The sequence below is a fragment of the Acinetobacter sp. CWB-G5 genome (assembly GCF_019209785.1).
GTDB classification, from domain to species: Bacteria; Pseudomonadota; Gammaproteobacteria; order Pseudomonadales; family Moraxellaceae; genus Acinetobacter; species Acinetobacter johnsonii.
The window spans coordinates 230686-288356 of record NZ_JAHUTF010000003.1; the positions used below are offsets into that span (position 1 = coordinate 230686).

Annotated in this window: 47 protein-coding genes and 1 riboswitch (2 of these 48 only partly in view); of the genes, 19 read left to right on the plus strand and 28 right to left on the minus strand. The window is 42.9% G+C overall.

Going from position 1 to position 57671, the window contains the following annotated elements; genetic code table 11:
- Positions 1 to 1337: the 3' portion of an aspartate ammonia-lyase gene (locus tag KVY11_RS07975; protein WP_218288613.1), read on the plus strand. It extends 82 nt beyond the left edge of the window; 1337 of the gene's 1419 nt are visible here — the last part of the coding sequence; the start codon falls outside the window, past its left edge; its stop codon occupies positions 1335 to 1337.
- 207 nt (positions 1338 to 1544) lie between these two features.
- Here the strand turns inward: KVY11_RS07975 and ssb are convergent, their stop codons facing one another.
- The 3 genes from ssb to KVY11_RS07990 all read right to left on the minus strand — a co-directional run bounded on the left by ssb (position 1545) and on the right by KVY11_RS07990 (position 4784).
- Positions 1545 to 2129: a single-stranded DNA-binding protein gene (gene ssb, locus KVY11_RS07980; RefSeq protein WP_004691666.1), complete on the minus strand. Its 585-nt coding sequence runs from the start codon at positions 2127 to 2129 to the stop codon at positions 1545 to 1547.
- A gap of 51 nt (positions 2130 to 2180) precedes the next feature.
- Positions 2181 to 3545 (minus strand): MFS transporter, encoded by a 1365-nt coding sequence (locus KVY11_RS07985; RefSeq protein WP_004978200.1) that lies wholly within the window; start codon positions 3543 to 3545, stop codon positions 2181 to 2183.
- Between the two features lie 159 nt (positions 3546 to 3704).
- A complete protein-coding gene (locus KVY11_RS07990) occupies positions 3705 to 4784 on the minus strand; it encodes a DUF475 domain-containing protein (protein WP_058870674.1) in 1080 nt (359 codons plus the stop codon).
- Between the two features lie 211 nt (positions 4785 to 4995).
- On the opposite strand from KVY11_RS07990, the gene tenA reads away from it, so the two are divergent.
- The 4 genes from tenA to uvrA all read left to right on the plus strand — a co-directional run bounded on the left by tenA (position 4996) and on the right by uvrA (position 9359).
- A complete protein-coding gene (tenA, locus tag KVY11_RS07995; RefSeq protein ID WP_004691671.1) occupies positions 4996 to 5670 on the plus strand; it encodes a thiaminase II in 675 nt (224 codons plus the stop codon).
- Between the two features lie 162 nt (positions 5671 to 5832).
- Positions 5833 to 6207, plus strand: a complete 375-nt coding sequence (locus KVY11_RS08000) for a hypothetical protein (RefSeq protein WP_159128603.1) — start codon at positions 5833 to 5835, stop codon at positions 6205 to 6207.
- Positions 6208 to 6330 carry a hypothetical protein gene (locus tag KVY11_RS16600; protein WP_256350717.1) on the plus strand — a complete coding sequence of 41 codons (123 nt, stop codon included), beginning with the start codon at positions 6208 to 6210 and terminating at the stop codon, positions 6328 to 6330.
- 197 nt (positions 6331 to 6527) lie between these two features.
- On the plus strand, positions 6528 to 9359 hold the full coding sequence (gene uvrA / locus KVY11_RS08005) for an excinuclease ABC subunit UvrA (protein ID WP_184117936.1): 2832 nt from the start codon (positions 6528 to 6530) through the stop codon (positions 9357 to 9359).
- A 231-nt stretch (positions 9360 to 9590) separates the two neighbouring features.
- Here uvrA and KVY11_RS08010 read toward each other — a convergent pair whose 3' ends face one another.
- Entirely contained in the window at positions 9591 to 10058 is a 468-nt protein-coding gene (locus KVY11_RS08010; RefSeq protein WP_218288614.1) for an HIT family protein, read from the minus strand.
- Positions 10059 to 10118: 60 nt separating this feature from the next.
- Positions 10119 to 11864: a GGDEF domain-containing protein gene (locus tag KVY11_RS08015; protein WP_218288615.1), complete on the minus strand. Its 1746-nt coding sequence runs from the start codon at positions 11862 to 11864 to the stop codon at positions 10119 to 10121.
- A 1091-nt stretch (positions 11865 to 12955) separates the two neighbouring features.
- Between KVY11_RS08015 and omp33-36 the strand changes: the two genes are divergently transcribed.
- The gene (gene omp33-36 / locus KVY11_RS08020) at positions 12956 to 13822 is read left to right on the plus strand and encodes a porin Omp33-36 (RefSeq protein ID WP_218288616.1); all 867 of its coding nucleotides are present in this window, start codon (positions 12956 to 12958) and stop codon (positions 13820 to 13822) included.
- 50 nt (positions 13823 to 13872) lie between these two features.
- Here omp33-36 and KVY11_RS08025 read toward each other — a convergent pair whose 3' ends face one another.
- From KVY11_RS08025 to KVY11_RS08040, 4 genes are all read right to left on the minus strand, one after another.
- The gene (locus tag KVY11_RS08025; protein ID WP_218288617.1) at positions 13873 to 15840 is read right to left on the minus strand and encodes a choline BCCT transporter BetT; all 1968 of its coding nucleotides are present in this window, start codon (positions 15838 to 15840) and stop codon (positions 13873 to 13875) included.
- A gap of 157 nt (positions 15841 to 15997) precedes the next feature.
- Positions 15998 to 16687, minus strand: coding sequence for an ion channel (locus tag KVY11_RS08030; RefSeq protein WP_004691682.1), 690 nt, complete (start codon positions 16685 to 16687; stop codon positions 15998 to 16000).
- Between the two features lie 251 nt (positions 16688 to 16938).
- Positions 16939 to 18654: a cation acetate symporter gene (locus tag KVY11_RS08035; RefSeq protein ID WP_168158711.1), complete on the minus strand. Its 1716-nt coding sequence runs from the start codon at positions 18652 to 18654 to the stop codon at positions 16939 to 16941.
- Positions 18654 to 18986 carry a DUF485 domain-containing protein gene (locus KVY11_RS08040; protein ID WP_004691685.1) on the minus strand — a complete coding sequence of 111 codons (333 nt, stop codon included), beginning with the start codon at positions 18984 to 18986 and terminating at the stop codon, positions 18654 to 18656. Before KVY11_RS08040 ends, KVY11_RS08035 begins: the two co-directional genes overlap by 1 nt.
- Positions 18987 to 19172: 186 nt before the next feature.
- Between KVY11_RS08040 and KVY11_RS08045 the strand changes: the two genes are divergently transcribed.
- Positions 19173 to 22670 carry a PAS domain-containing hybrid sensor histidine kinase/response regulator gene (locus KVY11_RS08045; protein WP_218288687.1) on the plus strand — a complete coding sequence of 1166 codons (3498 nt, stop codon included), beginning with the start codon at positions 19173 to 19175 and terminating at the stop codon, positions 22668 to 22670.
- A gap of 402 nt (positions 22671 to 23072) precedes the next feature.
- The gene (locus tag KVY11_RS08050; protein ID WP_218288688.1) at positions 23073 to 23840 is read left to right on the plus strand and encodes a hypothetical protein; all 768 of its coding nucleotides are present in this window, start codon (positions 23073 to 23075) and stop codon (positions 23838 to 23840) included.
- 58 nt (positions 23841 to 23898) lie between these two features.
- On the opposite strand, the gene KVY11_RS08055 is transcribed toward KVY11_RS08050, so the two are convergent.
- Positions 23899 to 24549: a response regulator transcription factor gene (locus tag KVY11_RS08055; RefSeq protein WP_004691689.1), complete on the minus strand. Its 651-nt coding sequence runs from the start codon at positions 24547 to 24549 to the stop codon at positions 23899 to 23901.
- 377 nt (positions 24550 to 24926) lie between these two features.
- Between KVY11_RS08055 and msuE the strand changes: the two genes are divergently transcribed.
- From msuE to KVY11_RS08080, 5 genes are all read left to right on the plus strand, one after another.
- Entirely contained in the window at positions 24927 to 25655 is a 729-nt protein-coding gene (gene msuE, locus KVY11_RS08060; RefSeq protein ID WP_218288618.1) for an FMN reductase, read from the plus strand.
- A gap of 27 nt (positions 25656 to 25682) precedes the next feature.
- On the plus strand, positions 25683 to 26789 hold the full coding sequence (gene sfnG / locus KVY11_RS08065) for a dimethylsulfone monooxygenase SfnG (protein ID WP_218288619.1): 1107 nt from the start codon (positions 25683 to 25685) through the stop codon (positions 26787 to 26789).
- Between the two features lie 127 nt (positions 26790 to 26916).
- On the plus strand, positions 26917 to 27327 hold the full coding sequence (locus tag KVY11_RS08070; RefSeq protein WP_218288620.1) for a DoxX-like family protein: 411 nt from the start codon (positions 26917 to 26919) through the stop codon (positions 27325 to 27327).
- Positions 27324 to 28157 carry an SDR family oxidoreductase gene (locus KVY11_RS08075; RefSeq protein ID WP_218288621.1) on the plus strand — a complete coding sequence of 278 codons (834 nt, stop codon included), beginning with the start codon at positions 27324 to 27326 and terminating at the stop codon, positions 28155 to 28157. The genes KVY11_RS08070 and KVY11_RS08075 overlap by 4 nt, the downstream gene beginning before the upstream one ends.
- A gap of 61 nt (positions 28158 to 28218) precedes the next feature.
- On the plus strand, positions 28219 to 28833 hold the full coding sequence (locus KVY11_RS08080; protein WP_004978236.1) for a riboflavin synthase: 615 nt from the start codon (positions 28219 to 28221) through the stop codon (positions 28831 to 28833).
- 293 nt (positions 28834 to 29126) lie between these two features.
- On the opposite strand, the gene KVY11_RS08085 is transcribed toward KVY11_RS08080, so the two are convergent.
- On the minus strand, positions 29127 to 29834 hold the full coding sequence (locus tag KVY11_RS08085) for a GntR family transcriptional regulator (RefSeq protein WP_159128616.1): 708 nt from the start codon (positions 29832 to 29834) through the stop codon (positions 29127 to 29129).
- Positions 29835 to 29857: 23 nt separating this feature from the next.
- Between KVY11_RS08085 and lhgO the strand changes: the two genes are divergently transcribed.
- Complete coding sequence (gene lhgO / locus KVY11_RS08090) at positions 29858 to 31066, plus strand: L-2-hydroxyglutarate oxidase (protein WP_218288622.1); 1209 nt, start codon at positions 29858 to 29860, stop codon at positions 31064 to 31066.
- 31 nt (positions 31067 to 31097) lie between these two features.
- Positions 31098 to 32402 carry an MFS transporter gene (locus KVY11_RS08095; RefSeq protein WP_159128618.1) on the plus strand — a complete coding sequence of 435 codons (1305 nt, stop codon included), beginning with the start codon at positions 31098 to 31100 and terminating at the stop codon, positions 32400 to 32402.
- An 81-nt stretch (positions 32403 to 32483) separates the two neighbouring features.
- Here KVY11_RS08095 and acs read toward each other — a convergent pair whose 3' ends face one another.
- Positions 32484 to 34427 carry an acetate--CoA ligase gene (gene acs, locus KVY11_RS08100; protein ID WP_168158718.1) on the minus strand — a complete coding sequence of 648 codons (1944 nt, stop codon included), beginning with the start codon at positions 34425 to 34427 and terminating at the stop codon, positions 32484 to 32486.
- A 453-nt stretch (positions 34428 to 34880) separates the two neighbouring features.
- Between acs and KVY11_RS08105 the strand changes: the two genes are divergently transcribed.
- A complete protein-coding gene (locus KVY11_RS08105) occupies positions 34881 to 35852 on the plus strand; it encodes a mechanosensitive ion channel family protein (protein ID WP_159128620.1) in 972 nt (323 codons plus the stop codon).
- Here the strand turns inward: KVY11_RS08105 and KVY11_RS08110 are convergent.
- From KVY11_RS08110 to prfB, 5 genes are all read right to left on the minus strand, one after another.
- Complete coding sequence (locus KVY11_RS08110) at positions 35838 to 36548, minus strand: 16S rRNA (uracil(1498)-N(3))-methyltransferase (RefSeq protein WP_218288623.1); 711 nt, start codon at positions 36546 to 36548, stop codon at positions 35838 to 35840. The genes KVY11_RS08105 and KVY11_RS08110 overlap by 15 nt on opposite strands.
- Positions 36549 to 36774: 226 nt before the next feature.
- Positions 36775 to 38055, minus strand: coding sequence for a 3-deoxy-D-manno-octulosonic acid transferase (locus KVY11_RS08115; protein ID WP_218288624.1), 1281 nt, complete (start codon positions 38053 to 38055; stop codon positions 36775 to 36777).
- 99 nt (positions 38056 to 38154) lie between these two features.
- Positions 38155 to 39234 (minus strand): alkene reductase, encoded by a 1080-nt coding sequence (locus tag KVY11_RS08120; protein WP_218288625.1) that lies wholly within the window; start codon positions 39232 to 39234, stop codon positions 38155 to 38157.
- A gap of 27 nt (positions 39235 to 39261) precedes the next feature.
- Positions 39262 to 39561, minus strand: coding sequence for a helix-turn-helix transcriptional regulator (locus tag KVY11_RS08125; RefSeq protein ID WP_004691709.1), 300 nt, complete (start codon positions 39559 to 39561; stop codon positions 39262 to 39264).
- A 140-nt stretch (positions 39562 to 39701) separates the two neighbouring features.
- Positions 39702 to 40797 (minus strand): peptide chain release factor 2 gene (prfB, locus tag KVY11_RS08130; RefSeq protein ID WP_155115836.1). Its coding sequence is split into 2 segments (ribosomal slippage): positions 39702 to 40724 and positions 40726 to 40797, totalling 1095 coding nucleotides; the frame shifts between segments, so codons are not numbered across the junction.
- A 483-nt stretch (positions 40798 to 41280) separates the two neighbouring features.
- On the opposite strand from prfB, the gene KVY11_RS08135 reads away from it, so the two are divergent.
- Positions 41281 to 42057, plus strand: coding sequence for a putative porin (locus tag KVY11_RS08135; RefSeq protein WP_005401517.1), 777 nt, complete (start codon positions 41281 to 41283; stop codon positions 42055 to 42057).
- 169 nt (positions 42058 to 42226) lie between these two features.
- Positions 42227 to 42982, plus strand: a complete 756-nt coding sequence (locus KVY11_RS08140; RefSeq protein ID WP_218288626.1) for a putative porin — start codon at positions 42227 to 42229, stop codon at positions 42980 to 42982.
- A gap of 44 nt (positions 42983 to 43026) precedes the next feature.
- Here the strand turns inward: KVY11_RS08140 and recJ are convergent, their stop codons facing one another.
- The 10 genes from recJ to KVY11_RS08190 all read right to left on the minus strand — a co-directional run bounded on the left by recJ (position 43027) and on the right by KVY11_RS08190 (position 56554).
- Positions 43027 to 44733: a single-stranded-DNA-specific exonuclease RecJ gene (gene recJ / locus KVY11_RS08145; protein ID WP_218288627.1), complete on the minus strand. Its 1707-nt coding sequence runs from the start codon at positions 44731 to 44733 to the stop codon at positions 43027 to 43029.
- Positions 44734 to 45390 carry a pyridoxamine 5'-phosphate oxidase gene (gene pdxH / locus KVY11_RS08150; RefSeq protein WP_005401514.1) on the minus strand — a complete coding sequence of 219 codons (657 nt, stop codon included), beginning with the start codon at positions 45388 to 45390 and terminating at the stop codon, positions 44734 to 44736.
- A gap of 13 nt (positions 45391 to 45403) precedes the next feature.
- Positions 45404 to 46735 carry a phosphoglucosamine mutase gene (glmM, locus tag KVY11_RS08155; RefSeq protein WP_094148480.1) on the minus strand — a complete coding sequence of 444 codons (1332 nt, stop codon included), beginning with the start codon at positions 46733 to 46735 and terminating at the stop codon, positions 45404 to 45406.
- Positions 46736 to 46857: 122 nt separating this feature from the next.
- Positions 46858 to 48324: an IMP dehydrogenase gene (gene guaB, locus KVY11_RS08160; RefSeq protein WP_004691717.1), complete on the minus strand. Its 1467-nt coding sequence runs from the start codon at positions 48322 to 48324 to the stop codon at positions 46858 to 46860.
- Positions 48325 to 48547: 223 nt separating this feature from the next.
- On the minus strand, positions 48548 to 48913 hold the full coding sequence (locus tag KVY11_RS08165; protein ID WP_218288628.1) for a YkgJ family cysteine cluster protein: 366 nt from the start codon (positions 48911 to 48913) through the stop codon (positions 48548 to 48550).
- A 94-nt stretch (positions 48914 to 49007) separates the two neighbouring features.
- Complete coding sequence (locus tag KVY11_RS08170; protein ID WP_004691719.1) at positions 49008 to 49805, minus strand: MBL fold metallo-hydrolase; 798 nt, start codon at positions 49803 to 49805, stop codon at positions 49008 to 49010.
- 182 nt (positions 49806 to 49987) lie between these two features.
- Complete coding sequence (locus tag KVY11_RS08175; protein WP_218288629.1) at positions 49988 to 50563, minus strand: TMEM165/GDT1 family protein; 576 nt, start codon at positions 50561 to 50563, stop codon at positions 49988 to 49990.
- 76 nt (positions 50564 to 50639) lie between these two features.
- A riboswitch (yybP-ykoY riboswitch) is annotated at positions 50640 to 50778 on the minus strand.
- A gap of 148 nt (positions 50779 to 50926) precedes the next feature.
- Positions 50927 to 52888, minus strand: coding sequence for a 2-oxo acid dehydrogenase subunit E2 (locus KVY11_RS08180; protein ID WP_218288630.1), 1962 nt, complete (start codon positions 52886 to 52888; stop codon positions 50927 to 50929).
- 2 nt (positions 52889 to 52890) lie between these two features.
- The gene (aceE, locus tag KVY11_RS08185) at positions 52891 to 55593 is read right to left on the minus strand and encodes a pyruvate dehydrogenase (acetyl-transferring), homodimeric type (RefSeq protein WP_168158730.1); all 2703 of its coding nucleotides are present in this window, start codon (positions 55591 to 55593) and stop codon (positions 52891 to 52893) included.
- A 277-nt stretch (positions 55594 to 55870) separates the two neighbouring features.
- A complete protein-coding gene (locus KVY11_RS08190; RefSeq protein ID WP_125280667.1) occupies positions 55871 to 56554 on the minus strand; it encodes a M23 family metallopeptidase in 684 nt (227 codons plus the stop codon).
- Between the two features lie 108 nt (positions 56555 to 56662).
- On the opposite strand from KVY11_RS08190, the gene KVY11_RS08195 reads away from it, so the two are divergent.
- Positions 56663 to 57103 (plus strand): hypothetical protein, encoded by a 441-nt coding sequence (locus KVY11_RS08195; RefSeq protein WP_058870506.1) that lies wholly within the window; start codon positions 56663 to 56665, stop codon positions 57101 to 57103.
- 97 nt (positions 57104 to 57200) lie between these two features.
- Here the strand turns inward: KVY11_RS08195 and lpxC are convergent, their stop codons facing one another.
- Positions 57201 to 57671, minus strand: partial view of a UDP-3-O-acyl-N-acetylglucosamine deacetylase gene (gene lpxC / locus KVY11_RS08200; protein WP_062031958.1) — the 3' portion only. Its footprint extends 432 nt past the window's final position; the window shows 471 of its 903 coding nt (coding positions 433-903); its start codon lies beyond the right edge, outside the window — the gene reads right to left on this strand; its stop codon occupies positions 57201 to 57203.

The window sequence follows — 57671 nt, forward strand, 5'->3', positions numbered from 1 at the left end:
AAACTTTAAGAGCTTTAGAGAACTTTAATTTAAGTCCAAATAAACTCAATCAATTCCCTGTTTTTATTAATGCCCTTGCAATGGTTAAAGCTGCATGTGCAGAAGCCAATTTTAAACTCAATAAACTTGAAGAAAATAAATACAATGCTATTCAGTATGCATGTGAACAAGTTATTAATTATAAGTATCATGACCAATTTCCAATTGATATGATTCAAGGTGGTGCAGGAACATCCACCAATATGAATATCAATGAAGTTCTGGCTAATATTGGCTTAGAACATTTAGATCATTTAAAAGGCGAATATCAATATTTACATCCAAATAATGATATTAATATGTCTCAGTCAACCAATGATGTCTATCCAACTGCCATTAAAGTGGGTTTAATTTTTGCAATTGAGCAATTGAACAGCCCGTTTCAAAATTTAATTCAAAGTTTTAAGAACAAGTCCGATAAGTTTTCGCATATCTTAAAAATGGGTCGTACCCAATTGCAAGATGCCGTTCCAATGACCTTAGGTCAAGAATTTGGCGCATTTGCAAATACCTTACAAAATGATTTAAACAAGCTCAATGACATCATGCCGTCTGCTTTAAGTGTTGTAAATTTGGGTGGAACAGCAATTGGAACAGGCATCAATACCGAAGTTAAATATCGTGAATATGCCATCGCAGCGTTGTCTGAAATTACGCAAAAGCAGATCAGCAGTTCACCTGATTTAATCGAAGCAACCTCAGATATGGGCGATTTCGTTTTATTATCGAGCTTCTTAAAACGTACCGCGACTAAACTCTCAAAAATTGCCAATGACCTGCGTTTGCTTTCTAGTGGCCCTCGTACTGGTCTGAATGAAATCCATTTAGAACCGCGTCAACCGGGCAGCTCAATTATGCCAGGCAAAGTGAATCCTGTTATTCCAGAAGCCATGAATTTAGTGTGTTTTCAAGTCATTGCAAATGATTTGGCTATTACTTTGGCGGCCGAAGCAGGTCAACTGCAGCTCAATGCGATGGAGCCATTAATTGCATTTAAACTGTTCGAATCGATCGATTTGTTGGGTAAAGCGATGCAAATGTTCCAACATAAATGTATTGAAAACATCCGTGCCAATGCTGAACACTGTCAGGCCAATGTAGATAATTCAATCGGCATTATTACTGCACTCAACCCCTATTTGGGCTATGAAACAACGACTCGTATTGCAAAACAAGCCAATGAAACTGGTCAAAGTGTATTGGCTTTAATTAAAGCTGAAAACCTATTGTCTGATCAAATTTTGGCTGATGTGCTATCGATCAAAAATATGGTTCATCCTCAGCAATCTTTATCATGATTTATTAGCATTTAGTCTTTTTAAAAAGGGATCTCATCGGAGGTCCCTTTTTTATAGAGGAAAAGTATGCTCTGTCACTCGTATTAGCTGAACATTTTGATGCCATAAAGCTCTTTTTTAAATACCAAATTTGCCTACCATAAAAAAAAGAACTTGATATAAATCAAGTTCTTTTTTACTTCATACAATATTTAGATATTATACAAATCAGAATGGAAGATCATCATCCATATCTGCCGGTGCTGCCGCAGGCGCTGACTGAGGAGCCGCCTTGGGTGCAAAACCGCTTGGGTTATTGTTCGCATAACCACTTTGTTGGTTGTTGCTATTGCCCGCTGCAGGATTGCCGCCATAACCGCCTTGGTTGTTGTTATTGTTATAACCACCACCTTGGTTATTGTTGAAACGTGGTTGTGCATAACCATCATTTCCGCCTTGCATTTGCTCACCTTGCTGACGGTTGTTGTCGAGCATCTGCATTTGCTCACCACGAATTTCTGTGGTGTAGCGTTCTTGACCATTTTGATCTGTCCACTGACGAGTACGCAGTGAACCTTCAATATAAACTTTCGAACCTTTACGTAGGTATTGTTGCGCAATTTCACCTAGACGGTTGTGTAACACAATACGGTGCCATTCGGTTTGCTCTTTACGCTCACCTGTGCTTTTGTCTGTCCAAGAGTCGCTCGTTGCAATTGAAAACTGGGTCAACGAACCACCGTTTGGAAAAGTTTTCGTCTCTGGATCTCGGCCTAATGTGCCCACTAAAATAACTTTATTTACACCGCGCATCTGATGTTTACTTCCTATCTATTTCTATTATTTACTTTATAAGAGTTATGCTTAAATGGCTACCTCTTTCCCCAACAACTGCGTTAAATCTTGTCGCGTAGCATCATCTATTTGCTGCTTATCGACTTTTACATACGCTACTTGCTGATCAGACATCACCACGACCTCTTCAATACCACGAATCGCTAAAAGCTGTGAAGTCCATTCGTCCGTTTGTTTATGTTCAGGTAAACGCAATACCATCGAAGACAAATAGCGCGGTTGTGCCAAGCCAAAACTAATCAATAACCAAACAATCGCTAGTCCAGTCAGGATGCTCCAACCCAAGGCTGTATTGTTTAACAGCAACAACTGACCACCTGTGACACCACCAAAGAATGCGCCTAAAAACTGGCTACTGGCATTAACGCCCATCGCGGTGGCTTTAGACTGAATCGGCGCAGCTTTCGATAACCATGACGGCAACAGCGCTTCCATGACATTAAAAGCAATAAAGAATAAGCCCAAACCTGTCAGCAAAATATACTTCGACTCAAAGCCAAAAATTAGGATGCCTAAGCCTAAAATAATGCCGCCAATAGCCGTTAAAAAGATGCCTCGCATCTTGCGATATTTTTCAGCCAACACAATACTTGGAAAGGCAAAAAATAGGCTAATCACCAAGAGCGGTAAATACACCCAGCCATGCGAATTTAGTGGAATTTTTGCAAAATCGATGAGCTGTGAGGGAACATAAATAAACATTGCTGTCAGCAATAAATGTAAGCTAAACACCGACACATGCAGACGGTTCAGATCGCCCATTTTTAAGACTTGTTTGAGCTGGGCCAAATAACCTTGTTGATAATTACGATGATGGCGGGTGACTTTTGGCACCAAAAATAACATCGAAATGGCCGCCAAACCCATGATAGTCGTTACCCAGAATAATCCTGAAATCCCCACTAAACCGGTAAGCCACGGCCCCAAACTAAAAGCGACAGCAAAAGAAACCCCGATACTCATGCCCATGGTTGCCATGGCTTTCATACGGTTTTCTTCACGGGTCACATCCGCCAGTAATGCCATCACTACCGCAGACACTGCCCCCCCACCCGCAATGGCACGGCCAATAATCACCCCATAAATGGTGTCTGACATCGCAGCAATTGCACCACCCAAAGCAAATAGGAGTAGCCCAAAAACCACCAAAGGCTTACGGCTATAACGGTCGGCAATCAAGCTGAAAGGAATCTGTAAAATGGCCTGTGTTAAGCCATAAATCCCCACAGCCAAACCGAGCAACGCAGGCGTTGCATATTCATAGGTCTGCCCTGCCACAGAAAATACAGGGATGATCATGAACAAACCCAACATGCGTAAGGCAAAAATACTGCTTAAGGCAAAAGTTGAACGACGTTCTAAAGCATTCATCATAAACGAGGACAGACTGTATTGAATTAATCTTGGATCAAGATTATAGGCTATTCAATCCGACTAGCGGCATGAATTTTATGTTTAATAAAAGCCTTCCTGATCTGAAAAACAAAAAGCGCAGCCTGAGCTGCGCTTTTCTTCGGTTTAAAGCCATCTGCTTTAAGCGGCTTGATGTTTTTTGTATTGAATAGAAGCAATAACAGCCCAAACAATAAAGGCTACACCAATTAAACCCGTGACGACTTCTGGTACATGTAGACCTGTACCACTTGCCAACATAATGAATGCTAAAGCACCAATGGCGTAGTGTGCACCATGCTCAAGGAAGACATAGGCATCCAAGGTGCCTTTTTCGACCAAGTAAATCGTCATCGAACGCACGAAGATCGCACCAATCGCAAGACCTAACATAATAATCACGACATCTGAAGTAATGGCAAACGCGCCAATTACACCATCAAAACTGAACGATGCATCAAGTACTTCTAGGTATAAGAAACCACCAATACCTGCTTTGACCACACCTGTGGTTGCACCATTGGCATCATGTGTAACCGCATTGCCATCTTCATCAACTTCAGGTTCGCCACCCAACAAATGACTTAAGACTTGAACGCCAATATAAACCACGATGCCCCAGATTCCCGCCATGGTCACCACCAGACGTTTAGCTTCGTCGACATTGGCCGCCATCACCAAAAGTGCAATCAGTGCAAGGAAGACCGACATTGCAGGAACATTGGCTAAGTTAGTCAAACGGCGTTCTAACCAGCGGAACCAGTGCGTGTCTTTCTCTTCATCTAAGAAGAAGTTTAAGAACACAAGTAACAAGAATGCTCCACCAAACGCAGCAATTTCAGGGTGGTGATCCATCAGACGTTGTGAGTAGGTTTTTGGATCATTCAAAGCCAGTTGTACGACTTCAACAAAGCCCATATCTGCAGTTACAGCCACAATTGCGACAGGGAAGATTAAACGCATACCAAATACAGCGACTAAAATCCCCACAGTCAGGAACAACGTTTTCCAGAAATGATCCCAACCACGTAACACAGATGCATTGACCACGGCATTATCAAAAGATAACGAGACCTCCATCACCGCTAAAATTGCAGTAATGGTCAAAGCAGTAAACATGGTCTTTAAGCCCGCTTCTGGTCCATGGGTAAAACCCCAGTACGCAGACAACGCAAGACACACGATCGTAAAAATGATAGAGAAACCAAAATGTTTCATCATGACAGATCGACCTATAAAAAATTTGGAGATGAACGAAAACTTAAAAAACAGGTTGAGTTTTATGGCCGCAATTATGACGCTTTTTGCGCCTGAAACCAAAACATCTTCGTTAATTTTTACTTATCTCACCGATGTACGGAGATGAATTGTTGTTCCGCGCAAACTGTTGTTATAGTCTTGCCCATATTTTGGCTTCCCTCAGGATCTAATCATGGCTTTTTCTCAAGACGTTTGGCAACGTAATGTCGACTTATATCAAAAAACACTGGCTTTACCTTTTAACCAAGAATTAGCTTCAGGCACACTTAATAAAGAAGCATTTTGTCATTATGTGATTCAAGATGCGCACTACTTGGTGGCTTATGGTCGTGCTTTAGCGGTGTGTGGTGCCAAAGCGTATGAGGCTGACGACATTATTCAGTTTAGCCAAGGGGCTAAAGAAGCAATTGTGGTGGAACGCAGTTTGCATGATGGCTTTATGAAAAATTTTGATATTTCAAAACAGCAGTTTGAAGAAACCCCGCTGACTTTGGCATGTCACCATTACACTTCATTTCTAACGGCAACAGCATGGTCTGAAAGCTACCCAGTGGTGTTAGCAGCGCTCTTACCGTGTTTTTGGATTTATGCTGAAGTGGGTAAAGACATTGTGGGTAACTCTATCGCCAACAACCCGTACCAAGCGTGGATTGATACTTACGCAGGTGAGGAATTCAACCAAGCGGTACGTAATGTAATTGCAACCATCGATAAAGTGGCTGCACGTTGCGATGCGGATACCATTGAGAAAATGCATAAAGCCTACCGTAAAGGGGCTGAACTGGAATGGTTGTTCTGGGACAGCGCTTATAAACAACAACAATGGCTCGGTTTAGACCACGCTTAAAAGCGAAAATGATCCCAAAAGCCCTGAACTCTTCAGGGCTTTTTTATTGACCGAATCTCGTATTTTTTCAGAAGGCGCGATTGCTATTTTAAGCATTTAAAACTAAACTTTAATAATGATAATAATTATCATTTGCATAATTAACTTTCAAGGGCCGTTCTCATGCATCCGGATACTCTTGGTACTGAAGCCATTCGTGCATTTTTTACCGTACAATGTTGCTGGCTAAATAACGAAGAAATTTACCTTGAAAAAGGCTGTTTACACTGCGGTTCTGCCGCGACCTATCTCATTTATTATACCAATCCACATATTCAAAAATTGATGTTGGCGTTTATTAAAAAATATCATTGCGTTTTAAGTCGAGAACAAGACTTACTCGACCTACCAGACTTTGAAAATGACTACGATGCCTTCTTGCAAACTCTTGAGCACAAAGTCAATTTCTATGCCCGTCTTCATCATGACATTATCCGTCCCTTTGCTTTTGAGACGGTCGATTCAATCTTTGAACGTCCTTATGCACTAGCATGCTAAATGCTGCAACCACAACAACACTCTATCCCTGAAGGCGTATGGCAAACCAAAAATAGCACAACCATGATGCAACTTTTGCGCTGCGCCGAATGGGTGATCCACTCTTTTTTACGCAACGCGTAAACACCTTTCTGTCTTCAGTCGCAGCCAATATCGATAGCTTGAGACTTGTTTCAACACTGAAATCTAGCTACAGTCTAGCAGCATCAATTTTCTTTTGGCCGACATGATTTGTCGCTATAAAATCATGTTTAACACTTGAATAAAGCATAAGTCGTTATCATATACCTCCTTCATCTGCACAATTTCGAGATAGTTTTATGAGCCAAAGTCATATCCGTATTCGAGGCGCACGTACCCATAACTTAAAAAATGTGAACCTTGATATTCCCCGCGATAAGTTCGTGGTGATCACGGGACTTTCTGGTTCAGGTAAGTCATCGCTTGCATTTGATACACTCTATGCCGAAGGTCAGCGTCGTTATGTCGAATCGCTTTCGGCCTATGCGCGCCAGTTCTTGTCACAAATGGAAAAACCTGAAGTTGACTCAATTGAAGGTTTAAGCCCTGCCATTGCGATTGAACAGAAGTCAACCAGCCATAACCCACGTTCTACGGTGGGCACCATCACCGAAATTTATGACTATTTACGACTACTCTACGCACGTGTCGGTACGCCATTTTGCCCAGAGCATGATTTGCCGATGGTGGCACAGACCGTATCGGAAATGGTCGATGCCGTAAAAGGATTGGATGAAGGAACAGCGCTGATGCTGCTTGCACCTGTGGTGCGTGAGCGTAAAGGTGAATATTCCAACCTGTTTGAACAGCTACAAAGTCAAGGTTTTGTACGGGCCCGTGTCGATGGTGAGATTGTTGATCTCGACCCAATTCCAGAACTCGATAAAAAGAAAAAACACACCATTGAAGTGGTGGTGGATCGTTTTAAAGTCCGTGATGACCTCGGCAACCGCATTGCAGAGTCTTTTGAAACGGCTCTACGTTTGGGCGGTGATATTGCGATTCTTTCGTGGATGAACGGTGAACACCCAGATCGGGTTTTTTCGGCTAAACACTCATGTCCTGAATGTGACCGCGCCGTTGCAGAACTTGAACCACGTTTATTTTCATTTAACAATCCCTTTGGTGCCTGCCCAACCTGTGATGGTTTAGGGACTCGTAGCCATTTTAGTGCCGAAAAACTCATTCCAAGCCCTGAGGTTTCCATTAGCCAAGGCGCGATTCGTGGTTGGGACAGACAACGCCCGTACTACTACAGCATGATTGAAAAAGTGGCTGAGCATTTTGGCTTTTCTTTGGATACGCCTTGGAATGAACTGGATGCCGACACCAAAAAGAAATTTTTATACGGTACAGGCAAAGAAAAAGTTGATTTAAGTTATATCGATGAACGTGGTCGTAAACATAATCGTGTACAACCTTTTGAAGGAATTTTGCCACATTTAGAACGTCGCTATCGTGAAACTGAGAGTAACTATGTTCGTGATGATTTGGCACAATATCTGTCTAATGCAGCATGTGATGCCTGCGGTGGATCACGTCTGAATGAAATTTCACGCCATGTTCGAGTGAAAGACAAAACCATTGCCCAAATTACCAAAATGTCGATTGGTGATGCGGAAAGTTATTATCAAGATTTAAATCTTGATGGTGCAAAAGGTGAAATTGCCGATAAAATCTTTAAAGAAATTCGTGAGCGTTTACATTTCTTAGTTTCAGTGGGTTTGAATTATTTAAGTCTTTCTCGTTCAGCAGAAACATTGTCTGGTGGTGAAGCGCAACGTATTCGTTTGGCTTCGCAAATCGGCGCAGGTTTGATGGGAGTGATGTATGTCCTCGATGAACCGTCGATTGGTCTGCATCAACGTGATAATGATCGCCTATTGGAAACCTTAGTCCGCTTACGTGATTTGGGGAATACTGTTTTAGTCGTTGAGCATGATGAAGATGCGATTCGTGCAGCAGATCATATTATCGATATTGGTCCTGGTGCTGGTATTCATGGTGGTCATGTGATTGCTGAAGGGACTTATGATGAAATCCTTGCGAATAGTGAATCTCTCACGGGTCAATATTTATCTGGCAAACTGAAAATTGAAGTACCGAAAAAACGTACTGAACCGCCAAAGCCTGAAGAACAAATTAAATTGATGGGTGCTGCGGGTCATAACCTACAGAATGTGGATTTAACCATTCCTTTGGGTGTGATGACCTGTGTGACTGGTGTGTCTGGTTCAGGTAAATCTACGCTGATTAACCGTACTTTATTGCCTTTAGCAGCAACACAGCTCAATGGCGCAACGACATTAACGGCTGAGAAGTTTGACTCGATTGATGGTCTGCAATTCCTTGATAAAGTTGTTGATATTGATCAAAGCCCAATTGGTCGTACACCTCGCTCTAACCCTGCAACGTATACAGGTTTATTTACTCCGATTCGTGAATTATTTGCGCAAACACCAGAAGCCAAAGCACGTGGTTATGCTGCGGGACGTTTCTCGTTTAACGTGAAAGGTGGTCGTTGTGAAGCCTGTGAAGGTGACGGCATGATCAAAGTGGCAATGCACTTCTTACCTGATATGTATGTGCCTTGTGATAACTGTCATGGTGAACGTTATAACCGTGAAACTTTAGAAGTCGGTTATAAGGGCAAAAATATTTCAGATGTACTGAATATGACGGTTGAAGATGCCATGCATTTCTTTGATGCGATTCCTGTCATTCATCGTCGTTTAGAAACACTGAATCAAGTCGGTTTGGGCTATATTCGTTTAGGTCAGTCTGCAACGACACTGTCAGGTGGTGAAGCGCAGCGTGTGAAATTGGCACGTGAATTGGCAAAACGTGATACAGGTAAAACGTTATATATCTTGGATGAACCCACTACAGGTCTACATTTCCATGACATTGCTAAACTGTTAGATATCCTTCATGAGCTACGCAATAAGGGCAATACCATTGTGGTGATTGAGCATAATTTGGATGTGATCAAAACTGCTGACTGGGTGATTGATTTGGGCCCTGAAGGTGGTGCAGGTGGCGGGATGATTATTGCGGAAGGTACACCTGAGCATGTGGTGAAATCTAAAGTTTCGCATACTGCGAAGTTTTTGAAACCGTTGTTGAAGTGATTCTGGGATTCTCCCACTTTAAGAGGGGGGATTTCCTCCTTCCACATAACAGGCGCGACATGAATGTCGCCTGTTTGACTATGCTCAAGGGACTGAACATTAGTTAAACAAGTGGGTTTTGTCACTTTTGCCCAGTAAAAATGAGATAACGCTACACAATAGCAATTATGCCAGCAATCCAGTACGAAGATGCTCTAAAACGATAGTCATTAATACCAATCGTTCAACTTATTATTCAAAAGCTCGAATCTGCTCAGCAAGCAAAGCCAACTCTTCATCATTTGCCCGCTGAAAATCATGTGATGAAATATAGCCTTCGTACTGCTCAAAATATTTATCAACATTAGAGTTTACAGCTTTCCAGTTTTCATGCATTTGCTTGGTTCCATGCATAGGGAACAATTTTGCATGTATATGATCGACGCCAAAACCTTCAAATACCATTGCAGTCCGCCCAACGTCTTCAAAGAATCCATCTAACTTTTTCGCAATTTTCTTGGTGTAAAGTATCAATCCGGTGAGAACATCATCATCCAAATCAAAAGCATAACTTGTGTAATGTTTTTTGGGGATTACAACAGCTGCACCTAACGTATTCGGAAAAATTGTTAAAAAAGCCATGTAGTCGTTATTGCTATCAATAATATGGCAAGGTATTTCATTTCGTGTCATCTGACAAAAAATACAGTCTGTTCTCATTTGCCCCTCATCTATTCTTTTGTACTGTTATTTAAATTTATTCATTTAGGGCTAATTATTTCAAATATAATATGATTCATTCACTTCACCGACTGAATAAGCCACAACCTTATTTTTCCCCTGCTCTTTGGCTTGAAACAAAGCACGATCGGCTTTTTCTAACAGTGCCATCCAACTGGTCGCACCAATTGCGACCCCAATACTAATACTAACTTTCAAATCAGGGCAACGTACATTATCAAGTGGCTTCGCTTCATAAATCTCAGAACGAATCTTTTCCGCAATTTTTAAAGCGCGCTCCATTCCAACATTTTCAATCAGCACAATAAATTCGTCACCACCGTAACGTACCAACAAGTCAGATGTCCGAATATTTTCTTTTAATTTTTCAGCCACAAACTGAATCACCTGATCCCCCATCAGGTGTCCATATACATCGTTGACCTGTTTAAAATGATCAATGTCGATCACCATTAAACAAGTCTCCGAAAACTGAGTCGGCTGATTTTCCAAAAGTTTAATGTATTCATTCAACGCATAACGGTTTGCAACCCCGGTTAATGAATCCAAATGCGCAATATTCTTGAGTCGAAACTCCAACGCATCTCGCTGCTGAAGCGTCTGTTTTAACTGCTGAATCGCTGCAAATAAAGAATAAACATTGGCGGGTTGGTCTTTGGTATCCATCGGGTTGGGGCGAAGACTGGAATGGGATAAATCAAACAGAATTTCACGCGCTTGAATAAGTGGACTAAACACTCTCTTGCGTGCATAGATCATGGTAAACAGTGCCGCAAAAATTGAAATAAGTGAAATCCCCACCGTTGTGAGCAAAATATTTTGTGCTTTATGCTTTTCAATGATGGCTTTTTCAACGCTATATTTGAGTAAATAATTTTGCAATTCCACCACGGTCGAAAATTTATCAACGATTGCTTCAGTTAACTGTGTGCCAGTTAAGTAATATGGTCGATGGTAAATACTTTCATTCATCAAGCGTTCAACAATCAATAGCCCTTTGGCTAAAAACTCATTATAAACCGCTTGATGCAGCACTTTAAATTCTTCGGTTTTATCACGCTCGGGCTGTAAGGTATCAATGAGTTCCCACAAATACATCACTTGCTTCCGAGTCTGTAAAGAACGCGCTAAATTGGTTTCAGGAATCGGTTGTTTAAAAGCTACATGCGCCATCACATTGGATGCAGCACGACCAGCCTGATCGCGTAAGTCCGCTAATAATAAAATTTGGACATAGAAGTTTGAAACAGCGGTGTCTTTGCCTTCAGATACAGCGATTACGTCTTTTAAAACATCATGACTACGATCCCAAGCATTGAACATTTTTAGGATGGCTTGATCCATAGTCTCGGCATTACGTTGCTCACGTGGTAGAGCTGCATAGGCATCTACCTGTTGTCTGCCTTGCATTAAAGCTTCATCTAAACGGTCAAATAAACTTAAATCTAAATTTGGGAGGTTCGAATGCTTTAAAACCTCTAAGGTCTTTTGCATCTGCTCATCTACCGTGAGTCGATACAGTTTTAATTCAAGCACATGTTTGGCAAAGTCTTGCTGATTACTCGACATGAGCTTGTTGGCTGGCGCACGCTCTCGTGAAATCTTATTGGCCAAGTCTGCAACAGCTTGTAGGGCTTGTATTTCAGTTAAAGCTTGGTTGGTTTTGATGTAATCGCGATAACTTTTGACCATCAACGGAATGGATAAGCTGCACAATGACAAAATAATAATGCTCATTGCAATGTACAACTTTTGACTCAAATACTCAGAGCGTATTTCTCGCATACTTCAACCACGCCCCCATTCCAAAATAAAAGAAAACCAAATTAACTGTTCATTATACGAACAGTATATCGTGTATTTAAGTGATTAATTCTTTGTTTTGCATCATTTTAAGATTTCATCAGCCCCAAATGATCACGGCTAAACTTTCACTCACCTATGGAAACTAAGTAAATCAATCCTTAATAATATTCATGTTTAGTGTGAATTTCATTCAATATTTTCTAGTTTTCCCATTTTTTAAAGTACCTATATTTACATATGCAACATTTAGGTGCATAATGCACAGTATTGGGGCGAATTAGAGTATATCCTCAGCAGATATTCTAATTTTCCCACAAGTTTTGGCGGAAAAAACCAACTTCTTTTAGAAGTTGGTTTTTTTTTGACCAAATAAAAGTTTTTAATGAAAATGCATATTCATAATTGCACCATTATGATGCATTAAATTTCAATATATTTTTATTCAGAAAGAAAATAAAATCTTGAAAATTTAAATAAAAAAAAAGCCCAACCTTGGGGAAAGTTGGGCAGATAAACAAAAACTGTTTGAGGAGAATTAGCTTCTCAAAAAACAACAATATTGTTAAATGATTCGCTAAAATTATTATGAAATAAATCTGTTCACTTGTAAAGCCAACTAAAGTGCTATGGATTAATATAATTCTATAATTATTGTGAAAATTATCACAAACACTAAGAAGATATGTACATTATGCAAGCAAAACCCGAGTTTTTTGCGCTAATTTTAGGCATTTTTTAGACTTAGGACACAAAAACGCCTATATTTGAGGCGCCTTATTTAACTTTTTTTACCGTTTATACCAATTACTTCAATCTAATTTATCAATTAAAAATCAAGTTCAGTACAATTCGATATCGCGCATTCTCTGTTTTCTAAATAGGTATACACTATTGTTCTGCTGTAAGTTTTTTTTGGTTGACATGGATACGATCAATTGAGCATTTTTTAACCTTTAACATAGTTAGAGTAATTACTCAATAACGTAATACCATTAGAGTTCATTGACTTAATAAATTGTTACAATAGAATAGCCTTAGTTTAATCCAATGTTAACAATCTGGTAAATATCATGAAAAAACTCGGTTTAGCCACTGCTTTATTATTAGCCATGACCGGTGCTCAAGCATACCAATTCGAAGTACAAGGTCAATCAGAATACCTCGATGCGTCTGCTGCAAATGACAAAGATTTTACTGGCAGTTTGCAAGGTACTTTCTACTTTAAAGATGTTGATTCATCTAAAGGTCCTTTAGCTGAAGCTGCTTTCTTAAACCAAGCGTCTAATGTATCTGTAGCGTATAACTATGCTGAACTAGATGCTGACGTAGTTGCTCACAACTATGGCGCTAAAGCTGAAGCTTATGTACCAACTAAATTCGTTCCTGCTTATGCAAGCGCGTCTTACAGCCACACTGTTCTTGATGGTAAAAACGGCAAGTCAAATGACCAAGGCGACCGTTATGCTCTTGAAGTGGGTGCTTTAGCTGCTCCAAACTTCTTGGTTGCTGTAGGTTACACTAGCGTTGCTGACCAATTTGCTCTTGATGCGTTCAACGTAATGAGCAATGGCGCGGTTAAAGCTGTTGGTGAAACTGTAACAATCGGTGATGACCAAGACGCGATTACTGCACGTACTAAATACGTAGGTAACATCGACGGTACTAACATGGCGCTTGGCTTAGAAGCTGGTCTTGTTTATGGTGAAGACACTGCTTACCAATTAAAAACTGACCTTTACTTAACACCTGCGTTAAGTGTTGGTGCTTCTTATGCAGAGTCTAGCTTTGACTTAACACCGAACAAAGCTTGGGGTGCGAACGTAAACTACTTCATCACTCCAGCGATTGCTGTAGGTGCGAGCTATGTAAATGCTAATGCTGAAACTAAAGCGCTTGACACTCAATCTGTTGGCGTAAACGCTAAATTCCGCTTCTAATTCAATTTAGAAACTGAATACAAAAAAAGGACGCTTAAAGCGTCCTTTTTTTAGTTTGTGGCTCTGACTAAATTTAAGAAATGTAAATGACGCTCATATTGGTCAATAATATCTTGTAATAGATCATCTAAAGTCCAATCCATCACATCATAATTTTGCCCACCTTCTCTTAAGAAAACTTCAGCTTGATAAAACTGCTGTTCTTCGAGTCTATCTGCCATAAAACTAGGTGGCTGAGTTTCACGGGCAACCACCTGATAGATAAAATTAATTTCATTATGGTGATCTACGCGTAACTGCAAGCCATGCTCAATCGGTTGAATGGTCACGTCTAGCTGACGGCGCTGAAATTCCTTTTGTACCGCTGAAAATGCATGTTGTACCTGTTGGCCAATGAACTCTTCGACCTCAGACTGAGTATGTGGATAATGCATAATCAGACCTAGACGCTGTTGCCAACTGCGTGGATTTTGAATCGCACGTGGCGTAATTCGCGCATCTTGTAGTGCACGCATTTTGGTGACATCCAAACGCAGTGCTTTCAGTAAGCCCCAACAGACCAGTAACATAATCAAAGTAAAGGGCAAGGCACTCATAATTGTGGCCGATTGTAAGGCTGAAAGTCCGCCTGCCATCAGTAAGATAATCGACAGTAACGCAATCAAAATGGTCCAAAATAGCCGTTGCCATAAAGGTGAATTTTCTGTTTCAGCAGTTAAGTAATCAATCACCAATGAGCCTGAGTCGGCAGAAGTCACAAAGAATAGCACCACCAGAACGGTCGCAATCAGGCTCGATATTTGAGAGAAAGGTAAATGGGTCAAAAATTCAAACAGTGCGACGGATGAATCTTGTTGTACCGCTGAGATTAAAGAAGTGTGCCCATCTTGAATAATACTGAACAGCGCTGCATTCCCCATGAAGCCCATCCATATCAGAGTAAAACCTGTAGGAATGAACAATACTCCGACAATGAACTCGCGAATGGTTCGACCTTTAGACACTCGGGCAATAAACATTCCCACAAAAGGCGACCACGAAATCCACCAGGCCCAATACATAATGGTCCAACCACCAATCCAACCATTGGGTTGGTAGGCATACAGGTTGAAGGTCATCGTGAACAGATTAGATACATATTGCCCTGCATTTTGAATACTGGTTTGTAAGATATAAATGGAAGAACTGGCAAAAAACACAAATAACAGTAAAACCACTGCCAGCACCAAGTTCAATTCAGACAGCCGTTTAATGCCTTTGTCCAAACCAAAACCGACTGAGAGCGAAGCTAAAAAAGTGACAAAAATGATTAGCCCGACCTGAATGCCAATACTTTGCTGAATGCCAAAAAGATAATTCAGTCCCGAATTAATTTGGGTCACCCCAAAACCAAGTGTGGTCGCAACCCCGAAAATAGTGCCTAAAGTTGCAAAGGTATCAACCGCATCTCCCGTTGCACCATAGATTTTTTTGCCCACCAAAGGATATAAAGCAGAGCGAACTTTTAAAGGCAAATTATGTCGGAAAGAGAAATAGGCCAGTGACAATCCCACAAGCGCATAAATGGCCCATGCATGTAATCCCCAGTGGAAAAAGGTGATCCGCATTGCTTGTTGTGCGGCATCTACGGTTTGCCCATCGCCCGTGGGCGGGTTGACATAATGCATCACTGGTTCAGCGACACCGAAGAACATCAAACCAATCCCCATCCCTGCGGTAAACAGCATGGCGAACCAAGAGCTACTGCTATATTCAGGCAGACTATGATCAGGACCGAGTTTGATTTTCCCCATATCGGAGAGCGCAATAAAGATCAGCAAGATCAGAAATAACGCGACAGATAAAACATAAAACCAGCTAAATGAATCAATAATCCATTGATTTAAATGTTTGGTTAAAGCCTCAAAACCACTTGGGTCAAAAAGAATCAAGGCCAGAAAAAGCACTAGAATCAGGACAGTGCTGAGAAATACATTCCGTTTGATGTTTGCAAACAGCGATGGCTTTATGGAAGGCATAATTCCCCCAGAAAATTATTTTTAGTACAAAGATATAACCAAAATGGTTAATTAGACGAGTCTAATAAAGAGTGAAGAATGAATAGCTTAAAATTTAACGATTCTGTTCCATCATAATTTATGTTGGAAAATAAGGCAGTGCGAATCCTGTAACAGTTTAATTTTCTTTATGATCATTGGGCCGATGCTGAATATACTGCAAGGCAATCAAGCGTGAAACGACTAAAGCCAAATACATCACCCCACAAAACATCTGCAACATTGCAATCATACGAGCCAGCGGTGTTAATGGCATTAAATCGGACAAACCTGTCGCCGACTGCAAACTAAAGCTTAAAAAAAGTAAATCGAGCCATGACTGTGCGCCCGCCACATTGGGATTTAAAAAGCTATTGGGTTCTAAAATCTGGCAAATGCTATATAAAAAGGCAAAACCCCATGCAATAAGGGTAAACACTGCCCCTGCAGCAAATAGCTCATCTTTGGTCAAATAACGGTCTGCAAACATATAGCGCAGCAAGCCATAGGCCGCAATAAAATAGGCCATCGCTTCAAAGGCATGACTAATCACCAAAAGCATTGGATCTCGCGCACCGAGCAAAATCAGTAACGAAAAGAACAATGCCCCACCAACAAAGCTCAAGCCGAGAATGGTGAACACGGGGGTTTGGCGAATGACCTTGGCAATGAGTAACAGGACCAAAACACCTAAGCCCCAAACCAATACACGTAAGGACAAACTATGACCGCTCAACAGCGCCAAAATCAGCATAATAAATTGCAACAGCAGTAACCATGCTGATGGCAGTAAACGGAAGCCTTTCCAAAATTCGACAAATACTTGCATATGCAGCCTGTTGTTTTTAAAGCCAAGTTTGATTGGTTCTTGTTCTCGCTTTTAAACTTAGCACGAATAGCCACTGAAACCGATGCTTTTTATTCGTGTCAGTCGATTCATTTTGCCCAACAATTTGTGTACTGCTTGAGTAGTGAATGTCACGATCTAGGTCTTTCAGTATTCCATACCAACATGGTTTCGATATTCAACACCATAAAAAAAGCCCCAATCAATGGGGCTTTTTTTAGTTCAGGTTCAGATTAGTGATCTGAAGCGCCTGAGATACCAATACCTGTTTGTGAACGTACATACTGCGCATCAAATGCTTTACGTTCTGCTTGTGCACGTGCTGAGTTATCAGTCACAGAGAACAACCAGCAGCAGAAGAACGCCAATGGCATTGCAAAGATCGCTGGACCATTGAATGGATTTACTGGCGTTTCAGAGATTGCGAATGTATCTACCCAAACGGCTTTAGACAAGACAATAAGTACTACTGCAGTCGCTAGACCCACTACACCACCAATCACCGCACCACGCGTGGTTAAACCTTTCCAGAACATTGACAGTACAAGCACTGGGAAGTTCGCACATGCAGCTACAGAGAATGCTAAACCTACCATGAAGGCAACGTTTTGTTTCTCGAACAGAATCCCTAAAATCATCGCAAAAATAGCAAGACCTAAAGTCGCGATTTTAGACATACGAAGTTCAGATTCAGGAGTCGTTTGACCTTTCTTGAATACGTTTGCGTACAAGTCATGCGAAATTGCTGAAGCACCTGACAAGGTCAGACCTGCAACAACAGCAAGAATCGTTGCGAACGCCACTGCTGAAATGAAGCCCATGAACAAGTCACCGCCCAATGCATCAGACAAGTGAACCGCTGCCATGTTGTTACCACCAACAAGCTCTAGCTTGCCAGTTACTGCCATTTTCGCGACATCAAGGAACTGCGGGTTGTTCGATACATAAAGGATCGCACCAAAACCAATGATGAAGGTTAGAAGGTAGAAGTAACCAATGAAACCTGTTGCAACAACCACTGATTTACGTGCTTCTTTAGCATCTTTAACGGTAAAGAAACGCATTAAGATGTGTGGTAAACCCGCTGTACCGAACATTAAAGCCAAACCTAAAGAAATGGCATCAATTGGGTTCGCTGCAAGTTTACCTGGGCCCATGATATTGCCCGCTTCTGCTAAAGAAATGTCATGTACTTTAGAGAAAACTTGAATTGACTGGGTGAACATTTCAGAGAAGCTGAAGCCCACGCCTTTCATCACCATGAAAGCCATGAATGTCGCGCCAGACAAAAGCATCACAGCTTTAATAATCTGTACCCAAGTCGTTGCCAACATCCCACCGAAGATCACGTAAGCCATCATCAGAAGGCCGACAATCACTACAGCAATGTTGTAGTTCAAACCAAATAAGAGTTTGATCAACTGACCTGCACCCACCATCTGAGCGATCAGATAGAATGCAACGACAACCAATGAACTCACTGCTGCAAGCGTACGCACTGGTTTTTCCGCTAAACGGAATGACACTACGTCAGATAAGTTGAACTTACCTAAGTTACGTAGACGTTCAGCCACCAAGAACAATACGATTGGCCAACCAACCATGAAACCCAATGAATACAGCAAGCCGTCGAAGCCTGAACTGAAAACCATTGCGGAAATTCCCAAGAATGACGCTGCGGACATATAGTCACCCGCAATCGCTAAACCATTTTGGAAACCTGAAATCCCGCCACCTGCTGTGTAGAAGTCAGCAGTGTTGGTGGTTTGTTTTGCTGCCCATTTGGTGATGAGCAAAGTAAATCCGACAAAGATACCGAACATGATAATTGCATGCCAGTTTGTCGCTTGTTGTTGAGCCTCACCCAAATCTGGGCCTGCAAGTGCTAGGCTCGAAGTCAACAGTGCGATAGCAGCGACTGTAAGCGCTTTCAATGAATTCCATTTCATTAGTGCTGTCCTTTCTCTTGCGCAATGGCTTCGACTTCACGCATTGCTTCTTCATTTAATGCGTCGAGCTTGTTATTCGAGATATACGAATACACACCACACAAAACAAAAGACAATACAATAATGCTTAGACCCAATGGCATTCCAATCGTGGTCACCCCACCACTGACTGAAGTCATTAAAAATTCTTTGTTGTAGCCGACCAACAACATGAAACCAACGTATACAACCAACATAATAGTTGTCAGTGTCCAGCTCAGTTTACTTTTACGACTAACCATTTCCTTGAATTTGGGATTTTGTAGAATCTGTTCTACTTGTCTCTCATCCATAACCATACTCCTGTCTGTATCCAACCGTAGATACAATTTTTTAATTCGAATTATTACATTTGCTAAAGTAGCAAGCTTCTGTATTGGTTGTAATTTAGACTTTGGTCTGTAAATTTTAAACAAGCTCAGCAGCCTCTATCCCAGATGCGCTATGATGGCCGAGATGAAGGAAAAACTTTAGGTAAAATGAACAGCTGGCTCATTATCGGGGTATTGGCCCTCTATATCGTCTTACTCTTTATCTGCGCTTTTTTTGGTGAGAAACACGCCAGCCGTCTGAGCACGCGTGGGCGCATGCTATTGTTTAGTTTAACTTTAGGGGTCTACTGTTCATCTTGGACCTTTTATGGCGCAACAGGTGCAGCAGTTCGTGAAGGCATTATCTTTCTGCCGATCTACCTTGGCCCACTACTTTTCGTCGCACTGGGCTATGACATTTGGCGTCGTTTAGGCCGCGTCCGTCAGCACCATGCTATTTCATCGATTGCCGATTTTGTCGCTGCACGCTATGGTAAAAGTGGGCCTTTGGCCTCAATGGTGACTATCCTCGCCGTCATTGCGATTATTCCTTACTTAGCCCTGCAGCTACGTGCCATTGCACTCAGTGCCGCGGTGATTTTAGAACCTACCGCAGGCAGCATCGCCTCAACCACCAACGGCGTGCTATTCCTCACTGGTATTTTGGCCATTTTAGCCATGATTTTCGGGACCAGACAGATTGCCAATACAGAACAGCATGGCGGTCTGATGTTGGCGGTTGCCTTCGAGTCTTTTGTCAAACTGTTTGCTTTGCTGTGTGTCGCGCTCTTTTTCGTGTTTGCTGCACCTGAAAACATCCATCAAATCTCTAAGGATGTTGCAGAGACTTTCCATCAAGTACAACTCATTGGTGTACCCGATACATTTTGGATTCAAACCTTGTTGGCTGGACTCGCGATCATTTGCTTACCGCGTCAGTTCCACGTCGCTGTGGTCGAATTGCGTGATGAAAAGCATATTCGTGGAGCACGGCGATGGTTCGCAGTTTATTTAGTTTTAACCATCATTGCCATTATTCCGATTGCCAGTTGGGCGCTGCATGCAACGCCAGGTTACTTAGCGATCCCCGATGTCGCAGTTTTGTCTTTACCTTTAAGTTATGGCCAAGACTGGTTAACCCTATTGGCCTTTCTAGGCGGCTTCTCTGCCTCTACGGGTATGCTGTTGGTGTCTTCAGTGGCCCTGTCGATCATGCTCAGTAATGACTTGATCATGCCTGCCTTATGGCGTACCAATTTACTGTCCCGCCATGATAAACGCTTACCCTTGGTGCTTAAATTTACCCGCCGGGTCTGTATTTTAGCCGTCATGCTACTGGGCTTTTTGTTCTTCCATTTTTTTAATGACATTGACCAACTTTCAGTCTTTGGCTTGTTGGCCTTTAGTGCGGTGGCTCAGTTCTCACCTGCCCTCATTGGTGGTCTATACTGGCGTGGCGGCAGTAAACAAGGCGTCTATGCAGGTTTATTGGCTGGTTTTGGCATGTGGGCCTACACCCTGTTGTTACCGACTGTGCTGCGCAGTTTGCCTGCTGAATATTCACACTTTACCGAAAGTTTTCTTAATGTCGGGCCCATGGGCATTAACTGGTTACGTCCTGAAGCCCTGCTCGGTTTTGAATCCTTTGCCGCACTCACTCATGGGGTGGTATGGGCACTCGGTCTGAATATTATTTTATACATTTGGATTTCCCGCGTTTTCCGCCCCAGCGTGGCCGAACAAATTCAAGCAGAAAGCTTTTTCTATTATGAAACTAAGCCACTGCCGACACAGAGCACGTCTACAGACATCAACTACATTCATCACGATGTTGCACGTTTAAAAGTTGGTGATTTAATCACCTTAGCCAAACGGATTACTGGTGATGGCGCAACTATGCGCGCTTTCCAACAGTTCTGTGCCCAGAACAATGTAGTGCTGAATGAAAACAGCAATGCCAACGGCATGTGGTGGCGTTTTACCGAACAATATTTGGCAGGCACTATTGGTGCTGCATCGGCGCGTACCCTGCTCACCACCGCAATGGTCAACAATGGCCTCGCTTTGGGGCAAGTGGCAAACATTCTAGACCAAGCCTCACAGTGGCAACGTTTTAATCAAAACCTGATCATGACCATGATTGACCACATGACCCAAGGGGTGAGTGTGGTCGATGAAAATATGTGTTTGGTGGCATGGAATAACCAATATTTAAAACTGTTTGATTATCCAAAAGACATTGTCTATGTCGGTTGTCCGATTTCGGATTTGATTCGGTATAACGCAGAGCGCGGCGAATGTGGCCCAGGTTCGGTTGAAGAACATGTACGGAAACGGATGCACTGGATGCAAGTCGGTAGCGCACATGAATTTGAACGCATTCGTAAGGATGGTCGTGTCATTCAAATGCGCGGCAACCCAATTGAAGGTGGTGGCTTTGTCACCACCTTTGCCGACATTACCGCCTTCCGTGAAAATGAAGCCATGCTGGAGGCACGTGTCCAAGACCGAACTCAACAGCTAGCAGATGCATTGACTGAACAACAACTGGCACGTGAACAAGCCGACAAAGCCAATATGTCGAAAAGCCGCTTTATTGCCGCGGCCAGTCATGACTTATTGCAACCGATGCATGCTGCGCGTCTGTTCAGTACGGCTTTAGAACAAAGCGTACAAAGTGAAGAAGACCGTAAAACCTTACAACAGCTTGATCGTGCCTTACACGGTGCAGAAAGTATGTTGTCTGCCCTACTGGATATTGCCCGTCTGGAAGGTGGCACCATTCAACCCAACCGTCAGGCTTATCCGCTGCATGATTTACTCAGCGACCTTGAATTGCAGTTTAAATCCATTGCCGCACAGCGCGGTATTCGTTTCAGCGTACATGATGCTCAGTTCTGGATAGATACCGACCCACAATGGATTCGCCGTATTATTCAAAACTTTGTCAGTAATGCCCTACGCTACACTGCCAAAGGCAAAGTGGTGGTGGGTGTACTCCGCTCCACGGACAAACCACGCCATATTCGGATTGGGGTGTGGGATACTGGACCCGGGATTGCAGAAGAACAACGAATCAAACTATTCCAAGAGTTTGAACGCTGTGGCCATACCTCACCGTGGGGTGAGCAAGGGCTTGGCTTGGGCTTAGCCATCGTACAACGGATGACCAGCCTGCTCGATTACCCAGTGCATGTCTATTCAGAGTATGGCAAAGGGTCATGCTTTATGATTGAAGTACCAATCATTGACCCACCAAAAGTCGTGGCAGCGCCTGTACAAGCAGTTCCTCTCAAAACCAAAGCCTATAAGATTTTGTGCTTGGACAATGACGAAACCATTTTAGAAGGTATGTCGACTTTACTGACCAAATGGGGCTATCAAGTGTTTAAAGCAACCGAGCCTGAGCAAGCTTTTGAAATGATTCAGCAAGAAAACATTCAGGTCTGGTTGGTCGATCAGCACTTAAATCATGAAAAAATTGGTTTGGACTTTATTTTAGCCAATCGTCAAGAAAATGTCCCCGTCGCTTTGATTACCGCAGACTCAGATCCTGAACTGCCACAACGGGTCAAAGATATGAATATCGTGCTGTTGAAAAAGCCGTTAAAACCTGCTTCTTTACGAGCATGGTTATCGGGTTTAAAAATTTCAAATCCTGAATAAATTCACTACATTCGCTCACAAAACCCAAGTTACCTGACTTGGGTTTTGTCTTTTTTGGGCTCTATATATACTGCAAACTGACTAAAGTTTTAAAGGTTTCGACCAAAGTGCTCATTTCCAGCACGTTAAAGCCCAACAATATTGGCTAAAAATTACACATCTATTTTTACTATGGCAAAATACACCAGTTACATTAGTGAACACTTGTATACTTAGTTACAATTTTTCAAGTATTTGTTTTATTTAAACTAAATATACATAAAAACGCAAACTACGACTTTAGTCGTATTCATCTCCACAGGGGATTGGCAGATAACTAGGACTAAGAAAAGATCAGTTTTTCTACCTATATACCCCTTCCTTCGCTGAAGAAACTGATCATCCTTCTCTTGGAGTTTTATGATGAACATTTCTAAAGCAATGCCACATGGCTCAGATCAGTCACAACAATTTTTGCGCCAGTATAGTGCCAATGCCTTTTTACCCAGTATTGACTGGGTCGAACTCTTTAAACAAAGTAGGCTCAACGAGACTCATGTTCAGGCCTTAGATACGCTGTATCACACCGCTATTCCCCTCGCATTACAACTGTTTGAACAACTCGACTTTGATGTGTTTCGACCTGCGGCGTACCAACCGCACGGCTTAGGTCTATTTGAAAAACTTCAACAACAAGAAGACCCGTTCTTGCTGGCATTGGAAACTGAATCCAGTGCACTCAGTGTAGATGTACGCCATCAAATTTGGAGTATGCTCCTTCGCGGCGGCGCAGTATTGGTGTTTAAAGCATGGCTCGGTAAAGTCAAAACCGATCAGGATCAACTCGACACCACCCAGTTTGACCAATTGTCGGATCTGCTCTTTATTAAAACACCACCGCAAGTCTTGGCGGATCGCTTAAGTATTGATGCGCAAGGAACACAAGACCATATTTTCCTCATGTATGACAACGAAATCTACTTAGACCGTTTCAATAGCTTAGAAACGGCGGCTTTATTTGTCGATCTTGGCGTGTATGATGCGGCCTTTTTAAGTCTGCGTGATGACCGTGTTGCCGCTTATTTGAAACAACAGGGCTATGTCTCTGAAGAGCAAATTGATGACTTGCAATGTGCTTTAAATCCTTTATTTTGTACCGATGTCACTAGCAAACAAAACTGCTTGGCTTAAACTTAAGACCGAAAAAAAGCGCTGATGATTCAGCGCTTTTTTAATTCAATAGATCAGCTTACATGCGTTTTTCTTCAATATTTAAAGCATTGATCGCAAGGACCGCTTGAGTTCGGTTTTGTACCCCGAGCTTACGGAAAATCGCAGTCACGTGTGCTTTAATAGTCGCTTCTGAAACATCGAGTTCATAGGCAATCTGCTTATTCAGCAAACCTTCTGCCACCATCATCAAAACACGGAACTGCTGCGGTGTTAAGGATTGAATGCGCTCAGCCAGTGCAGTTTCATCGGCAGCACGTGGGTCAAAGTTCATGTTAGCGGGTAAATTTGGCGGCAACCAAATTTCACCATCTAAGACTTCGCGAATTGCTTCGCCAATATGACTTGGATGTGCCGACTTTGGAATATACCCCATCGCACCATGCGCAATTGAACGCTGAATGATTGAAGTCTCTTCATGTGCTGAAACGACAATAATCGGTAATGATGGATACTGGGCACGAACGTGTACCAATGCAGAAAAACCTGAAGCACCTGGTAAGTTTAAGTCCAATAGCACCAAATCAGGTTCAGGACCTTTTTCAAGGCGTTCATAAAACTCGTTTACTGCGGCTGTTTCATGAATTTGAGCTTGCGGTAAGCTATAACGAACAGCTTGGATTAACGCATGGCGAAACAGCGGATGGTCATCAACGATTAATATATTCATAAGCAACGAGAGATTTCGAGTGCACTAGTCTTGACTATTCTAACCATACAAGTGCCGATAAGGATATGCAAAGTCTAACTTTTTTTCACTTTATCACGCTTTAGGCAGGAAAATAGCCTCAATTCCAAGTCGATCTTGAAATATAAATAACTAATCACATTTTGATATAAAATTTATCAGCACATCGAAAAAGGTTATTTATTTTAAATATATATAAAAAATACAACCATTTAATAAAAATTTAGATAGTCTTTTTCAGCATCAACAGATATATCTGAAAATCAGATAACTTAACGCTATTTCTTTATTTTACAGACCAAATGCAGATATTAGATAAATAAGCCCATTCCGAGATACAACACTTTAGGGCTGTCCTTATGTCTACTTTACTGCAAAAACCACTCAATATTGTCGCTGTGTCAGGCGGTTTAAATACTCCGTCTAAAACTGAGGCATTGGTACAAGAAATATTAAATGAACTGGGCGATGCAACCCCAACCAATGTACATTTCATTAAATTCAGCGAAATTGGCCATTTACTCGGTGGCGCGATTTACCGCAACCAACTGCCACAACGTGTGCAAGATGACTTAGCCGCGGTCGAAGCTGCCGATGCTTTGATTGTTGGAACACCAGTTTACCGTGCTTCATTTACTGGTTTATTCAAACACTTTTTCGACTTTGTTGAGCAAACGGCGCTGGTCGATGTACCGGTACTGCTTGCAGCCTCAGGCGGCAGTGAGCGTCATGCCCTGGTACTGGAGCATCAACTTCGCCCACTATTCAGTTTCTTCCAAGCGCAAACTTTACCTATTGGGGTCTATGCCACAGACAAAGACTTTACCCCCGCGTATACCATCCACAGTGAATTATTGCGAGATCGCATTACTCTTGCTGTGGCCCGTGCTTTACCCATCTTAGAATGGGCACCTGCCAAAGGTCAGCGTGCAGAAGTAGTGAAAGAAAAAACCCAACTTGCCAATCAGAACTTGGGTATCAACACGCAAATCGAACAAGACGATGTACTGCCTTCAGCAGCGGTTCCGAATTTAGATGCAGCCGAGTCTCGCTTGCATCAGAAAAAAGCCAAACCACAGGTCGCTTAACGCAAAAAGCATTGAGAGGGTTTTCACATGTCACAACAGAATAAAAATATTACGTTTGCTTATTGGGTTCCCAATGTCAGCGGTGGCTTAGTGGTGAGTAATATTGAGCAGCGCACAGACTGGAGTTATGACTATAACGTTCGTTTAGCGCAGGCTGCGGAAAAAAATGGCTTTGACTATGCTCTAACTCAGATTCGTTTTACTGCGGGTTATAATGCAGAAAACCAACATGAGTCGGTCAGTTTTAGTCACGGTATTTTAGCCAAAACCAGCAAACTCAAAGTCATAGCCGCCATTTTACCTGGCCCGTGGAAACCCGTGCTTGCCGCAAAACAGCTTGCAACCATCGACCACTTAACCCAAGGACGTATTGCAATTAATGTGGTTAGTGGTTGGTTCCGCGGTGAATTTGATGCCATTGGTGAAGCATGGCCTGAACATGACCAACGCTATGCTCGCTCGGAAGAGTTTATTCGTGCATTAAAAGGTGTTTGGACCCAAGACAACTATAGTTTTGATGGAAAGTACTACCAGTTCAAAAACTACACCTTGTCCCCCAAACCTGTGCAAAAGCCGCATATTGAAATTTTCCAAGGCGGCAGTTCACGTGCTGCACGGGATATGGCTGCACGAGTTTCAGACTGGTATTTTACCAATGGCAATACCCCTGCGGAGCTCAAAAAACAGATTGATGATATTCGTGCAAAAGCCCAACAGAATGGCCATCAGGTCAAAATTGGGGTCAATGCTTTCATCATTGCCCGAGATACAGAGGAAGAAGCGAAAACGGTTCTGCAAGAAATTATTGATAAAGCCAATATTCAAGCGGTACATGCCTTTGGCGAGGCCACCCGTGAGGCGGGTGCTGCAACACTGGAAGGTGAAGGCAACTGGGCCAAATCGACCTTTGAAGATTTGGTTCAATACAATGATGGCTTTAAAACCAATTTGATTGGTACACCACGCCAAATTGCCGAACGTATTGTCGAATTAAAAGCCGTTGGTGTGGATTTAATCCTTTCAGGTTTTTTACATTTTATCGAAGAGGTTGAATACTTCGGTGCCAAAGTGTTGCCATTGGTTCGTGAGTTGGAAGCTCAGCAGCAATCCGTTGAGACTGCCAAATCTGCTTAGCTCGGTAGGCAGCAGACACGAACTAAAAAATAATAATGATAGGTGACTCTATTCTTCCCTCAAGGCTCGGCTTGAGGGTTTTTTTATTGGTGTATAATCCGCACAAAGTAAAAAATATCCTCTTTATATGAACAACAGCCAACCCTCTAAATTCATTAATCTCTCTTTGGCCTTTTTATGGAGCTATCAAGGTCTAATTCCTAAAATCCTTTTTATCAATCCCGATGAGATTGCCATTTGGCAAACTTTTGGGCTTTCCTACACACAGGCCCAACTGGCAGGTCAGGGCTCAGGTGTGCTTGAGTGTGTTTTTGCTTTATTTTTACTTTTTAATTCCAGTAAATATCTGCATTACCTCAGTATTTGCAGCTTAGTGTTTTTATTCGCACTGGTCGCTTTTCTAATACCAGACAGTCTTATTCGTGCTTTTAATCCTGTGGTTATGAACCTTGCAATGATCAGTCTATCCATTTGTTATTGTATGCTTCACAGTCAACAAGCGACTTCCTTTAGTTCACAAAGTAAAGGATCCATATGAATTCAAAATCAGGTTGCATCGTCATTACAGGCAGTTCTAAAGGTATCGGCTTGGGTTTAGCTCAAGCCTTTTTAGAACAACAACAAGCCGTTGTGATTTCTGGTCGAAATAGCACAGATTTGCAGCGCACCCTGCAACAGCTACAGCATCGCTTTCCCGCTGCGCTGATTCATGCCGTCACTTGTGATGTCACGCAGATCCATGAAGTACAAACGCTTTGGGATGAAGCCATTCAACAATTTGGTGCTGTTCAGATTTGGATTAATAATGCAGGTAGTTGTACTGCGACACTAGACTTTAAAGATCTCGCAGCAGCAGACATACAGACTGTGGTGCAAACCAATATTCTAGGCAGTATGTTCGGCTCACAAGTGGCCTTAAACGGCATGCTAGCACAAGGCTATGGTCAAATTTTGAATATGGAAGGTTGGGGTACTCGAGGCGAATGGAGTGCAGGCATGACCGCCTATGCCACCACCAAACGTGCCGTAGGGTACTTTAGTCAAGCCCTGTTTAAAGAAACCAAACAGACCCACATTCAAGTCGGTACGCTTAGTCCCGGAATGGTAGCAACTGACCTACTGGTATCCTCTTGGCAAAATGGCAATGTTCAGCACTGGAACAAAATGAAACGGCTTTTTTTGTTTATTATCGATCCTCCTGAGGTGGTCTGCCGCTATTTAGCCCAACGTATTTTAGAGAATAAACGTCGCCATAGTCGAATCGTATGGATGACGCCCTTACGTCTGTTGCTCCGATTTTTACGGCCCTATTATTGGCGTCGAAATCCAATCAAAGATACAGCTTTAGCACACCTCAACTCAAAATAATGCCACATCAAGTGATAGATCATTTACATTAAACATAAACCCCGAATTAGGAAGACTTCTGATGTACACAGGTATCGTACAAGGCTTAGAGAAAATTTTAGATGTCCGTCAAGGCGACGGTTTTAGCACCCTTGTGGTTTCAAATACACACAACTTTTTTCACGATGTCTTCATCGGTGCAAGTGTAGCCATTAACGGCACCTGCTTAACTGCAACGCACATCGATCTGACCGCCAACCAAGTCCATTTTGATGTCTCAGATTTGACTCGACGCCTGACCACTTTAGGGGCTTTACAGACAGGCGATGAGGTGAATATCGAACGTTCAGCCAAAGTCGGGATGGAAAATGGGGGACACAACTTGTATGGACATATCGAAGGAACGGCTACAGTAAAGCAGCTGAGCCGTCACGGCGAGACTCTACATGTGGATCTCCACATACCCGAGGGCAATATCAAATACTTTTTCTTAAAAGGCTTTATTGGTCTGAATGGTTGTAGCCTCACCGTCAACCGTGTTGATCGTAACAGCCATGAAATTTCAGTTGATTTGATTCCTGAAACTTTGCGTTTAACGACATGGGCATCGGTACAAGTCGGCGATGCGGTCAATTATGAAATTGATCAGATGACACGGACGATGGTGGATACATTAGAAAGCATCCATCAGCGTTAAACTGCGTTTTTTGACATTACAGCTGTACAAAAGCGCCTAACTCAGGCGTTTTCTGTATTTTAAAAATGTTATTTATCAAAATGATATACGTATAATTTCAATATTAAGCATCAATCAACTTACCGATACTCATCCCCCTTTTCGACTCTTCTCAGTTCAAATCTCTAAGGGTTGAGCTTCATATTTCACATCAATAATCGCTGCCAAAAACTACGACTAAAGTCGTATAAAATTTCCGCACAGGAGAGATTGTTCAAAATTTACATGTTGCATGCAACATGCTACTATCAATTTTAGATCCAGTTGAGATAGTCATTGGTACTGTAATCTGACCAGTTTTCACGTTTTTCCGATTCTTGGTTTATCAGTAGCGTAGCGGTATTTATTATGTGAGCTTTCATCAAGTTAGCGGCTTGTTGAGCATCTCCACTCACAAATGCATGATGTAACTTTAAATGGTCATCAAAGGTCTGCATACAATTTCGCGAATGCGGAATGGTTGCAGAACCCGCGATTAACACTTGGTTACGGGTATTGCTAATAATATCAATCGCTTTCTGATTGCCCACGATTTGTAATAACGCTAAATGGTAATCCCGGTCAGCTTTTAGAGTCCCTGTAATGTCATTTGAGGCCGCCTTCAGTTTGAACTCCTCAAAAATAGCATTCAAATGTTCAATATCTTGCTCTGTTCTGACCTTAGTTGCACGGTAGACCAGAGGAACCTCCAGCATCAATCGGATTTGAAAGGATTCAATCATTGTGGTGAATGTTGTCGGAATAATACGTATCCCTTTATTTTTCTCAATTTTCACAATACCAATCTTTTCAAGCATTTGTGCTGCTTCACGTACAGGTGTGCGTGAAATGCCGCCAAGCATCTGACCCAATTCTGTTGCTGAGTACAAGACATTGAACTGTAAGTGATTATTGATAATTGCATCCTGCAAAATTTCAAAAGCTTCTTCAGTTAATGTTTTTGGTTTTTGGATCAGTTTCATGAGGTTTTACAAAGGGAATCAATATGCTGAATAAACATTATGCCATCATCGGGGGGGGAATCAATGGATTGGCTGTTGCCCGCCAACTTCTGTTGGACTATCCAGATGCCCGTGTCACGGTATTTGAAAAAGAAACTGATGTTGCCATGCATCAATCTAGCCATAATTCAGGTGTAGTACATGCTGGACTATATTATGAACCAGGGGGCTTAAAAGCCCGCTTATGCCGTCGTGGTGCGACACTGGTTCAACAATACTGTACTGAAAACCAAATTCCCTATGATGAATGTGGCAAGGTCGTGGTGGCACTCACTAAAGATGAAGAAGGTCGTCTCGATGCAATCTACAAAAAATCGATGGCCAACCAAGTTCCCGATGTCCGTATTCTTCAAGCTGGCGAAATTCAAGACGTCGAGCCGAATTGTATTGGGACCAAAGCCCTCTATTCCCCACGTACCGCAATTGTCAGCTATGGTGCAATTGCGAAAAAAATGGCAGAAGAAATTAAACAGAAAAATGGCACCTTGGTATTGGGTCGAAAAGTCATTAATTTGACGGAAAAAAATAATAAAGTCAGCGTACATTTTGATGATCATGAGGTCTATCCAGCCCAGTTTGACTACGTCGTAACCTGTGCAGGTTTACAGTCTGACCGACTTGCGAGCAATTCAGGCGATATTGCCACGCCAAAAATTGTCCCATTCTTTGGTCAATACTATGTGATTGATGAACAATTCAAAAATCATGTCAAAGGTCTGATTTATCCTGTACCCGATCCTAAATATCCATTTTTAGGGGTGCATTTCACCAAACGAATTGATGGTCAGATGACCATTGGACCAAATGCGTTTATTTCGTTTGGCCGTGAAAACTATACCGGTAATAAATTTAACCTCACCGATATTTACGACTTCCTCACTTACAAAGGTTTTTGGAAATTCTCCTCTAAAAACATGCCCGCAGCAGTACGAGAGCTGAGAACGGTGCTCAGCCAAACCAATTTTGTCGCAGAAGCAGCCAAATATGTCCCATCTCTTGCTGACGTCTCTGTTGAACCTGCAACACGTGGCATTCGAGCTCAAGCTATGGAAGCTGATGGCTCATTGGTCGATGACTTTGTCATTCGCAAACAAGGCAATATCACCCATATTCGTAATGCCCCATCTCCGGGCGCGACCTCATCTTTAGCGATTGCCGAATATATTGTGCGCGAAGTCATGTCTCACCACTAATAAAAAACTGACTCTCATAAAGGAATATCAAATGAGCAATACTCATGAAACAGAATTAGAAAAAAAGAAGCGACTCAAAAAAGTAGCAACAGCAACCATTGTCGGCTCCATGTTAGAGTGGTATGACTTCTATCTGTATGCCACCATGGCCTCAATTGTCTTTGCTAAAGTGTTTTTTGACACTTCAGACCCAGGCAGTGCCAGTTTGAAAGCCTTTGCGACTTTTGCCATTGGCTTTATCGCACGCCCTCTAGGGGGGCTGTTCTTTGGTTATTTTGGTGACAAATATGGCCGTAAAAAGATGCTGTTTGTCACCTTCTTATTGATGGGACTGTGCACTACAGCTATTGGCCTTATTCCAACCTATGAATCTATCGGCATCTGGGCAGCAGTACTGTTGGTGACTTTCCGTATTATTCAAGGTCTAGGTGCTGGGGCTGAATTTGCAGGGGCTGCAATTACCTCGTATGAACATGCCTCTGAAGATAAACGCGGTAGTCAAGGTGCATGGCCTGCCCTAGGTCTAAACCTAGGACTCCTACTCTCTTCACTTACGGTCTTCTTATTAACCTTAAATGGTGATGAGTTCTTGATTAATGGCGGCTGGCGTATTCCGTTTATTCTCAGTTTTGTGCTGGTGATTATTGGTTTATGGGTGCGTAAAAGCTTACCTGAAACCCCAGATTATGCTGAGGCACATGTCGAAAAATCCAAGGAAAACCCGTTCAAGCAGATCTTAAAAACCAATATGAAAGGTCTAAGCGTGGTCTTTCTGATTGCAATTGGCTATAACGCCTTGAGCTATATCTTTAAAACCTTCTCTTTGGCTTATTTAACTCAATTCCAAGGTGTTACGGCACATGTCACTTCATTATCCGTGACCATTGCAAGTTTGGTTGCCATCTTCACTGTACCATTCTTCGGTTGGTTGTGTGACAAATGGAATAGTAGAAATGTTCTGATCTTAGGTGGTTTTCTCTCAATCCTGTTTGCCTATCCTTTTATGAAGTTACTGGAAACAGGGAACAATACTTCAATTTACATCGCTTTAGCGATTGGGACAGGTATTCTTGCTCCAATGATGTTCGCACCACAGGGATCTTTCCTCAGTCGTCAGTTTGCCGTGGAAAACCGTTCTACTGGAGTGAGTACAGGCCGCGAAATTGGAACAGCAATTGCAGGGGGCTTAGCACCTTTAGGTGCCTTGTCATTGGTGGCGGCTTCACCAACCCATTCGACGACAGGCGTGATTCTAATTTTAGCGCTAGCAGGTTTATTTGTGGTCTTAACTGCCCTTTGCGATCAAGGCTATAAATTCTCCAAACATAAAAACTAAACACTTTAATAGCTCTTCGTTCACAAAGACAAAGCCCATGTCTAAAATTTAAGACATGGGCTTTTTGGCTGCAGCCAACATTTATCCGTTTGGATATACTTCTTTAATCAACACTTCGACCACTTGCGGTTCAGCCAGTGTCGATGTATCGCCCAAACTATCTAACTCGTTCGCCGCAATTTTTCTTAAAATACGGCGCATAATTTTACCTGAACGTGTTTTCGGTAAAGATGGTGCCCAATGTAAGGCATCTGGTGTCGCCACTGGACCGAGTACCTTTCGTACCCACTGAATCAGCTCTGCACGGAGTTCTTCCGTTTGTGCAGTGCCCGCTTGTAAAGTGACAAAGGAACAAATTCCTTGCCCTTTGATGTCATGTGGCATTCCTACTACGGCAGCCTCAGCCACCGCCTCATGTGCCACCAAAGCACTTTCCACTTCGGCCGTGCCTAAGCGGTGCCCTGACACATTTAGTACATCATCGACTCGACCTGTGATCCAGTAGTAACCATCTTTATCACGGCGTGCACCATCGCCCGTGAAATACGTTCCCGGATAAGTTGCAAAATACGCTTCGATAAACCGCTCAGGATCCCCCCAAATGGTTCGCATTTGTCCCGGCCATGAATCCTTAATCACCAGATTGCCTTCGGCCTCACCTTCTAACTCTTTGCCTTCAGCATCAACCAAAGCGGGTTGAATCCCAAATAAAGGACGCGTTGCAGACCCTGGTTTAAGTGGTGTCGCACCCGGAAGTGGAGAAATTAAAATCCCGCCTGTTTCAGTTTGCCACCAAGTATCCACCACTGGGCAACGGCTTTCCCCCACCACTGTGTAGTACCAATTCCATGCTTCAGGGTTGATCGGCTCTCCGACGGAACCAATTAAACGCAAACTGCTACGATCACTCTCACGGACAAAGGCATCCCCTTCACGCATCATGGCGCGGATCGCTGTCGGTGCCGTGTATAAAATCGTCACATTGTGTTTGTCGACAATATGCCCTGTACGTGCCCAACTTGGATACTGTGGGATTCCTTCAAACATCACCGTTGTGGTTCCATTCGACAAGGGGCCATACAGCACATAAGAGTGCCCTGTAATCCAGCCCACATCGGCGGTACACCAAAAAACATCATCTTGTTTTAAGTCGAACACTTCACGGAAGGTACTATTCACATAAGTTAAATAACCGCCTGTGGTATGCAGCACCCCTTTGGGCTTACCCGTTGAACCTGAGGTATATAAAATAAATAGGGGATCTTCGGCATTCATCGGTTCAGGTGGACAAATCTCGTTGACGGTCATGATCTCCATGTGATACCACAAATCACGCTCTTCTTTCAGCGTGATTGGATTGCCTGTACGGTGCACCACAATCACGTTCTGTACTGAGTCTGTCCCGGGTAGATTCAATGCTGCGTCTACATTTTCTTTCAGCGGAATCGGTTTCCCCCCGCGCATTCCAGAGTCTGCGGTAATCACAATTTTGGCTTGACTGTCATCAATTCGGCTTGCCAATGAATCAGGCGAGAAACCACCAAACACCACACAATGCACGGCACCGATTCGGGCACAGGCCAACATCGAAATGGCTGCTTCTGAAATCATGGGCATATACAGCACCACACGATCGCCTTTCACCACACCATGCTTTTTTAGGACATTGGCAAAACGACACACTTCGTCATACAGTTCAGCAAAGGAAATGATTTTATGGCGTGACGGATGGTCACCTTCCCAAATAATGGCGGGTTTATACGGATGCTCTTTCAAATGACGATCAAGACAGTTGGCACTTAGGTTTAACTGACCATCGGCAAACCATTCAATTTTAAAATTATCTTTATCATAACTGGTGTTTTTAACTTGACTAAAAGGCTTGATCCAATCGAGTTTCAAAGCTTGTTCAGCCCAATATTCATCAGGTTGTTCTATCGATTTTTGATAACGTTCAAAATATTCTTGTTCATTGGTGCGCGCAGTTTTTTCAAATTCAGCAGGTACAGGATAGACTTCTTTCATATCATACTTCCTTATATTCTGACTCTCATCGCGAGAGTTCATGCCACAGTTATTGGTTTATTATTGGACTGTATAACCACAGTATGACGATTGTTTTTTAAACAGATCAACACGGCTTTGGTCGTATATTATTTCTACAATTTAAAACACATTTTATAGTGATCTTTCAACAAGATCCTGTGTTTAATCCGTAACATGAACAAAGCCGAACTCAATAAAGTCGCTCCAGCTAGGCTTTTTTAAGCATATTGTTACACTTCAGGCTGTGCTATTTCATACATAGGAGCATGACTTAGTGCCTTCAATTCAAAACTCAAGCGTTTAAAAAACCTAAATATGGGTTTTTATCCGTCTATCAATCACCCAGAATGCGATAATTTCATGCGTATTTCTCTATTAAACGCACACATTTTTCAGGCAAAATATGCCAAATTTTCAGCGATTGGAGCACCAGTGTCAGAACAAAATCATAGCTTGAGCGAGGTTGCTCAAGGTACGTCAGAGATGCTACATGACGCAACAGCAAAAACCACGCAAAGTGTGATTGCACATACTGCAAAATATAATGATGCCTATTCCACCATCGACAAATTTATCGATGGTTTTTGGGAGCGTATGCCTTATTTTTGTATTGCACTGATTACCTTCGTCATTTTTTATTTGCTCTCAAAACTGTTTAAGCTTTTTGTTCGTAAAGCACTGTCTGATCGTTCTTATACCAAGCAAAACCTTGTTCTAGTCCTGAATCGTGTCGGCAGTTCAGCCATCGTCTTTATTGGCTTCCTGATTGCCATGGTGATTGCAATTCCAGGTTTCACACCCGGTCAGTTGATGAGTGCTTTGGGGATTGGTTCTGTTGCCATTGGTTTTGCATTTAAAGATATCTTCCAAAACCTACTTTCAGGAATCCTGATTTTACTGGGTGAACCGTTTAAGATTGGCGATGACATCATCGTATCTGGTATGGAAGGTAATGTTGAAGATATTCAAATTCGTGCCACTTACTTACGTGCACCAGATGGCCGCCGTATCGTGATCCCAAATGCGACTGTATATACCAGTGCGGTCACCGTCAACACCGCCTATCCACGTCGTCGCTGTGAATTCTTAGTTGGTATAGGTTATGAAGATGACATCAAAAAAGCCAAAGATATTGTACTGGGCATTTTAGACCGAGATACGACCATTTTAAGTCAACCCGGTTTTAGCGTGAACGTCGCTGCACTTGCAGACTTTTCAGTGAACCTCAAAGTCCAATGGTGGGTCAACACCACAGAAACCACGGTATCTGGCTCGATCAGTTCAGTACAAGAATATGTGGTTCAGGCCTTTGCTGAGCAAGGGATTTCTATTCCTTACCCAGTTCAAGAAGTTCGCGTCGCAAAAAATGACAGCTACCCGACAGAAACTTCAGCTGCTAAATAAGCGTCCTAAAACATAAGGGATCACGGTTTCAGTCCGAATAATACGGTTGCCTAAGCTCATCACTTGGCAGCCGTTTTTTACAAGTAGGTCAACTTCGTAAGGGATAAATCCACCTTCCGGTCCGATCACAACCGTACAGGGATGCTGAATCGCAAAAGGCATTTTGGCATCGCTATAAGGATGTGCCACATAAGCAGGACAATCGGCTGAAATCAGACTTGGCAATTGATCTTCAACAAAAGGCTTAAAGCGTTTATAAATTTCAATTTTCGGGGCAACCGTATCGCCTGCCTGCTCTAGCCCCAAAGTCACATATTGATCCAACTGTTGTAAGAACGGGGTTTGCCAATAACTTTTATCGACTCGATAGCTGTGCAACAAAATGATTTTTTCAACCCCTAAAGTCACCGCATCCATCATCAAACGACGCAGAACTTTAGGGCGTGGCATCGCGACAATTAAAGTCACGGGTAGTTTGGCTGGTACAGGTTCTTCATATAAGGGTTTTAAGCGTACAGCTGTTTCGGAAACATCAACCACTTGCGTAAGATGACGCTTTCCGTTTTGTATCCCGACTTTTAAAGTATCACCGACTTTAAGCTCTAAATGACGATGCAAATGTTCAAGCTGACGCTTAGCGCTAATGGACCAGAGTTCAGATTCGGTTTGTCGCGGGTCTAAGAGAACGATATTCATAATTTGAAAAAACTACTTTAAACTGTGCGAACTCGTGATATTCAGCAGCTTAATCACTCATAGCCACAAATAACAATATAAATTTAAAGCCCCTGTGTAGGCATGACCCTACTTTTGAAAGAGCAAAAGTAGGCAAAACTCTTTGTTAGGCTGATAGTACATCCCTATACCACAGCCTAACGGTGGCATCCCTGCCACCTCACCGTTCCCATTTTTTGTGAATAGTCTATAAATAAGCATCAATCACTTGAATATGCTTTTTCAAAGAGCCCGTATTTAACTGCATAATCTTTTGTGCCGCTTGATTCAGTGTATTCGCCTGCTCAGTATCCTCTAACAGTGTCATCAACAGCGCAGCAGCTTGTTCAGCATCATCAACAACTTTCACCGCATCGGCTTGTACAAATTCATCGACAATGGTTTGGAAATTAAAATAGTTTTTGCCCAAAACCGTCGGCACATGTAACGCAATTGGCTCTAAAATATTATGTCCGCCACCCGGTTCATTTAGTGATCCCCCGACAAAACAAGCATCAGATAAGGCATACCATAACCACATCTCCCCCATCGAGTCGGCTAAATAGACTTGAGTTTTCTCCTCTATTTTCTGTCCTAAACTTCTGCGAGTGGTGTTTAAATTTAAACTTTGTGCAACAGCAAAGACCTCATCAAAACGTTCTGGATGACGTGGTACAGCAATACACAACAGTTCAGGCTGTGCATCCAAATACGACTTAAGCGCACTTAACAGTTTTTGTTCTTCAGGTGCATGAGTACTGGCAATAGTAATAATCTTACGCCCAACGAGCGACCATTCTTTCTTGAGCTGAACTGCTTGTTTGACAAAAGATTCTGGCGCATGAATATCAAACTTAATACTCCCCACCACCTGTGTTACCGATGGCGCTGCACCGAGCTGAATAAAGCGCTCTGCAGTTGCCTGATCTTGTGCCAAGAGCTGATCTATTCCGTGTAACATCGGCTGCGTCAGGCTATACACTTTGGCATAGCCTTTGGCTGATTTTTCAGAAAGACGTGCATTAATCAAGATACATGGCACCTGACTCTGCCCCGCTTGGGCAATTAAATTCGGCCAGAGTTCAGTTTCAACCAAAGCCAAAAGTTTGGGCTGATACAATGCGAAAAACCGACGAACTAAAGGTTTTTGATCCGCAGGTAAATATACAGCTTGGAACAGCTCTAAATAAGGTGCTTTTAAAAATAGCGATTTGGCACGCGCCTGACCCGTTTTGGTGGTATTGGTCACCAAGACTGGATGACCCGATTTTAAATAATGCTCGATGAGAGGCTGCGCTGCATTAGTTTCGCCCACCGACACCACATGGAACCAAATCGCTTGGCGATTTTTAACCGGTTGAAATGGCCCGAAACGTTCGAGACATTCTTGTTGAAATTGTTCTGTAGTCTCTGCACGTTTTTTTATTTTAGACTTATACAGCGGTTTGATCAGCGCAAGTGCTGCGTTATACCAAAAAGGAGTAGCCAAATACGTGCTCCAAAAATCAATGCAAAAATAAAACAGCGCAACTCATATTATCCCATGAATTGCGCTGTTATCTTGTCGCGAATTTAACGGAAAAGCAATTTAAACCGCAGCAGTTTCCATTTCAGCTAAAGTCGGATAGTCCACATAGCCTGCCGCGACATCTGTTCCAATCATATTTTCCAGTTTCAATTCATTCAGTGGCGCATCTTGTAGTAGACGTTCATACAAGTCTGGATTGGCAATATAATCCTTACCCCAAGACACTGCATCAGCCTGACCCGATTCCAATAGATCAATCGCATCTTCACGGCTTAAACGCATATTGGCAATCAATGGCACACCACCCGAACGTTGTTTCAGGTAAGTACTAATACTGTCATCTGCCAAATATTCACGGGTAAAGAAGAACGCAATCTGACGTTGACCCAGTTGCTCCAGTGCATAACCAAAGGTTTCACGTGGATCATCATCGCCCATGTCATGCTCATCACCACGTGGAGCTAAATGCACCCCAACACGACCTGCACCCCAGACTTCAATCAGCACATCCACCACTTCAAGTAACAAACGCGCGCGGTTTTCTACGCTGCCACCATATTGGTCTTCACGTAGATTGGTTGAACTTTGCAGGAATTGGTCAATCAAATAGCCATTGGCTGCGTGCAATTCAACCCCATCAAAGCCCGCAGCTTTGGCATGAATCGCAGCCTGTTTATACTGTTCAACAATGCTCTGAATTTCAGCAACCTCTAATGCACGAGGCACCACATATTCACGTTTCGGACGCAATAAGCTGACATAGCCTTTTTGTTGCACACTACTTGCTGAAACTGGGGTTTCACCATCCAATAAATCAGGATGCGATACACGGCCCACATGCCACAACTGCGCCACAATTAAGCCCGCTTGGTCATGTACAGCTTGAGTGACTTGTTTCCAGCCTTCAACTTGAGCTTCATTAAATAGCCCCGGGGTATTCAAATAGCCATTGGCTTCTTCAGAAATCACGGTCGCTTCAGAAATGATCAAACCTGCACTTGCACGCTGTGCATAATACTCCGCCATCATGGCTGTTGGCACACGGTCTGCCGTTGCACGACTTCGTGTTAAAGGAGCCATAATGACACGGTTTTTTAAGTGTAGATCACCTAAAGTTAAAGGAGTATTCAGTTCAGCCATAGTCGCCTCGATCGTCACTTTTTTCAATTAAAGTGAACGTTGCAAATGTTCGATATATTGCTGAATCAACGCTTCATTGCGCGAAAAATAAGACCATTGTCCATATTTTTCCACTTGAATTAAACCAGCCTGCTGTAGCACAGACAAATGATTCGACATCGTCGATTGCGATACATTTCCCAACCGTTCGATATGACCTGCACATACGCCGCGTCTAAAGTCACCACATTCGTCACTCGATAAAAATTGTTCCGGTTTTTTTAACCATTCCAAAATTTGGCGACGCGTTGGATTAGCCAAGGCTTTAAAAATTAAATCTATATCCATACTCAAGACACGTTTAATGGGCAGCAAAGCGTTGTCAGCTTGTTTTACCTAATATATCGCATTTTTTCGATTTTAATATCGATTTTTTTAGATATATTGTAAAATAACTGATAACACTTTGCTTTCATTCATCATTTAAATTACAAACCTTGTTTTAAGCTTGCTTCAATAAACTTATCAAGGTCACCATCTAGTACTGCACCTGTGTTGGAGTTTTCAACACCTGTACGTAAGTCTTTAATACGCGAGTCATCCAACACATAAGAACGAATCTGACTGCCCCAACCAATATCCGACTTCGAGTCTTCAAGTGCTTGAGCCGCTTCGTTACGCTTGCTCATTTCCAACTCATACAACTTCGCACGTAACTGTTTCCAAGCATGGTCACGGTTGGCATGTTGTGAACGTTGGTTCTGACACGCCACCACAATGCCTGTTGGCGCGTGGGTTAAACGTACCGCAGAGTCTGTTTTGTTAATGTGCTGACCACCTGCACCCGAAGCACGATAGGTATCGGTACGCACGTCAGATGGGTTGATATCAATTTCAATGTTGTCATCGACTTCTGGCGAGACAAACACAGCAGAGAACGAAGTATGACGGCGGTTACCCGAGTCAAATGGCGATTTACGTACTAAGCGATGCACGCCCGATTCGGTACGCAACCAACCATAGGCATATTCACCTTCAACACGAATCGTTGCTGACTTAATCCCTGCCACGTCGCCGTCTGATTCTTCCATCAATTCAGCTTTAAATCCGTGACGTTCAATCCAACGCATATACATACGCAGTAGCATTGACGCCCAATCCTGCGCTTCTGTACCACCTGAACCAGCTTGAATTTCCACATAACATGGATTTGGGTCCATTGGATTACTGAACATACGGCGGAATTCAAGCTTCGCTAACTCTTCTTCTGCAGAGGTCAATTCAGCTTGGACATCAGCCAACAGACTTTCATCATCGGCTTCGACTGCCAAATCAAGCATCGCTTGCGCATCTTCAAGCTGCGTTGCCAAACCATCTAACACATTTAAGACGTTTTCAAGTTCGCCTTTTTCTTTGGCCATGGCTTGTGCACGGTTTTGATCATTCCAAATCGCTGGGTCTTCTAATTCACGGAGAACCTCTTCTAAACGCTCTTTTTTCAGATCGTAGTCAAAGATACCCCCGTAATGTGAGACCACGGTCGTTTAAGTCTTTTAATTGGTTTAGATACGGATTAATTTCCACGTGAATTACTCTCAATCAATATAAAGCGAAAAATAGCCGCTGATTATATCACAGTCGACGGCTAGGATTATTCATCTCAAATTCGACAAAAACACACCCTTCTTTCTAGAGATTAAAACTGTTTAGCCTCCAAAGAAGCATTCTCTTGAACCGCAATCAAGCTGCATATAAATGCGAACCATCCCATAAAATACATACCGGAGAAGTGTTCTCAACAGACAAACGGACTAAACATTTTGAGTTAAAATTGATTAAAATAGCGTCAAAAATTATGAAATCCACAGAATCTACACAATTTTAATAAAACAAAACATTATAAATTTATAATTTATTATCAATCATTTAAATTTAAAAAATTACACGATGTAACCGTAGATACAGAGCATTAACTTTCCTTTGGTTGACGCTTTTTTATTTTGCCCTAGACTGAAGTTGTAACAAAAAATTAATGAAATACAGTTCCACTTACGAGGGGTACATACCATGAAAAAATTAGCAATTGCTTCAGCATTACTTTCAGCTCTAGCGATCACAGGTACTGCACATGCATACCAAGCAGAGGTGGGTGCTTCAGCTGGCCTAATTGATCCAGACAACGGTAGTTCAAGTGGCTCTTTTGGCGTAGATGGCACATACTATTTCAACCCAGTTCAAACACGTAACGCGCCACTTGCAGAAGCAGCCTTCTTAGACCGTGCAAGTAACGTTAACGCAAAATACCAATACGACGAAGTAGGTGATGATGAGCGTCATCAATATGGCGTTGGTGCTGAAGTTTTCATCCCGAACTCAGACTTTTACCTAGGTGGTAAAGTGGGCCGTGATGATTATTCTTTTGACAATGGCGGTGACTTTGATACCACCGTTTATAGCGCTGAAGTCGGTTATTTACCTGCACCAGGTTTATTAATTGCTGCAGGTTTAAAAGGTTATGACAACGACTATAACGACGGTGTCGATCCAACTTTACGTGCTAAATATGTGACCACACTGAGCAATGGTAAAGACATTAACTTAGAAGCAGGCGCAGCTTTTGGTGATCTTGATGAATACAATCTTAAAGGCGATTACTTCATCGATAAAACTTTAAGCTTAGGTGCTGACTATTACAGCAATGACTTAAGTGATACTAGCGAATTTGGTATCAATGCCCGTAAATTCTTTACTCCACAAGTCAGCCTTGAAGGCCGTGTTGGCTTTGGTGAAGTTGGCAACAACGACTACAACAAATTCGGTGTAGCTGCGAAATACCGTTTCTAAGACCAGTCAATAAAACCTTACATACAAAAAGCCCATTTTCGAATGGGCTTTTTGCCCTCTGATAAAGCATTGTTATAAATAAAGATTGACTCCCTGCTACTTTTTTGTACACTTCGTTACAACTGTCATAGAACAGTCATATTTTTATAACAAAGAGAGAACCTCTAAAATGCTTAAAAAAATTGCGCTGACTACAGCACTGATCGCAAGCTTCGGGACTGCACATGCTTACCAAGCGGAAATTGGTGGCACCATTGCTGTCGTTGATCCTGATCATGGGGATACTTCAACAGGTTTTGCCTTAGATGGCACATATTATTTCAACCCTGTTCAAGTCAAAAATAATCCGCTGAATGAGGCTGCATTCTTAAACCGCTCAAGTAATCTCAATGGCGAAGTTTCATATATTGATTATGACTTATACGAAGTCACTGCATTTAATGTTGGACTTGAGTATTTTATTCCAAATTCTGATTTTTACCTGAACGGTAATATTGGGCAAACTAAACATGAAGCGGACGGTGTTGAAGACCTAGATACCACCATTTATTCTGCTGAAGTAGGTTACCTACCTGTCCCTGGTTTATTGATTGCGGCGGGCCTACTTGGTTACGATAATGATTATGGTGATGATGTCGATCCAACTTTACGTGCTAAATATGTCACTCAAGTAGGTGCTTATGACATGAACTTTGAAGGTGGTGCATCTTTTGGTGATATTGATGCCTACAGCTTTGGAGCTGACCTATATTTAGATAAAACCCTAAGTGTGGGTCTTGGTTTCTCTGATACAGATGGGAAAGATGCTGATGTATTTACCATCCGCGCGAAAAAGTTCTTCACGCAACAAGTCAGCCTAGAAGGTGCAATTGACTTTGCCGATGACGGCAATGTATTTGGCTTACGTGGTGCTTACCGCTTCTAATTGCAACTAAAATCTATTAAAAAACCGCTCTATAGAGCGGTTTTTTAATGTTGTTCTAAATGCAAAATGCGAAGTTGTACACTGACATTCCCACGAAATTCATTTTTATCCAGCTCATAAACCAAACGAACTTGATGGTTCATCTCATTGAACTGGTATTTGTCCGCCGCATTAAAAGCAATGGCATCCACGACCTGTCCATTGTCTAAAGCAATACGTAATTTTAAATGCACTTCTTTCAACCAGCGGAAATCTAAAATTTGAAAGTTTCCTTCAAAAATAGGCGCTGGGAACTTTTGCCCCCATGGACTAATCTGCTGCAAAAGATCAACCGTTTCAACCTGAATATTCTGTGCAGCTAACTCGCCATCGGTCCATAAAGTCGCCGTAAATAAACGTTCATCCTGAGCTGTCATCAGTGCTTCAAAGGCCTGCTTGAACTCTTCAAAATGGACTTTTTGAATGGTTAAACCCGCTGCCGCAGCATGCCCACCAAAGTGGCTGACCAAATGTGGATATTGCTCAGCAACACACTCAATGGCATCGCGAATATGCACTCCTTCAATCGAACGTGCAGAACCTTTGATATGTATCCCATCTTCATCTGCAGCAAACACAATACTCGGACGATGAAACTGTTCTTTTAAACGCCCTGCAACAATGCCAATCACCCCTTGATGCCAATGCGGCTCGAACATGATTAAAGCCGCAGGTAAGACCGTATCATCCAGCTGAATTTGATCCAAGGCTATTAAGGCCTCTTGCTTCATCGTCGCTTCAACCTGACGACGTTCCACATTCAACTGATTCAGTTGTTCTGCCAATGGATAGGCAGAGGCAAAGTCCTGCGCCAATAGACATTCAATACCGATATCCATGGTTTCCATGCGACCTGCCGCATTAATACGTGGTCCCAGTACAAACCCCAAATCTTGCGCTTTTAAAGTTGCAGCCTCTCGACCTGCAATCTCCAGTAGAGCACTAATACCTGGACGACATAAATGTTGTTGAATGCGCTTCAGGCCAACATCGACCAAGATGCGATTGTTATAGTCAAGACTAGCAACATCGGCATAAGTCCCCAAGGCCACCAAATCCAAATACTGACTCATGACTGCCGAGGACTTATGCAGTTTTTTACGATAGGTCGATAAGTTGGCCAAGACATAAAAGGCCACGCCGACCCCAGCTAAGGCTTTACTTGGAAAATCACACCCCAACTGGTTCGGATTCACTACCGCTTGGGCACTGGGAGTCGGTTTGGTGGTCAAATGGTGATCGGTAATAATCACCTGCATGCCATGATCTTGCGCTTGTTTCACGCCGTCATGACTGGAAATACCATTATCAACGGTAATCAATAAATCAGGTGTAAAGGTGGTAAATGCTAAATCCGCAATCGCAGGCGTTAAGCCATAACCATATTTAAAGCGATCTGGAACCAGATACTCTACCTGCGCCCCCATTTCTCGCAAAGCCAAGATCATTAAAGCGGTGCTGGTTGCACCATCCGCATCATAATCCCCCACAATCACGATTTTGTATTGCTGATCAATTGCAGCATCCATCAACTGAATCGCGTCATTTAAGCCTTTCATACTAGGGGCCAGTAAATGCTTGAGCTTTAACTCCAGCTCCTGCGTTGACGCCACCCCACGGCGGGCTAAAATTTCTGCAATAAACGCAGGAATGTCCTGAAATAATTCAGGACAGGTAATAAAGGGTCTTTGCTTAATTTGAATGGCTGACATTTATGGCATCAAACGTTTCAGCATCCAGACATCTTGCTGTTTTTCATAACTTAAACGGTCATGTAAACGGTTCGGACGCCCTTGCCAAAACTCATAGTAGTCGGGCTCGAGACGGTAGCCACCCCAAAAGAGGGGTTTATTGAGTTCTGATTTACCTTCAACTTGGTTCTGCAATTGCTCAAAACGTTGTTGCAAGACTTCACGGCTTTCAATCACGCCACTTTGTGGTGTACTGATATGTGCCGCAATTTGGCTATCTCGTGGGCGCTTATGATAGTAGTCCGTCGATTCTGCTTCAGAAATTTTAACCACTTTACCACCAATGCGAATCTGACGTTCCTGCTCTTGCCAATAAAACAGTAACTCTGCATATGGGTTTTCAGCCAAATCATTGCCTTTTTGACTGTCATAATTGGTATAAAAATCATAACCTGCTTCAGTTGCACCGCGCAGCAATACCGTTCGTACATGCGGACGACCCTGGACACTTGCTGTCGCCAGTGACATAGCATAGGGTTCGTGCAGTTGTGCTTCTAAAGCATGATTAAACCAAAGCAAGAACTGAGCATGTGGATGGGTTTCTACACGATCTTCTCGCAGCTCGCCTTTTTGATAACTTAAACGAAGCTCGCTGAGATCTTTAATTAAATCACTCATTTTTCACTCCTTATTAAGCTGCATTCGCACGTACAGCATCAGCCAATGTATTGGCTAAAGTGTTGACTTCATCGAGGTCATCCCCTTCCACCATGACACGAATCACAGGTTCAGTACCTGATTTACGAATCAACAAACGACCACGACCTTTGAGTTGTTGCTCGGCTTTATCAAATTCAGCCACCAAAGCAGGCACCGCATAAGGGTCAAACATCGCCTCTAAACGTACATTCACCAGCACATTCGGTAGAAGCTTAAAGTCAGCAACCAATTCATGAAGCGCTTTCTTCTGCTCGACCATCACGGTAAGGACTTGTAGGGCGGCAATAATGGCATCACCTGTGGTACTTTTATCCAAGGTTAAAATATGCCCTGATGGCTCACCACCAATGACCCAGCCTTTTTCTTCTAGGCCTTGTAGGACATAGCGATCACCCACATTCGCACGTAATAACGCTACACCGGCTCTTTCCAAAGCCAGCTCTAAAGCCATGTTTGACATTAAGGTACCCACTATTCCAGCAGGTTTTTTAGCGCTCTGAGTCGCCAAGATATATAAAATATGGTCACCATCAATCAGCTTGCCATCTTTATCCACCAAAATAACGCGGTCCGCATCCCCATCAAAGGCGATGCCCAAATCAGCCTTATGCTTCACTACGAGTTGCTGCAAATGCTCAGGATGGGTCGAACCACATTGCTCATTGATATTTACACCGTTAGGCTCATTATGAATGGCAATGACCTTGGCGCCGAGCTCACGAAAGACCGATGGACCCACGTTATATGCAGCACCATTGGCGCAATCCACCACAATGGTTAAATCATTCAAGTCTAAATGGTATGGAAATGTGGATTTACAAAATTCAATATAGCGGCCATTGGCATCTTTTACGCGGACACTTTTACCTAAGTTTGCCGTGTCTTCAATCACTAATTCTTTTTCAAGTTCTTGATTAATTTCTTCTTGAATAGCATCTGGTAGTTTCTTACCTTCACTGGAAAAGAACTTGATCCCATTATCAAAATAAGGATTATGTGATGCTGAAATCACAATGCCCAAACTTGCATGTAAAGCACGGGTCAAATGTGCAATCGCTGGGGTTGGTAATGGGCCCAATAAATGTACATAAACCCCTGCCGCATTTAAACCTGCTTGCAATGCCGACTCTAAAATATAACCGGATAAACGTGTATCTTTTCCGAGTACTACCAATGGTTTTGATTTTTTACTGTGGCGTTTTAAAACTTTCCCTGCGGCAAAGCCTAATTTAAGGGCAAATTCAGGGGTAATAGGGAGGACGCCAAACTTACCGCGAATACCATCGGTACCAAAATAACTCATGTTCTACTCACTTCTTAATGGTGATCTAAATCATCACTTTTTTACTCACGACACTTTACACCAAAACGAAAAAGCCGTCATAAAAATGACGGCTTTTACATTCAACAATTCGTATAACTTTATTAGCCAACGCGATAGTTTGGTGCTTCTTTGGTAATTGTTACGTCATGAACATGTGACTCAGACATACCTGCCGAAGTAATTTTCACAAACTTCGCATTTTGACGAAGATCTTCAATCACAGATGAACCCGTATAACCCATAGAAGAACGTAAACCGCCCATCATTTGGTGCACAATGTTACCCATTGGTCCCTTGTATGGCACACGACCTTCGATCCCTTCAGGAACAAGTTTCTCAGCACCTGCTTTAGAGTCTTGGAAATAACGATCCGCAGAACCTGTTGCTCCTGCCATCGCACCCAATGAGCCCATACCACGATACGCCTTATAGTAACGACCTTGGAAGAATTCCACTTCACCTGGCGCTTCTTCAGTCCCGGCAAGGAGTGAACCGACCATAATCGTACTCGCACCCGCGCCAATCGCTTTCGCCATGTCACCAGAGAAACGAATACCACCATCGGCGATCAATGGAATTTGATCTTTCAGTGCATTGGCAACGCTATCAATTGCAGAAATCTGCGGCATACCAATACCCGCCACAATACGCGTGGTACAAATTGAGCCTGGGCCGATACCGACTTTGACCGCATCTGCGCCGGCATCAAGAAGTGCCAATGCAGCATCCCCAGTTGCAATATTACCGCCAATCACTTGGACTTGTGGGTAATTCGCTTTCACCCAACGTACACGCTCGATCACACCCGCAGAGTGACCATGCGCCGTATCTACGACAATTGCATCAACACCCGCTTCAACCAAAGCTTCTACACGACTTGGTGTTTCTACACCTGTACCGACTGCAGCACCTACGCGTAAGCGACCAAGGTCATCTTTACAGCTGCTTGGATAGCTTTCCGCTTTACGGAAGTCTGTGACTGTAATTAAGCCTTTAAGTTCGTTGTGTTCCCCAACGACCAAAACTTTTTCAATGCGGTGCTTTTGTAGCAATGCTTGAATATTTTCTTTCGACTCACCTTCACGAACAGTCACAAGGCGGTCTTGGCCGGTCATGATGTTGCTTACAGGTTGCTCAAGGTTCGTTTCAAAGCGTGTATCGCGACCTGTGACAATACCGACCACTTTGCCATCTTTCACAACAGGCACACCGCTGATGTTGTTGGCTTGAGTAATCGAGATCAATTCGCGTACTGTGGTTTCAGGTGTCACAGTGATTGGATCTTTCACCATCCCTGCTTCAAATTTTTTCACACGACGGACTTCTGCAGCTTGTGCAGCAATATCCATGTTCTTGTGCAAAATACCAATACCACCGTTTTGCGCCATCGCAATCGCCATACGTGATTCAGTCACCGTATCCATTGCTGCTGAAACAAGGGGGATATTTAAATTAATGCCGCGCGTGAATCGTGTCTTTAATGAGACATCTTTTGGGAGAACAGTAGAATAGGCAGGGAGTAATAGGACATCATCAAAAGTTAACGCGTCTTGAACGATGGTCAACATGGCAGTCTCACTGGTAATTTCCGTGCGCTATTATAAACAAATATGAACTTAAATTTCATTTCAATTGAAAATTTATTTTTTTATCTTAGAAAATAAAGTGATAAAACCTATATTTTATTTGAACTCTTCATTTTCACTTTTATTTTTTATTTCTTGTTTTGAGATGGATTCAATTGACGTTCTAAAACTCAAAAAAGCAGAGCCTTGACTCTGCTTTTACCGATTAACACACTTGATCAAAACCTTCATCATTGACGGCAATGCTCGCTTCCAATTGCACAAATGGAATCATATTGTGCGCACGTCGCGCTTTGTTGCATTGATCATCAGCGATTTGAACTTCTTTACATGAAGAGCTACGCTGTTCATACATCCCACAACGAACGTGCTCACCAATGGTACCTTGCAGTGCGATACAGCGTGGGCTGGCTTGATTGGTTCCAGCCATACATGAATACACAGCCGTCACTGGCTCTGTGTAATGTTCAGGCATGGAGATGCCTTCAGCCCAGTAAAATGAGACTCTAAAAAAGGCACAACATGCCCCGCAGCTTAAACAGGCATCTTCCGTTGGAACTTGAGACAACATCCTTTATATTCTCATTTTCAAAAACTTTTTTTGGAAGAAAATATTAAAAAAATTGTGGTTGCCAAACAAGCAAAATTTACGACTATTTTGTCACTTAAGTTGGACAGGTAAAAACACTCTCATCCATCAAGTCTGTACCGCACTCCAAAGTCTCAATCCAGTCTAAAAATTGATGAATCTGCTCTTGCCCAATAAACGGTGTCCCATGCTGCGGTACAATCATTTCGACATCCATGGTACGGACCATATTGACCCATAAACGAATCACTTTGTTATTGCACATATAGCGCTGATGAAACCCTTTCATTTTAGGAATATGCGCAGCAAAGTTTTCCAAAGGTTTTGAGGCATCATCCACCATCGATGCCCCCATATCGCCTGAAAATAAAATTTTGGCAATTGGGTCATAAAACTGAAAATTACCCACCGAATGTAAAAAATGCGCAGGCACAGCAATAATCGAAGACTGCCCCAACGTAATCACCTGACCGTGGTCTGGTAGCTCCACTAAACGATCCAGCCAGTTACCTTTCATCCGCTCACTCATAAAGGCAGAGTTCAAGTGGGGTAAAAAGCGTGCCCAAAGTTTAGACGCCACCACTTTCGCTTCGGTATAGACCAACCAACGCGGCATTGAAGTAATAATGTCGGGGTCTTGATGTGAGGCCATCACAAAATCAAGATTGGTCAACCGAGTATACTTATTCAACTCCATGGTCAACGGCACATAAGTTAAATCACCACCCGGATCTAAGACTGCTGCACGCTCATGATCAATAATTAAAAACTGATTTGCCTGTACACCCTCGCCTTTGACCAAGCTGGTAAAGCTAATACACTTATGTGTGCCATCATCATATAAAACCTGTGACGTTGTGCGGTCAAATGCCATGCCCATCCCCTCAAAATGCTGTTTTTCTTAAAAGACTTTTTAATACCTACAACATATATGGATTTACACAAACTTACAATGCATTTGCGACCAATATCATTTGATATATCAATAAATTGAAGATAATTTTGCAATAAAAAATCCCGATTTTTTAAGTCGGGATTCTTATTTTCTACGGTGAATTAGAAGAAATAATGCTGTACAAGTGTCGCAACACCAATGACCAAGAAAATGGCCGCACCAATTTTATGAATTAAGGCAATTGGCAACTTGGTCGCCAACTTATCGCCAATAAAGACCGCTGGCGCATTGGCCAACATCATCCCTAAAGTCGTACCCAACATCACCCAAACTATACTGTCAAAACGTGCCGCTAAAGCCACTGTCGCAATTTGGGTTTTATCACCAATTTCGGCCAAAAAGAACAACACAAACGTTGCGCCAAATACCCCTAGTTTCTGCCATTTCTTAATGCTGCCTGACTCATCATCCAACTGATCAGGAATCAACATCCAACCTGCCATAGCAATAAAACCAATCGAGAGGATCCAGATCAGCACATCAGGACTTAAAACTGTGGTGATCCATTGGCCTAAAACAGCAGAGACACCATGGTTAATAACGGTCGCCAGCAAAATAGCCAATAGAATTGGGACGGGTTTACGAAAACGTGCAGCAAGCAACAATGCGAGCAGTTGGGTCTTATCGCCCATTTCAGCTAAAGCCACGATGGCTGTGGAGAGGAGGAATTCATACATGATGTCTTTCTCTGGCTAGCATAACAAATACCAATGACTCACCGCTCCTGCTAGCCAAAAATCTGCAGAGTGGTAAATCAAAGGTCTTGCCAACAAAAGAAAGCTCTTTAGAAGCTCATTTGGTTCTTTGCTATGATGACCATGCTCGTTTTAGAGCAAATATGTTGATCATCACCTGTTCTGAAGAACAGCGGCTACTCCCCAATGAAGTAACACCATGTTAGGCGAAAATATGTTTTTTGGCAACTATAAATACAAAAGACCCTGCCGAAGCAGGGTCTTTATTGAGGTATTTTTTCAGCGCTTCCAGCCGCTATTTTTCTCTTGTGAGAAGAGAGAATAGCTGGGCTAAAAGCTAGATCATCAGATCAGCAAAGTACGGATGTCTTTCAACAACTTGGTCAGCTTATTGGTAAAGCGCGCTGCATCCGCCCCATTGATCACACGGTGGTCATAAGACAAAGACAACGGCAACATCAGTTTCGGATCGAAACCTTGACCATTCCATACTGGTTGCATCGTCGCTGGAGAAATTCCCAAAATTGCGACTTGTGGCCAGTTCACTAGTGGTGTAAATGCCGTACCACCAATTGCACCTAAGCTTGAAATCGTGAAGTTTGCACCTTGCAAGTCTTTCGGCGAAAGCTTCTTATCACGTGCTTTCTGACCCAATACACCGAGCTCCACCGCAATGTCTTTAATCGATTTCTGGTCTGGATTACGTAGTACAGGAACAGTTAAACCATCTGGTGTTGCTACAGCAATGCCCATATGGATTTCGTTCCGCAACAGTACAGACTTGCCATCATCAGCCAAGTGACCGGCAAAATCACGTTCTTCTTTCAGTAAATGCGCAACAGCTTTAATAATGAAAGCCATAATGGTCAAGCTAATACCATCTTTCTTAAAGTTACCTTTAAGATCATTACGCCAAGCTTCAAGTTCAGTAATATCCGCCAAATCAAACTGAGTCACTTGTGGAATATAGTTGTTTAAAGACAACTGCGGAATAGAGACTTGTTGCAGACGTGTCAGCACTTTCTCTTCAACACCACCAAATGCACTAAAGTCAGGCAGTTTCGGTAAGCCCGCAGCAGCAACAACCGTCGCAGCAGGTGCAGTTTGCGGTGCGGTTAAACGACCTTTCACATAAGCAAAAATGTCATCTTTCATTAAACGCATATGCGGCCCAGAAGCTTTTACTTCTGCCAGCACCACGCCCAATTCACGCGCCAGTTTACGTACCGCAGGACCCGCGTAGACTTTAGCATTGGCTGCATTTTGCTCTTTGGTCAGCTTATCTGCACCTTGAACTGCTGGTACAGTAGATGCCACCACTGGTGTAGTTACAGCTGGAGCCGCTGTAGGTTTCGTTGGTGTCTGAGCAACAGCTTGAGCCGTTGGTGCAGGGGCTTGACCCTCCGCTTCAATGGTCACCAAAGCCACACCTTCCGATACATTTTGTCCCAATGCAACATGAATGGCTTTAATCACACCCGCTGTTGTACTTGGAACTTCAACCGTTGCTTTGTCTGATTCAACCACGATGATACTTTGGTCTTTTTCAACCGTATCACCTACTGACACTAAAATTTCAGCAACAGCCGCTTTGTCTACGCCCAAGTCAGGCACTGCAATTTCAACTGCACCTGCAGGCGCAGCAGCGGCTTGTGGCGCCGCTTCAGCAGGCTGAGCTTCAATGGCTTGAGGTGCTACAACTGGCGTAGGCTCAGCAGTCACTAGTGCAACTGACACTGCTGTTTTTACAGTAAGGATCACTACGCCTTCTTTAACACTGTCGCCGACGTGAACGCTAATCGATTCCACTGTGCCTGAAATCGTACTCGGGACTTCCACAGTCGCTTTGTCTGACTCAACCACAAGGATGCTTTGATCAACGTCAATTTGATCGCCAACTGACACCAAAATTTCACCAACGGTTGCTTTTTCCACACCAATATCTGGCACTTGCACATCAATCACTTGTGATGCTGTAGTCGCAGCGGGTGCAACCGTTTCAGCAACAGCAGCGGATGCAGGCTTTTCTTCAACTTGAACAGCTTCAGCCTGTACTTGTGCCGCTGACGCTTCAGTTTGCCCCTCAGCTTCTAGCTCAATGAGCGCTGCACCTTCGGCAACCGAGTCACCCAAGCTCACCAAAATACTTTTCACCACCCCAGCTGAAGTGCTTGGCACTTCAACAGAAGCTTTGTCGGATTCAAGTAAAATAATGCTGTCATCGACACTAATGCGATCACCGACTTTTACTAAGATTTCAGCGACGGTCGCCTTATCCACACCAATATCAGGAGTCGTAATTTGCATGATTATTTCTCCTCTTTGTAGTCTGCAACAGCATGCACTTCAGGTGTTGCTTGCGGTGCCCACGCCACAGGACGATCGGTATCTAATTCAAAATTAGAAATGGCATCTTTGACTAAGCGTGCATCCACTTCACCTTCATCTGCTAATTTTTTCAAGGTTGCAACCACAATATGTGCAGCATCAACACCGAAGTAACTACGCAGGTTGGCACGAGTATCTGAGCGACCATAACCATCTGTACCCAATGCAACAAATGGGCGACCATCTGGCAGATACGCACGGATTTGTTCGCTATAAGCACGCATATGATCTGTTGCAGAAACAACAATACCAGCTTTGCTACGCAACTGCTGAGATACCCAAGCTTCTTTCACATCTTCAGTTACAGGGTGTAAGCGGTTGTATTCTTCACATGCCATACCATCACGTGCTAATTCGTTAAAGCTAGTCACGCTCCACACGTTTGAGTGAATTTGGTATTCATCACGTAAAATTTTCGCAGCTTTAATCACTTCACGCAGAATTACACCTGAACCCAACAGCTGAACAGTAGCTTTTTCATCTTCTTGGAACAGATACATACCACGTTTGATGCCTTCCTCAGCGCCTACTGGCATTTCAGGGTGCTCATAGTTTTCGTTCATTACGGTTAAGTAATAGAACACACGCTCTTGGTTCACATACATACGTTGTAAACCGTCATGCACGATCACCGCCAATTCATAACCGAAACATGGGTCATAAGATACGCAGTTTGGAATGGTGTTCGCAAGGATGTGTGAGTGGCCGTCTTGGTGTTGTAAGCCTTCACCGTTCAGTGTGGTACGACCAGCAGTTGCACCTAGCAAGAAGCCCTGCGCTTGAGCATCACCTGCTGCCCATGCAATATCACCAATACGTTGGAAACCAAACATCGAGTAGTACATGTACATTGGAATCATTGGCAAGTTATTGGTTGAATAACTGGTTGCCAACGCTGCCCATGCGCTCATCGCACCAGCTTCGTTAATCCCTTCTTGTAACATGTGACCGTCTTTGGCTTCACGGTAATGCATCAATTGTTCTTGGTCTTCTGGGGTATATTTCTGACCATGCGCAGCATAAATACCCAACTGACGGAACATACCTTCTAAACCAAACGTACGCGCTTCATCAGGAACAATTGGCACCACACGGTCTTTAATCGCTTTTTCTTTCAATAACGAAGAAATTAAACGCACCATGACCATGGTGGTCGATTGCTCTTTACCTGCAGAACCTTTGAGTACCGCATCGAATACCGATAACTCAGGAATCGCCAGCTGCTCGCTTTCTTTACGACGTGCAGGCAAGTAACCACCCAAAGCCTCGCGACGCGCCTTCATGTATTTCAATTCTGGCGAGTTTTCACTTGGACGATAGAATGGAACTTCTTCAAGTTGCGCATCGGTAAACGGCAAGTTGAAACGGTTACGCACATACTTCAACGAATCAATTTGCATTTTCTTGATTTGATGCGTTTTGTTGACCGCTTCAATTTCTTCAGATAAGCCATAACCTTTGACTGTTTTCGCAAGGATGACCGTCGGCTGACCTTTGGCTTTCATGGCTTCCGCATAGGCTGCAAAGACTTTATACGGGTCATGACCACCACGGTTTAGGTTATCAATATCCTCATCACTAAGGTCTTTGATTAATTCTTTCGCTTCAGGATATTTACCAAAGAATTTCTCACGCGTGTACGCACCGCCTTTCACTTGGTAGCGTTGGTAATCACCATCCACCGCTTCTTCCATTACTGCTTTTAAAGCGCCAGTGCTATCTTTAGCTAGTAGTGGATCCCAATGACGACCCCATACCACTTTAATGACACGCCAGCCTGCACCACGGAATAGAGATTCTAATTCTTGAATGATTTTGCCGTTACCACGTACTGGGCCATCCAGACGTTGTAAGTTACAGTTCACCACCCAGATCAAGTTATCGAGTTTTTCACGTCCAGCCAGTGAGATTGCACCTGTACTTTCAGGCTCGTCCATCTCACCATCGCCTAGATACGCCCAGACTTTACGGTCTTCTTCTTTAATCAAACCACGGTTCATCAAATACTTTTGAATATGTGCTTGATAAATCGACATGATTGGCCCTAGACCCATCGATACGGTCGGGAACTGCCAATAGTCAGGCATTAAATACGGGTGCGGATACGAAGGTAAACCAATCCCCCCGACTTCGCGGCGGAAATTATTCAAATGCTCTTCGGTTAAACGACCTTCAAGGAATGAACGTGCATAGATGCCCGGTGCACAGTGACCTTGATAATAGATCATGTCCCCGCCAAAATTGTCGTTATTGGCACGGAAAAAGTGGTTAAAGCCAACATCATATAAAGTTGCTGAAGATGCAAAGCTGGCCAAGTGACCACCTAAATCATCACCCGTTTTATTGGCACGAAGTACCATCGCTAGCGCATTCCAACGAATCAATGCACGGATACGACGCTCCATGTCTTGATCGCCTGGCATTGCAGGTTCTTCAGCCACTGAAATTGTATTTAAATAAGGCGTGTTTAAACGCTGAATAGGGACATGTTTAGCGATGGCTTGTTGATACAGTTTTTCCAATAGAAAAGCTGCACGCTCAGTCCCCATGTGTTGTAAAACGGAGTCAAACGCATCTTGCCATTCTTGCGTTTCTTGCGCGTCAGTATCACCATAAAACGCCATAATTCACCTATTTCGATATCCTAATCTTATACGTTAATATGTATCATACTTTCGTCCTATAAGAGTATCGCCACAGCTGAATATGGCTGAGCCATACTATTTAGCAACTAAATAGTCATTGACCATTCGTTACCCAAGATAACAAAAAACCGCCAATTTAGGCGGTTTTTTATACATTTAATGCTATTTTTTGATGCTAACTTAGATTTCGTCAGAGCTGTATTCCTTTTTCAAGCATCAGACCAACGGTAAGTTCGGATCATCGATCAAATCGGGATTAAGGCAACATGGCTAGATAAGTCGATGGGTTTTTGCGTTGACCATCTTTAACTACTTCATAGTGTAAATGTGGGCCAGTACAACGACCTGTACAACCAACATTAGCAATATGTTCACCCGCGTCTACACGGTCGCCAACACGAGCGATTAAACGTGATGCATGAGCATAGCGCGTGATATAACCATTGCCATGGTTAATTTCAACATATTGACCATAGCCCGTACCCCAACCTGACTTGGTCACAATCCCTGGGCCTGTCGCATAAATCGGTGTACCGCTTGGCGCAGCAAGATCTAGACCTGAGTGGCGCTCAGCACGACCATTCATTGTACGACCACCGTAACTTGAGCTAACACGTGCACTTGGAAGCGGGTGTGTCACTAACCACGAATATGGATTATTTGAAAAACTTTTTGCAGAGGATTCCGAACCGTATTTTTTCGCCAGTGAAGCGTTGTTGAGCTCAACCGTTTTCTCACGTAGTTTCACGGACATTTTCGTTTCGGCAGGGATATCAATATCATTCGATTCGGTATAAGCGCCTTCCGATAAAGTGCGTGTCAATTGCTCAATTCGATCCGAAGAAGCATTATTTGTATTGAGTTCTACCAAATCAGCGAAGGCTACTGAAGCAGCCGATGCCGCAAAAGAAAAAGCCAACAAAATACGTCGCATATGCATAAAAAACCTCTTAAAACTGTTCTTACGAATGTTTCTTGCGTGATCTCGTCCTTGATATCTACCGAAAGAAGCGCATAAGATTAAGACATTAACATGAAGGAAATATGTATGTCCGAACCAGTGAATCTCTTTCAACAAACCAGAAAACACATAAAAACAGGAAACTTAACGTTTCTCTCAAAGCAAGTAACTGCATGGCAGAAACTTACAAAACTGATTCAACCTATCCTACCGCAACCAGAGCAGTGGCAGGTTGTTTGTTATCAATATGGTATTTTGACGATTACCGGCGAAAATCAAGCGATGATTAGTCAACTTGGTTACCTTCAAAAACAATATATTGCACAACTGTCGGAACTTGATGAGTTTAAAGACCTACAAAAACTCCAAGTTCGTTTGAGAATCCCCTCTCAAACACCCGCAAAGATACAATCTATTTCAAGATCGCTAAGCACAGAAACTCAAGACTTAATCCGAGGTGCTGCTGACTTTGTGAGCGACCCTAAGCTTAGCCAAGCAATGCGACGTTTGGCAAGCAAAAAAAAGTAACCTCGTCTCGACCCGCTTCAGAATTGCGTTTTTAAAATGATAAATTCATCACATTTATATTTGTTACAATATAACATCACACAATAAAGACAATGACTTAAGTCACACTCACATAAGGAATTGGACACTGATCTTCGTCATTAAATGTTACAATTTCATAGCTGCTTGGATCACTTTGGACATTGCGCAATAATTGATTATTCAAAGCATGCCCAGACTTATATCCATCAAATTTGGCAATAATTTGGTGACCGAGCAAGTAAAGATCCCCCACCGCATCTAATATTTTGTGACGAACAAACTCATCTGAGAAGCGCAAACCTTCTTCATTCACCACCCCCGTTTCATCGACGCCAATGGCATTGTCTAAACTTGCCCCCAAAGCGAGATTATTGGCTTTGAGATAGTCCAAATCTTTCATAAAACCAAAAGTACGAGCCTCGCTGACTTCATAAACAAAGGTTTCGGTTGAAAAATCAATAGTGGCAGACTGATATTCTTTCTTAAAAGCGGGATGGTCGAAGTCAATGGTAAAATTGAGTTGGAAACCCTCATGCGGGCGGAAAAT

Coding starts and splice junctions, on each gene's coding strand:
- KVY11_RS08175 (WP_218288629.1), bottom strand. CDS start 50,563: ATGTATGAATTCCTCCTCTCCACAGCCATCGTGGCTTTAGCTGAAATG.
- KVY11_RS08170 (WP_004691719.1), bottom strand. CDS start 49,805: ATGGCATTTGACCGCACAACGTCACAGGTTTTATATGATGATGGCACA.
- KVY11_RS08125 (WP_004691709.1), bottom strand. CDS start 39,561: ATGGATATAGATTTAATTTTTAAAGCCTTGGCTAATCCAACGCGTCGC.
- KVY11_RS08195 (WP_058870506.1), top strand. CDS start 56,663: ATGTCCGAACCAGTGAATCTCTTTCAACAAACCAGAAAACACATAAAA.
- tenA (WP_004691671.1), top strand. CDS start 4,996: ATGGCTTTTTCTCAAGACGTTTGGCAACGTAATGTCGACTTATATCAA.
- KVY11_RS08025 (WP_218288617.1), bottom strand. CDS start 15,840: ATGCCTTCCATAAAGCCATCGCTGTTTGCAAACATCAAACGGAATGTA.
- omp33-36 (WP_218288616.1), top strand. CDS start 12,956: ATGAAAAAACTCGGTTTAGCCACTGCTTTATTATTAGCCATGACCGGT.
- KVY11_RS08045 (WP_218288687.1), top strand. CDS start 19,173: ATGAACAGCTGGCTCATTATCGGGGTATTGGCCCTCTATATCGTCTTA.
- KVY11_RS08030 (WP_004691682.1), bottom strand. CDS start 16,687: ATGCAAGTATTTGTCGAATTTTGGAAAGGCTTCCGTTTACTGCCATCA.
- KVY11_RS07985 (WP_004978200.1), bottom strand. CDS start 3,545: ATGATGAATGCTTTAGAACGTCGTTCAACTTTTGCCTTAAGCAGTATT.
- KVY11_RS08050 (WP_218288688.1), top strand. CDS start 23,073: ATGAACATTTCTAAAGCAATGCCACATGGCTCAGATCAGTCACAACAA.
- KVY11_RS08075 (WP_218288621.1), top strand. CDS start 27,324: ATGAATTCAAAATCAGGTTGCATCGTCATTACAGGCAGTTCTAAAGGT.
- lhgO (WP_218288622.1), top strand. CDS start 29,858: ATGCTGAATAAACATTATGCCATCATCGGGGGGGGAATCAATGGATTG.
- acs (WP_168158718.1), bottom strand. CDS start 34,427: ATGAAAGAAGTCTATCCTGTACCTGCTGAATTTGAAAAAACTGCGCGC.
- guaB (WP_004691717.1), bottom strand. CDS start 48,324: ATGTTGACCATCGTTCAAGACGCGTTAACTTTTGATGATGTCCTATTA.
- sfnG (WP_218288619.1), top strand. CDS start 25,683: ATGTCACAACAGAATAAAAATATTACGTTTGCTTATTGGGTTCCCAAT.
- aceE (WP_168158730.1), bottom strand. CDS start 55,593: ATGGCGTTTTATGGTGATACTGACGCGCAAGAAACGCAAGAATGGCAA.
- KVY11_RS08165 (WP_218288628.1), bottom strand. CDS start 48,913: ATGTTGTCTCAAGTTCCAACGGAAGATGCCTGTTTAAGCTGCGGGGCA.
- msuE (WP_218288618.1), top strand. CDS start 24,927: ATGTCTACTTTACTGCAAAAACCACTCAATATTGTCGCTGTGTCAGGC.
- uvrA (WP_184117936.1), top strand. CDS start 6,528: ATGAGCCAAAGTCATATCCGTATTCGAGGCGCACGTACCCATAACTTA.
- KVY11_RS08080 (WP_004978236.1), top strand. CDS start 28,219: ATGTACACAGGTATCGTACAAGGCTTAGAGAAAATTTTAGATGTCCGT.
- KVY11_RS08095 (WP_159128618.1), top strand. CDS start 31,098: ATGAGCAATACTCATGAAACAGAATTAGAAAAAAAGAAGCGACTCAAA.
- KVY11_RS08085 (WP_159128616.1), bottom strand. CDS start 29,834: ATGAAACTGATCCAAAAACCAAAAACATTAACTGAAGAAGCTTTTGAA.
- KVY11_RS08110 (WP_218288623.1), bottom strand. CDS start 36,548: ATGAATATCGTTCTCTTAGACCCGCGACAAACCGAATCTGAACTCTGG.
- KVY11_RS08040 (WP_004691685.1), bottom strand. CDS start 18,986: ATGGATGAGAGACAAGTAGAACAGATTCTACAAAATCCCAAATTCAAG.
- KVY11_RS07990 (WP_058870674.1), bottom strand. CDS start 4,784: ATGATGAAACATTTTGGTTTCTCTATCATTTTTACGATCGTGTGTCTT.
- KVY11_RS08015 (WP_218288615.1), bottom strand. CDS start 11,864: ATGCGAGAAATACGCTCTGAGTATTTGAGTCAAAAGTTGTACATTGCA.
- KVY11_RS08000 (WP_159128603.1), top strand. CDS start 5,833: ATGCATCCGGATACTCTTGGTACTGAAGCCATTCGTGCATTTTTTACC.
- KVY11_RS08010 (WP_218288614.1), bottom strand. CDS start 10,058: ATGAGAACAGACTGTATTTTTTGTCAGATGACACGAAATGAAATACCT.
- KVY11_RS08140 (WP_218288626.1), top strand. CDS start 42,227: ATGCTTAAAAAAATTGCGCTGACTACAGCACTGATCGCAAGCTTCGGG.
- ssb (WP_004691666.1), bottom strand. CDS start 2,129: ATGCGCGGTGTAAATAAAGTTATTTTAGTGGGCACATTAGGCCGAGAT.
- KVY11_RS08055 (WP_004691689.1), bottom strand. CDS start 24,549: ATGAATATATTAATCGTTGATGACCATCCGCTGTTTCGCCATGCGTTA.
- KVY11_RS08190 (WP_125280667.1), bottom strand. CDS start 56,554: ATGCATATGCGACGTATTTTGTTGGCTTTTTCTTTTGCGGCATCGGCT.
- glmM (WP_094148480.1), bottom strand. CDS start 46,735: ATGAGTTATTTTGGTACCGATGGTATTCGCGGTAAGTTTGGCGTCCTC.
- KVY11_RS08120 (WP_218288625.1), bottom strand. CDS start 39,234: ATGGCTGAACTGAATACTCCTTTAACTTTAGGTGATCTACACTTAAAA.
- KVY11_RS16600 (WP_256350717.1), top strand. CDS start 6,208: ATGCTGCAACCACAACAACACTCTATCCCTGAAGGCGTATGGCAAACC.
- pdxH (WP_005401514.1), bottom strand. CDS start 45,390: ATGAGTGATTTAATTAAAGATCTCAGCGAGCTTCGTTTAAGTTATCAA.
- KVY11_RS08035 (WP_168158711.1), bottom strand. CDS start 18,654: ATGAAATGGAATTCATTGAAAGCGCTTACAGTCGCTGCTATCGCACTG.
- KVY11_RS08180 (WP_218288630.1), bottom strand. CDS start 52,888: ATGCAAATTACGACTCCTGATATTGGTGTGGATAAGGCGACCGTCGCT.
- KVY11_RS08135 (WP_005401517.1), top strand. CDS start 41,281: ATGAAAAAATTAGCAATTGCTTCAGCATTACTTTCAGCTCTAGCGATC.
- KVY11_RS08070 (WP_218288620.1), top strand. CDS start 26,917: ATGAACAACAGCCAACCCTCTAAATTCATTAATCTCTCTTTGGCCTTT.
- recJ (WP_218288627.1), bottom strand. CDS start 44,733: ATGTCAGCCATTCAAATTAAGCAAAGACCCTTTATTACCTGTCCTGAA.